General features: G+C 61.0%; 40 protein-coding genes, 1 pseudogene and 1 riboswitch. Of the genes and pseudogenes, 11 read left to right on the top strand and 30 right to left on the bottom strand.

Annotation, left to right across the window (positions count from 1 at the left end):
• The first annotated feature begins 277 nt into the window (after positions 1–277).
• Entirely contained in the window at positions 278–1,510 is a 1,233-nt protein-coding gene (locus tag GH659_RS13890; protein WP_153112037.1) for an EAL and HDOD domain-containing protein, read from the top strand.
• Here the strand turns inward: GH659_RS13890 and GH659_RS13885 are convergent.
• The 5 genes from GH659_RS13885 to GH659_RS13865 all read right to left on the bottom strand — a co-directional run bounded on the left by GH659_RS13885 (position 1,507) and on the right by GH659_RS13865 (position 5,489).
• Positions 1,507–1,884 (bottom strand): GIY-YIG nuclease family protein, encoded by a 378-nt coding sequence (locus tag GH659_RS13885; protein WP_211364255.1) that lies wholly within the window; start codon positions 1,882–1,884, stop codon positions 1,507–1,509. The two genes, GH659_RS13890 and GH659_RS13885, sit on opposite strands and share 4 nt — an antisense overlap.
• A complete protein-coding gene (locus GH659_RS13880) occupies positions 1,868–2,512 on the bottom strand; it encodes an MBL fold metallo-hydrolase (protein WP_153112036.1) in 645 nt (214 codons plus the stop codon). Before GH659_RS13880 ends, GH659_RS13885 begins: the two co-directional genes overlap by 17 nt.
• Before the next feature lie 103 nt (positions 2,513–2,615).
• Complete coding sequence (locus GH659_RS13875) at positions 2,616–3,227, bottom strand: YigZ family protein (protein WP_211364254.1); 612 nt, start codon at positions 3,225–3,227, stop codon at positions 2,616–2,618.
• Positions 3,228–3,315: 88 nt separating this feature from the next.
• Positions 3,316–4,728, bottom strand: coding sequence for an ATP-binding protein (locus GH659_RS13870; RefSeq protein WP_153112035.1), 1,413 nt, complete (start codon positions 4,726–4,728; stop codon positions 3,316–3,318).
• Positions 4,719–5,489, bottom strand: coding sequence for a response regulator (locus GH659_RS13865; protein WP_153112034.1), 771 nt, complete (start codon positions 5,487–5,489; stop codon positions 4,719–4,721). The genes GH659_RS13870 and GH659_RS13865 overlap by 10 nt, the downstream gene beginning before the upstream one ends.
• A 275-nt stretch (positions 5,490–5,764) precedes the next feature.
• Between GH659_RS13865 and GH659_RS13860 the strand changes: the two genes are divergently transcribed.
• Positions 5,765–6,154, top strand: a complete 390-nt coding sequence (locus GH659_RS13860; RefSeq protein ID WP_153112033.1) for a hypothetical protein — start codon at positions 5,765–5,767, stop codon at positions 6,152–6,154.
• Between the two features lie 206 nt (positions 6,155–6,360).
• The gene (locus GH659_RS13855; RefSeq protein WP_153112032.1) at positions 6,361–7,005 is read left to right on the top strand and encodes a response regulator transcription factor; all 645 of its coding nucleotides are present in this window, start codon (positions 6,361–6,363) and stop codon (positions 7,003–7,005) included.
• 1 nt (position 7,006) lies between these two features.
• Here the strand turns inward: GH659_RS13855 and GH659_RS13850 are convergent, their stop codons facing one another.
• Positions 7,007–11,743 (bottom strand): PAS domain S-box protein, encoded by a 4,737-nt coding sequence (locus tag GH659_RS13850; protein WP_170285900.1) that lies wholly within the window; start codon positions 11,741–11,743, stop codon positions 7,007–7,009.
• Between the two features lie 48 nt (positions 11,744–11,791).
• Between GH659_RS13850 and GH659_RS14825 the strand changes: the two genes are divergently transcribed.
• A complete protein-coding gene (locus tag GH659_RS14825) occupies positions 11,792–12,067 on the top strand; it encodes a hypothetical protein (RefSeq protein ID WP_170285899.1) in 276 nt (91 codons plus the stop codon).
• On the opposite strand, the gene GH659_RS13845 is transcribed toward GH659_RS14825, so the two are convergent.
• The 16 genes from GH659_RS13845 to GH659_RS13770 all read right to left on the bottom strand — a co-directional run bounded on the left by GH659_RS13845 (position 12,057) and on the right by GH659_RS13770 (position 25,761).
• Positions 12,057–13,295, bottom strand: a complete 1,239-nt coding sequence (locus GH659_RS13845) for a response regulator (protein ID WP_246167868.1) — start codon at positions 13,293–13,295, stop codon at positions 12,057–12,059. The two genes, GH659_RS14825 and GH659_RS13845, sit on opposite strands and share 11 nt — an antisense overlap.
• A 35-nt stretch (positions 13,296–13,330) precedes the next feature.
• Positions 13,331–13,954, bottom strand: coding sequence for a chemotaxis protein CheW (locus tag GH659_RS13840; RefSeq protein WP_153112030.1), 624 nt, complete (start codon positions 13,952–13,954; stop codon positions 13,331–13,333).
• 13 nt (positions 13,955–13,967) lie between these two features.
• Positions 13,968–15,596 (bottom strand): methyl-accepting chemotaxis protein, encoded by a 1,629-nt coding sequence (locus GH659_RS13835; protein WP_153112029.1) that lies wholly within the window; start codon positions 15,594–15,596, stop codon positions 13,968–13,970.
• Positions 15,597–15,661: 65 nt separating this feature from the next.
• Positions 15,662–17,908 (bottom strand): chemotaxis protein CheA, encoded by a 2,247-nt coding sequence (locus GH659_RS13830; RefSeq protein ID WP_153112028.1) that lies wholly within the window; start codon positions 17,906–17,908, stop codon positions 15,662–15,664.
• 10 nt (positions 17,909–17,918) lie between these two features.
• Entirely contained in the window at positions 17,919–18,224 is a 306-nt protein-coding gene (locus GH659_RS13825) for an STAS domain-containing protein (protein ID WP_153112027.1), read from the bottom strand.
• Between the two features lie 12 nt (positions 18,225–18,236).
• Positions 18,237–18,791 (bottom strand): hypothetical protein, encoded by a 555-nt coding sequence (locus GH659_RS13820; protein ID WP_153112026.1) that lies wholly within the window; start codon positions 18,789–18,791, stop codon positions 18,237–18,239.
• A 16-nt stretch (positions 18,792–18,807) separates the two neighbouring features.
• A complete protein-coding gene (locus GH659_RS13815; RefSeq protein ID WP_153112025.1) occupies positions 18,808–19,173 on the bottom strand; it encodes a response regulator in 366 nt (121 codons plus the stop codon).
• A gap of 172 nt (positions 19,174–19,345) precedes the next feature.
• The gene (locus tag GH659_RS13810) at positions 19,346–20,194 is read right to left on the bottom strand and encodes an HDOD domain-containing protein (RefSeq protein WP_153112024.1); all 849 of its coding nucleotides are present in this window, start codon (positions 20,192–20,194) and stop codon (positions 19,346–19,348) included.
• Positions 20,195–20,211: 17 nt separating this feature from the next.
• A complete protein-coding gene (locus GH659_RS13805) occupies positions 20,212–20,766 on the bottom strand; it encodes a chemotaxis protein CheD (RefSeq protein ID WP_153112023.1) in 555 nt (184 codons plus the stop codon).
• Positions 20,763–21,572 (bottom strand): CheR family methyltransferase, encoded by an 810-nt coding sequence (locus tag GH659_RS13800; RefSeq protein ID WP_153112022.1) that lies wholly within the window; start codon positions 21,570–21,572, stop codon positions 20,763–20,765. The genes GH659_RS13805 and GH659_RS13800 overlap by 4 nt, the downstream gene beginning before the upstream one ends.
• Positions 21,572–22,183: a chemotaxis protein CheD gene (locus GH659_RS13795; protein ID WP_153112038.1), complete on the bottom strand. Its 612-nt coding sequence runs from the start codon at positions 22,181–22,183 to the stop codon at positions 21,572–21,574. The genes GH659_RS13800 and GH659_RS13795 overlap by 1 nt, the downstream gene beginning before the upstream one ends.
• A 35-nt stretch (positions 22,184–22,218) precedes the next feature.
• Positions 22,219–23,325, bottom strand: coding sequence for a response regulator (locus tag GH659_RS13790; RefSeq protein WP_153112021.1), 1,107 nt, complete (start codon positions 23,323–23,325; stop codon positions 22,219–22,221).
• 49 nt (positions 23,326–23,374) lie between these two features.
• Positions 23,375–23,794, bottom strand: coding sequence for an Hpt domain-containing protein (locus GH659_RS13785; RefSeq protein ID WP_153112020.1), 420 nt, complete (start codon positions 23,792–23,794; stop codon positions 23,375–23,377).
• 222 nt (positions 23,795–24,016) lie between these two features.
• A complete protein-coding gene (locus GH659_RS13780; protein ID WP_153112019.1) occupies positions 24,017–24,580 on the bottom strand; it encodes a lipocalin family protein in 564 nt (187 codons plus the stop codon).
• 26 nt (positions 24,581–24,606) lie between these two features.
• Positions 24,607–25,146 (bottom strand): NAD(P)H-dependent oxidoreductase, encoded by a 540-nt coding sequence (locus tag GH659_RS13775; RefSeq protein WP_211364253.1) that lies wholly within the window; start codon positions 25,144–25,146, stop codon positions 24,607–24,609.
• Between the two features lie 72 nt (positions 25,147–25,218).
• Entirely contained in the window at positions 25,219–25,761 is a 543-nt protein-coding gene (locus tag GH659_RS13770; protein WP_153112017.1) for a GNAT family N-acetyltransferase, read from the bottom strand.
• 131 nt (positions 25,762–25,892) lie between these two features.
• Here GH659_RS13770 and GH659_RS13765 point away from each other — a divergent pair, with 131 nt between their 5' ends.
• From GH659_RS13765 to GH659_RS13755, 3 genes are read left to right on the top strand one after another with little or no spacing between them, the layout of a single operon-like run.
• On the top strand, positions 25,893–27,872 hold the full coding sequence (locus GH659_RS13765; protein ID WP_170285898.1) for a TonB-dependent receptor plug domain-containing protein: 1,980 nt from the start codon (positions 25,893–25,895) through the stop codon (positions 27,870–27,872).
• A gap of 7 nt (positions 27,873–27,879) precedes the next feature.
• Positions 27,880–28,440, top strand: coding sequence for a YfiR family protein (locus tag GH659_RS13760; protein WP_153112015.1), 561 nt, complete (start codon positions 27,880–27,882; stop codon positions 28,438–28,440).
• Between the two features lie 2 nt (positions 28,441–28,442).
• Positions 28,443–30,350, top strand: a complete 1,908-nt coding sequence (locus GH659_RS13755) for a putative bifunctional diguanylate cyclase/phosphodiesterase (RefSeq protein WP_153112014.1) — start codon at positions 28,443–28,445, stop codon at positions 30,348–30,350.
• 96 nt (positions 30,351–30,446) lie between these two features.
• Here the strand turns inward: GH659_RS13755 and typA are convergent, their stop codons facing one another.
• The 4 genes from typA to GH659_RS13735 form a co-directional block, all read right to left on the bottom strand.
• Positions 30,447–32,291: a translational GTPase TypA gene (typA, locus tag GH659_RS13750; RefSeq protein ID WP_153112013.1), complete on the bottom strand. Its 1,845-nt coding sequence runs from the start codon at positions 32,289–32,291 to the stop codon at positions 30,447–30,449.
• A 179-nt stretch (positions 32,292–32,470) separates the two neighbouring features.
• The gene (locus GH659_RS13745; RefSeq protein ID WP_211364256.1) at positions 32,471–34,609 is read right to left on the bottom strand and encodes a YgiQ family radical SAM protein; all 2,139 of its coding nucleotides are present in this window, start codon (positions 34,607–34,609) and stop codon (positions 32,471–32,473) included.
• Between the two features lie 236 nt (positions 34,610–34,845).
• The gene (locus tag GH659_RS13740; protein WP_153112011.1) at positions 34,846–35,079 is read right to left on the bottom strand and encodes a hypothetical protein; all 234 of its coding nucleotides are present in this window, start codon (positions 35,077–35,079) and stop codon (positions 34,846–34,848) included.
• A 183-nt stretch (positions 35,080–35,262) separates the two neighbouring features.
• Positions 35,263–35,817 carry a TMEM165/GDT1 family protein gene (locus GH659_RS13735; protein WP_153112010.1) on the bottom strand — a complete coding sequence of 185 codons (555 nt, stop codon included), beginning with the start codon at positions 35,815–35,817 and terminating at the stop codon, positions 35,263–35,265.
• A gap of 5 nt (positions 35,818–35,822) precedes the next feature.
• A riboswitch (yybP-ykoY riboswitch) is annotated at positions 35,823–35,996 on the bottom strand.
• Positions 35,997–36,109: 113 nt separating this feature from the next.
• Here GH659_RS13735 and GH659_RS13730 point away from each other — a divergent pair.
• Positions 36,110–36,466 carry a 4a-hydroxytetrahydrobiopterin dehydratase gene (locus GH659_RS13730; protein WP_153112009.1) on the top strand — a complete coding sequence of 119 codons (357 nt, stop codon included), beginning with the start codon at positions 36,110–36,112 and terminating at the stop codon, positions 36,464–36,466.
• Positions 36,467–36,583: 117 nt separating this feature from the next.
• Here GH659_RS13730 and fumC read toward each other — a convergent pair whose 3' ends face one another.
• The 3 genes from fumC to GH659_RS13715 form a co-directional block, all read right to left on the bottom strand.
• Entirely contained in the window at positions 36,584–38,020 is a 1,437-nt protein-coding gene (fumC, locus tag GH659_RS13725) for a class II fumarate hydratase (RefSeq protein WP_153112008.1), read from the bottom strand.
• Between the two features lie 179 nt (positions 38,021–38,199).
• Positions 38,200–39,069, bottom strand: coding sequence for a pirin family protein (locus GH659_RS13720; protein WP_153112007.1), 870 nt, complete (start codon positions 39,067–39,069; stop codon positions 38,200–38,202).
• A 37-nt stretch (positions 39,070–39,106) separates the two neighbouring features.
• Positions 39,107–39,703, bottom strand: coding sequence for an FMN-dependent NADH-azoreductase (locus tag GH659_RS13715; protein ID WP_153112006.1), 597 nt, complete (start codon positions 39,701–39,703; stop codon positions 39,107–39,109).
• Between the two features lie 96 nt (positions 39,704–39,799).
• Between GH659_RS13715 and GH659_RS13710 the strand changes: the two genes are divergently transcribed.
• The 3 genes from GH659_RS13710 to rlmF all read left to right on the top strand — a co-directional run bounded on the left by GH659_RS13710 (position 39,800) and on the right by rlmF (position 42,536).
• Positions 39,800–40,777: a LysR family transcriptional regulator gene (locus GH659_RS13710; protein WP_153112005.1), complete on the top strand. Its 978-nt coding sequence runs from the start codon at positions 39,800–39,802 to the stop codon at positions 40,775–40,777.
• Positions 40,778–41,045: 268 nt separating this feature from the next.
• Positions 41,046–41,312, top strand: a complete 267-nt coding sequence (locus GH659_RS13705) for a DUF2442 domain-containing protein (protein ID WP_153112004.1) — start codon at positions 41,046–41,048, stop codon at positions 41,310–41,312.
• Between the two features lie 180 nt (positions 41,313–41,492).
• A complete protein-coding gene (gene rlmF, locus GH659_RS13700; protein WP_153112003.1) occupies positions 41,493–42,536 on the top strand; it encodes a 23S rRNA (adenine(1618)-N(6))-methyltransferase RlmF in 1,044 nt (347 codons plus the stop codon).
• A gap of 33 nt (positions 42,537–42,569) precedes the next feature.
• Here the strand turns inward: rlmF and GH659_RS13695 are convergent.
• Positions 42,570–42,953 (bottom strand): annotated as a pseudogene (locus tag GH659_RS13695) (5' nucleotidase, NT5C type); the annotation flags it as partial.
• Positions 42,954–43,104: the final 151 nt, after the last annotated feature.

Genomic DNA, 43,104 nt, shown 5'->3' with positions numbered 1-43,104 from the left:
GAAAGGCTGGCATTCATACGCGCAGAATCCTCGCCGCCTCCTCTGATGCCTACCGGGAGTCCATCCTTGGACTCGGGTAGGTTTGATGCGATTGCCCTGCCCGCCGACCCAAACAGCCTGACAACGAACGTCCTTCGACTTCACCAGACTTCACAGGGCGCCGCCACGGGGAAGACGATTGATTTACAATGCGTAAAAAATGATCGACTCATGCGCGAAAATACCCCGCGTGCGTTGAGAACCCAACCCCAAGAACATTAAGAAAACACCGGTAACGATGCCTGATTCCTTTTTCTTCTTCCGCCCGCTGCTGGCCGCCGACAAGAGCTGGGCAGCCCTCGACTGGCGCCAGTCTCCTGACACGGCGACAGAAAGTGCGCATTACATCGAATGCCTCAATCAGGCGGGAGTCGCTCAGTTGGCCGGCTCCCTGCCGCTGGTCACGGCCGTGACACCGGAGCTGCTCGCACACCACGAGTTTGTCAGCCGTTTCGGCACCAAGCAGGCGGTATTCATCCTGCCGGCCTCCAGTCTGGAAAACGCGACGTGTGTCCGTCATTGTGGACAGCTACGCCGGGAAGGCTATCGCATCGGCCTTCACATCGACGCTCCCGATCAGTTGCGCAAGATTCCACTCAACGCTTTCGATTACGTGCAATACGACGCTGCTTTTGCGCGCCAGGAATTCACCGGCTTCGATCAGGTTTATGCCAACGACGCCGGATTGCACCGGCTGGCCGCCAATGTCGGCACGTACGAAATGTTCGACTGGCTGACCGGCAAGGGTTTCGAGTGGTGCGACAGCCATTTCCTGACGGCACGCAATCCACGCCTGGGTCGTGATCCGGACTTGACGCGCCTCAAGCTCATCAAGCTGCTGAATATCGTCAAGCAGGACGGCGACACGCGCGAGATAGAAACGATTTTCCGCGAAGAACCCAAGCTTTCCTACAACCTGCTGCGACTGGTGAACTCGGTCGCGGTGGGCGCCAAAGCGAAAATCAGCAATTTCTCGCAGGCAATCACCATTCTTGGCCGCCGTCACCTGCAAAGATGGCTACAACTGCTGATCTACGCCGACAATCTTGCCGACGGCAGCGCCCCTAACCCGCTCATGCAACTAGCCGCCGCGCGCGGTCGACAAATGGAGTTGCTCTGCGCTTCCATCTTCCCCGGCCAACCGAATGAGGATCCGGAAGGCGCCGCCGAATTTGCCGACCACGCCTTCCTGACGGGGCTTTTCTCATTGCTCGACGTCCTGATCAACCTGCCGATGACCGACATTCTTCGGGAGCTTCCGCTGCACGAGGAAGTAGCCACAGCGCTGCGCAACCCGAATCACGACGGCGTACTCGGCAAGCTTCTCGCTTCAATCACGGCAGCCGAGGCCGGCAACTTCCAGGCAGCTCAAATGCTGCTGACCGAGCTTGGCATCGATCCGCTGACGCACGCAAAATCGCAGGTCACCGCGCTGCACTGGGCCGCCCACATCAACACACAAGTCAGCTAAAACAATCGCTTCAGGTGACTGCCGCAGCCGGCGCGGCAGTCACTCGCGCCAAAGCCGGGCACAAGAACCTCGCCAATCAAACGCTGATTAACCTCGCACTCCGGCTCGGCAAGGCGCCGCACCTCACGTACGCAGACACCGGGCGCGGCCAGCAGATAGTCAATGTGCCAGCGCAACTTCTTTTCTTTGGCGAGATGGCGGCGGATCCGCGCCTCGAAATTGCGCAACGCGCTGCCGGTATAGCAATAAAGGCCGGCCGGAAAATCGTAGGTACCGAGGCGGCCGATGCTCACACGCACTGGCGATGCCACATCGATCAGCAACTGATAGGTGCGCGGAACGAGCCCGCTATCGTTCTCAGGACCAGTCGGCACAGAACGGATTGGTGAGGCGCTCTTCGCCGAACGTCGACATCGGCCCGTGTCCGGAAATGAAGCGCACGTCGTCGCCAAGCGGCCACAGGCGATTGCGGATGGACGCGATCAGCGTGTCGTAATCGCCTTTCGGGAAATCGGTCCGCCCGATCGAACCTTTGAACAGCACGTCGCCGACCAGTGCCAGCCGTGACGGCTCGTGGAAAAAAACCACGTGTCCGGGCGTATGACCGGGGCAGTGCAGCACCTGCATCTCGATATTGCCGAAGCGGACCGTATCGCCGTTCTTCAGCCAGCGATCCGGCGTGAACGACTCCACATCCGGGAAACGGTACATCTTGCTCTGCGCCGGCATGCCGTCGATCCAGAACTGATCGTCCTGATGCGGCCCTTCGACCGGAATGGACAGTTCTTTCGAGAGCGAGGCCACCTGCCCGGCGTGATCGATATGGCCGTGCGTAACCAGGATTCTTTCGACCGTCACACCGGTTTGCTTGATCGCATCGAGAATGACCGGCAAATCGCCGCCCGGGTCGACCACGGCCCCGCGCATGGTTTCGTCGCACCAGAGGATGGTGCAGTTCTGCTGGAACATGGTGACGGGGACGGTCTGGAATTTAAGTGCCATGGGTCAAATGCCTGTTGCAAATCGATTGGAGAAAAGTACGAGGGAAAGGGCAAAAAGTAGAACACAAAGCGTCTGGACGGTCAAAACGGCTTCCACCGCCGTCTCAATCCTCGACACACTCGATTTCCAGCGCTCCCGCGCACTGATTAACGACCTCGGTCTGAAATGCCGTCACCTCGGACTCCGCCACCTGCACGGACAGGGAAACATCCTCGCCATAATCGAAACACGCGCCGTCCACATCGTAATGACCCAGCACATGACGCACGGCCGGTTCCTGCGCGTAGGCGAAGCGCAACCGAAAGGCCGTGCGTGCAACTTTCAACGACACCGGCAAGTCCTCCAGAACACCGCTGACGGCCTCCGAATAGGCCCGCTGCAAGCCGCCCGTACCGAGCTTGATGCCGCCGAAGTAGCGCACCACGGCGACTACGATCTCGCCCACCCCGCTGTGCTGCAACACGCGGAGCATCGGCCGGCCCGCGGTACCGCTCGGCTCACCGTCATCGCTCATCGACATCACCGTCGTCGTCGGCGCGCCGGCAATGTAGGCCCAGCAGACGTGACGCGCCTGCGGGTGCTGGCTCCGTATATCGCGGATAAACGTTTCAGCCGCCTCGCGACTCGCAGCATGCGCTGCATAGGCGATAAAGCGGCTGCGTTTCTCCTCGAGCTCGAAGGAATGGTGCGAAGCGGGGATGCGAAAGGGAATCACGATAAGCAATTATCCCGGAGAAGCGTCAGCCGGGGAAAAACACAAAAGGCGGAATTCTAGCCCCCTTCCCCTCTTTCCGGCCGGACCATCAGCACGCCGACGCAACGTTCCCGGTTTCCCTCGGCAGCACGAGCGTCGCGGCCAGCCCACCCAGCGGACGGTTGGCGAGCAACAATTCGCCACCGTGCATCAAGGCAATGTCTTTGACAATCGACAAGCCCAGGCCAACGCCGCCGGTTTCGGCACGACGCGACGCGTCGGGGCGATAGTACGGTTCGGTGACCCGCGCCAGATCCTCCGGCGGAATGCCCGGCCCGTCGTCTTCGACGACCAGCCGCAGCATCTGCGGGCCGTCCTCGATCCGGACATGGGCGCTCCGGCCGTACTTGATGGCGTTATCGATCAGATTCTGCAGGGCGCGACGCAAGGCGGTCAGACGGCCACGATAAGGCTGCATCGCGGCGCCTTCCGTACTGACGTTCTTGCCGAGCACCGCCGCATCCTCGACGAGACTGTTCAACAGCGCGTTGATGTCGATCGGGCGCTGCGTTTCGTTTTCCTGCAAGCCGCGCAGATAGTCGAGGGTGGCCTCAAGCATGGCGCTCATGGTCTCAAGATCCGCCGCCATCTGGTCGCGCAACGCCTCGTTGTCGATCAACTCGGCACGCAAGCGCAAACGCGTCAGCGGCGTGCGCAGGTCGTGCGAAACAGCTGCCAGGGCGCGCGAACGTTCATCGACGAGACGCTTGATGCGTTCGCGCATCCGGTTGAACGCCTGCGCCGCCCGCCGCATTTCGCTGGAACCTTCCTCGGGGAGCGGCGGAGCGCCAAGATCATGTCCGAGCGCATCGGCCGCGCCGGCAAGCTGCTGCAGCGGACGGATGACCTGCCGGACGGCCAGCATGGCAACGGCCGTCACAGCGATGAGCGAGACCAGCAGATGCGTCAGAAAATCATGCGGCAGTGCTGGCGCCGGCGCCTCATGCGATGCCGTGAAACGTACCCATTGCCCATCGTCCAGCCGAATGTCAAAGGTCCGCGGCGCGCCCGGCAGAGCTGCTTCCCGTTGCATCCGTCCCATGCCATTGCGCCAGTTTCCGCCCCCGCCCATCATGTCCGGCGACCGAATGTCGCGCGTACTGCCGAGACGCATGGCCAGCATGGCCTGAATCTGGCCGCGCGGAACAAAGTTGAAAACCTCGTCGGAATCGACCGGCGCAACCTGAATCCCGTCCGCACGCAAACGTGCCGTGGCGATCACACGGCGCTGCGACTTGTCCGCCTCAAGCAGGCGCACGGCGTCTGCCATACGGTCAGCCAGATGCAGCCCGCGCGCCTGCGAAACCACGACGGCCCGCTCCCCCCAATGCAGCCAGAAACTGATGGCCTGTGCGGCAACCAGTCCGGCCAGCAAAATCAACGCCGTACGGGCAAACAGGCTGGCCGGGAAAAGCCGGGACACCCGCCGACCAAACGCTGAACAAAGATACTTCAAGCGCATGCATTCCTCCGTTCCACGGGCGACGCCAGCACATAGCCCTCGCCGCGCACGGTCTTGATCAGTTGCGGCTCGCGCCTGTCATCGCGCAAGCGCTGGCGGAGACGGCTGATCTGAACGTCGATGGCCCGGTCGAATGGATCGGCCTCGCGGCCATGAATCAACTCGGAAAGCTGGTCACGACTCAGCACCCGGTCCGGGTGGTCGAGAAAAATGCGCAGCAAGCGGTATTCGCCACCCGACAACGGCGTCGCCACACCATCGGGCGCGGTCAACAGACGCGTGCCGGTATCGAGCATCCAGCCGGAGAAAAACAGGAAGCGCGCCGACTCGGGCATCAGGTTGGGCGGCAAGGCCCGCGTCCGGCGCAGGATCGACTTGATGCGCGCCAGCAGTTCGCGTGGATTGAACGGTTTGACGAGGTAATCGTCCGCCCCCATCTCGATGCCGATAATGCGGTCCGTTTCCTCGCCGCGGGCGGTCAGCATCAGCACCGGCAGGTTCGGGTGCGCCAAAAGTGTCGGGGATGCTCCCGCGCCAGCGGCCTTCGCGCGCAGATCGCGGCACAGCGTCAGCCCGTCACTGTCGGGCAACATCAGGTCAAGCACGATCAGATCGACGGCATGGCGGCTAAGCATCTGCCACATTTCGCGACCGTCGCGCGCCGCGACCACCTCGAAGCCATTGCGCATCAGGTAATCGCCAAGCAGGCGGCGAATCTCTGGATCATCGTCGACGACAAGAATGCAATCACGGCTTTCCATGGAATTCCCCAAACGGACGAGGAAACGTGTTCGTCCTTGTCAATTATTGAAGCGGATTTTCATCGGCCCCGCCGGCTATCCGGAGACGAATTTGTAACGCACTGTAACGTACTCCCAACGTGCAATACCGCGATGCAATTCCCCCCTTTTCAGCAACACGCGCTTTACAGATTTGTCCTTTAATAGAGTCACTGGCGGACGAAAATTGCAACCAGGATTCACGTTGCAATGTTTCAGAGCTCTCCGCTTGCAAACGATCACCGAGGAGTATTGCCATGAAAAGCACGATGAACCTTAAACGCCTGACGCTGATCACCCTGTTTGGCGCCACACTGGCCGCACCGGCGATGGCACAGGGGCCGGGCATGGGCGGCGGCATGGGCGGCGGCATGGGTGGCGGCTGGGGGCCGGGGCCACGCGGCGGAGGCGCCGGATGCATGTACTTCAACCAGAACACTACGCCGGGCTGGGCATTGATGACACCTGAAGAACGCACGGCGCATCGCGACAAAATGTTCGCGGCCAAAACGTACGAGGAATGCAAGGCCATTCAGGCCGAGCACCGCAACCTGATGGAAGCCCGGGCCAAGGAAAAGGGAACCACGTTGCCGACACCGCGCCAGAACGGCTGCGACCGGATGCAGGCACGGGGTTTCTTCAAATAGTCCTTGTCGGGCCGGCTTTTCGCTTCGCCATCGCCCCCACCTGGGATAAAAGGGAAGATGCCGGGACTACCTGCCCGGCACCTTCCCTTTGCTTTGATGTGCATTTCCTTGCAGCATCAATAGTGAATTTGTATCATCGCTGCGATGTTGCCTCGCAGTCCGGCAACTCTTTCGATAACCATTTCGAGTGCCCGGTTTGCAGAAAAATGAAAAATGACCATTCCGAGCGGGGGACGCCCAAGGTTTTTCTAATCGACGACGATCCGGTCGTGACCTTTTTGCTGGTTGATCTCGCCGAATCGATCAACCTGCCGTGCGTCGTCTATGAGAGCGCCTTGAAGTTCGTCGAACAGGATCTCGACGGATTACAGGGCTGCATCGTCAGCGATCTGCGCATGCCCGGCATGAGCGGTCTCGAACTGCAGGACGAACTGAACCGGCGCAACGTCAATCTGCCGATCATCTTCATTTCCGCTTACGCCGAAGTGCAATCGGTGGTGCGCGCCATGCGGGGCGGAGCGCTCGACTTTTTCCAGAAACCGTTCTCCTCGCAGGAGTTGATCGAGCGCATTCAGGACGGCTTGCGCATCAACAAGGAGCGCGCCGAACTTCTGCTCAGAAACCGTGCGATCGGCGAGCGCATCGCGCAGCTGACGCCGCGCGAGAAAGAAGTGCTGCAGGGAATATTCGACGGCAAGATCACCAAGGTGATCGCCGACGAACTCGGCATCGGCGTGCGCACCACCGAAACGTACCGGCAGCTCATCATGCAAAAGCTTCAGGCCGGTTCGGTCGCCGAACTCGTGCGCCTGGTCGTCGACGTGATGCCGTTACGCGCGCCGGTCGGCTAACTCACGGTTCGCAGACGGGAACATCCTCGCGCGCGTCGCGTAGTAAGTCGAGGGCGTGTTTGAAATCGAATACGCCGATCGCCGCCAGCAACGGCCCACTGCGTTCGCCGAAGGCCGCGCGCAAGAGCGCCGCCTCTTCCTTGGCCAATTCACCAGCCTGCATATCACCCTCCTCGAGCATGACCACCAGCCGCTCAAGAACGACGCGCCGGCGCGCCGGCTCGTAAAGCAAGCCAGCCTGGCTCTCCGTCGCGGCACCCGGCGCCTCGTTTGCCGGAGCAAGCGCCCGCGACAGGCCATCGATCAGGGCACGGAGCGGAAGATCAAGCCGGGCATGGCGTTCCACGATCTCGTCCCTACCCTCGCCCGCCCTTATCGCATCAAGCAACGACGTGGCCAGCTCCGCGACCGTGGTAGCACCAATCAGTCCGGCGGAGCCTTTCAGCGAATGCGCCAGTTGTTCGGCGGCCTTCATGTCGTCGTCGGCCAGCGCGTCGGCCAGCTTGTCGCCATCACGCTCATGCCCGTTCAGAAACAGCGTGACGACCCGCACATACTTTTCCTCGCTGCCACGCACGCGCGTCAGGCCGTTGTCGATATCCAGACCAGCCACCTCCGCCAGTCTTTGTCCAACCGGCCCCCGGGTCGGCTCAACGGCGGTGCTTGGCAACACGCCCTCCCGATCACCGCGCTCCGCCGGACACGACACGCCCGACGCTCCGCTGGCGGAAACAGCGTCTGCGTTTGGCAGCAGCCCGATGGCGTTGCCAACCGGCACGGCATCCGACAATGGCGCTGGCGACTGCAGCCATTTGAGCAGCACCGCATAGAGGCCATTCGGATCGACCGGTTTGGAAATGAAATCGCTCATCCCCGCCTCCAGGCAATTTTTCCGATCCTCATCGAAGGCATTCGCCGTCATCGCCAGAATCGGCGTCTGCGCATAGCCGGCCAGCCGACGAATCGCCCGCGTAGCGTCGAGACCGTTCATCTCGGGCATCTGCACGTCCATCAATAGCAGTTCATATTTTTCGTTCCGTGCCTGATTGACAGCTTCAATGCCATTACGGGCAACATCAACCGAGAAGCCCACGGCATGCAACAGGAGCTGGGCAACCTCCAGATTGACTTCGACATCGTCGACGAGCAGGACGCGGACACCTTGCGCCACCTGCTGCAACTCACGCTCGTAATCAACGGATCGACTATCCCGGATACTCGGGGGAGCGCCACGGCCGCGCTTGAGACAGGCGGTAAACCAGAAGGTACTGCCCTTGTAGGGCTCGCTTTCAACGCCGACATCGCCGCCCATCATGACGGCCAGACGCAAGGTGATCGCCAGGCCAAGTCCGGTGCCGCCAAACCGGCGGGCGATGGTCGGATCGGCCTGCTCGAAGGGGGTGAAAAGCTCGGAAATCCTGTCTTTATCGATACCGATCCCCGTATCCTGGACTTCAAAACGCATTAGAAGTTCGTCATCGGCTTCTTCAAGCAAACGGACACGCAGGACGATCCTGCCGTGCTGCGTAAACTTGACGGCATTGTTCGCATAGTTGAGCAGGGCCTGGCGCAAACGCGTCGGATCGCCGCGCAGCCATATCGGCGCATCATCCGCATCGATGCTGATCGACAAGCGTTTTTCCCGTGCCTGGCTGGCGATCATCGTGTGGACATTGTCGACGACCGAACCGAGCAGGAAATCGGTTTCCTCAAGCTCAAGTTTGCCGGACTCGATCTTGGACAAATCGAGGATGTTGTTGATCAGCGCGAGGAGATGCGATGCCGCCTGTTCGATCTTGTCGAGCCGGTCGATCTGACGGGGCGTCGGGCTGCTGCTCCGCAACAGGTGGGTAAGGCCGACGATGGCATTCATCGGGGTACGGATTTCGTGACTCATGTTGGCGAGGAAAGCGCTCTTGGCCACGCTGGCCGCCTCCGCCTGCACACGTGCCTCGGCCAGCTGCTGCGTGCGCTGCGCAACCAGATCCTCCAGATTGAAACGATAGCGGTCGAGCTCCGCCCCGAGCCGCTTCTTCTCGGTAATGTCTTCTTTCACCGCGACGTAGTGCGTGATTGAGCCGTCTTCCTGGCGAATCGGCGCCACCACCGCGAATTCGACGAACTCGCGGCCATCCTTGCGCCGGTTGTGGAATTCGCCTTTCCACGATTCGCCTCGTCCAAGCGCGGCCCACATTGCCTGGTAATACTCGGGAGGCGTATTTCCTGAATGGAGAATGCGCGGGTTCTGTCCATGCACCTCGTCGGCCGAATAACCGGTGTGCGCCACGAAGGCTTCGTTGACGAACTCGATACGGCCCGCCACGTCGGTAATGACGATCGCCTCCGGACTCTGCCGGATCGCTTCGGAAAGAATGCGCAGCGCGCGCTCGTTGTGCTTGCGCGCCGTGATGTCGCGCAAGGTATGCGTGTAATAGACGCCATCGGCCACCTGCCAGCGCGACAGCGACAGATCGACGTCGACTTCCTCTAGTTTGGCGACAAGGCCAGCAATCTCGCCCGCCCCCGTCCGCCGCACGGCGACCAGTTCGAACGGACTGAGCGACACCGCCGCGTGCGCCGAACGAATGCCGCTCATGATCCCCCGGTAGCCTTCGACCGAATCGCCCGACAACAACGTTTCGAGCGGCTGACCGATCGCCTCGGACTCAGCCAATCCGAATATTTTCGCAGCGCCCGGATTCCACGAAACGATGACGCCCAGACTATCGACCGTCACGATGGCATCGGGCGAGGATTGCGTCACCGCTTCGTAGCGCTCGATGCTCGTGCGCAAGGCCATCTCGGCATGACGGCGCGCGGTGATATCGGTCAGCGTCGCCCTTATTGAAAGTTCTCCATCGGAGTCCTTTTGTCCCCGGCTTTCCGCATTGACGTAAAGCTCCCGGCCATCGGCCGCCAGCAGGGAAAATTCCTCGGCATGGCGCTCGCCATCACGCACGGAAAGACGCAGGAAATCGTCCCAGTGCAACAGATCGGCAGGAGCCACGAACGTCACGAAATGACGTCCTTCCAGCCCCCCGCGCTCCACACCGAGCAAGTCCGCGCCGGTTTTGTTGATCCGCCTGATAACGCCATCCGGCGACAAGGTCAGGTACGCGGCCGGCGCAAACTCATAGAGGCTGACATAGCGGCTCCGCGATTCCTCAAGCGCCTTCTGCGTCTGCAGCAGGCTCTCGTTCTGCAGACGCAGTTCGGACTGGCTCGTCTTGAGCTGGGCATTGACGATGTTCAACGCCATTTCATGCATCTTGCGTGGCGAAATATCCTGCACCGTCAGGAAAAGATATTCGAGCCGCCCTGACGGGGAACGCTCCGCCGTCACCTCGGCGCTGACGAAAAGGACGTTGCTGTCCTTGCAGACGACACGCGTCTCGAAGGCCGCGCTGTGCGTCTCGCCCAGGCGTACGCGCAGAATGTGGCCGAAAACCGTTTCCAGATCGTCAGGGTGGACAATCTCGCGGGACGTCTTCTGGAGCAATTCCTCGCGCGAATAGCCGAGCATCGCGCAACCGTGGTCATTGACCCGAAGAAACTGGCGCTTGTCGGCGGAAAGAATGGCCATGCCGACGAAGCGCAGACTGAAAAACTTCTCCAGCAGCCGGTCCGATTTGCTCTGCTCAGCGAGCCGCACGAGCCGTTGCGATTCTTCGCGCTGGAGCCACAGCGCAAACAGCGCCCCCATGACGGCCAGGTTCGCCACGATGGCAATGCCGGTAATCCAGGACACGTTCCGCCACAGTGGCGCCATCACCTCGGCACGATCGATCTTGGTGACAAGATGCCAGTTCGACCCGGCCACCGGACGATAGGCGGCAAAAACATCGTGCCCTTGATAATCCCGACCCCGGGTTATGCCGGGCGATCCGTCGAGGATCGCGCGCACCGCCGGCAACTCGGTCCGGGTCAGCGGCATTCGTCCGCTCTTCATAACACCGGGATTTTTAAGACTCCCCAGAAAAACGACATCGTCGAAGTCCCGCCGCACCAGCATCAACCCGCCGCTTTCGCTGACCGTCGGCCATTTGCCGAGCGCCGAAATCACTTCGTTCCCAACATCGACACGCGAAACGATGAAGCCGATAACCGGCCTGTCGCCGTTGCGCGACCGAACGGGAGCCGCAAAGTGCATGATCTTGCCGCTTGGCTCTCTGTTTGCCTTACCAGCCGCGGCCGCGCGCTCGCTTGAATCGGTCGCACCGCTTGCGACAGGATCGTCCACGTCAAGCAACTCGCCATGCTGGACACGTCGCATTCGTTCAGCCCGTGCGACGAGCAGCCTTATCTCCGCCGACAAACGCTCCGTCTTGCCCGCGCCGAGCAGCATCTTGCCGTGCATGTCGAAGACCGCCACCGCCTCGTAGCCGTGCGTTTCCTGAATGGTCTGGACACGGCTGGCCAGCCCATCACGCAACGAATTTTCCCGCGAACGATCCGTAATCGCATGCGTGAGTCCATCCACTTGCTCGACCGTCAGCGGCATGTTGGCGAAAACCTCGATGTCTTCGCCCCGCTCCTGCAGCCATTGCTCGATGCGCTCGGTGTGCAGCCGGGCAATCGCTTCCAGTTTGTCGAAGGTCTCCTTTTCGATCACCGGAGTTTGCAACCTGTAGTGCAACAATCCCAACAGGGGCACGATCAGCGTCAACAGGATGAAGAGCAAAACCAGATAGCGTGTCTTGAGCCGGGGTCGCGCCAACCGTCCAGTATCGCCGCCCATTCCTGACGCTCCGCCGGCCCCGGAGCGCACTCTGTTCAGCAGGAGCAGATGCAACAGGCCAGCCGAGCCAAACAGGAACACGACATCCATGATGAGATCGACACACTCACCCGCATGCGGATGGGTAGTGCCAAATACGATATGCGACCCGATGATCCAGAGACCGCCCAGCAGGACGTACACGAGGAACACCACAAACGGATTCGCGCGGAGCGTCGCTTCGCAAAACCGGGTCACAATCTGGCGCAGGAACATGGCGTCGACAAGAAGATGGGACTGAAAGAGATCAAGATCGGCACATCAACCCTGCCGCTCACCGATTAACACCGTGATGCTGCGCAATCGCCGTGAATTCATCATACCCGGCAAGAAATACGTCGGTCACATCCGGGTCGAACTGACGCCCTCGCTCGCTGGCGATCAAGCCACGCACCTCGGAAAACGGCATGGCCTCCTTGTAAACCCGCTTTGAGATCATTGCATCGAACACATCGGCCAGCGCCATCAGCCGCGCCGAGACAGGAATGGCATCGCCCGCCAGCCCGTCCGGGTAGCCGCGGCCGTCCCAGCGCTCGTGGTGCCACCGGGCAATTTCCTTGGCCTGGGCAAGAAAATCGACTGACGTATCGATGTCGCGCTCGGCGAGAGTAATCGCTTCGTAGCCCAACAGCGTATGCGTTTTCATGATCTCCCATTCGTCGGGCGCCAGCGGCCCGGGCTTGAGCAGAATGCGGTCCGGAATCCCGACCTTGCCGATATCGTGCAGCGGCGCCGAGAGGGTGAGCCTTTCAATGTAACGGCTGGACAGGATGGCGGAGAAACGTGGATGCGTCGCCAAGCGCGTCGCGAGCAGACGGACGTAGGACTGGGTGCGCTCCAGATGATCGCCCGTTTCGTTGTCGCGCGTTTCGGCAAGATGCGCCAAGGCCCGGATGCTGACCGCCTGGATCAACTCATTTTCCCGCATGCGGCGCGCCACTTCGGCTTCCAGCGCCTGATTCTGGTTCTGCAGCCACAGACGGGCGTGCCGGACCAGCAGCTGGCTGCGCACCCGCGCCAGCACGACGGCGGGCTTGATCGGCTTGACGATGTAGTCGGCGATACCGGCATCGAAGGCGCGTTGCTCGTCCTCGTCGGCGTCCCGCGCCGTCAGAAAAATGACCGGAATATCACACGTCGCTGGATTGGCGCGCAGCTCGCGCAGCATTTCATAGCCATCCATGCCCGGCATCATCACGTCAAGCAGGATCAACGCCGGCTTCGGCTCCCTTGATGCCAGTCCAAGCCCGACGAAACCGCTGTTGGCGACCTTCACCCGGTAACCCGCTTCCTGCAGCAGCGACCCGAGGAAACTCAGGTTCTCCGGCGCATCGTCGACAACCAGCACCACCTCGTTATCGGTACTGCGCCGGCGCAGCGGCGACACCGGTGTCGCCTTCAGCAAATGCGGAGCGGAGGCCGGCCGGGAACGGACGACCTCTCCGTCCGCAGCTTCGGCAAGAAGCGGCGCGGATTTTTCCGTGCACATCCCGTATTCCCCGCTTTTCGCCATGATTGCCTCCAACCCATTCGGGCTACCCCACCGCCTCACGCCGTGCTGCAGGCCATCGCGATTTCGGCCGCTCCGGCCGCTCCCGTACCGACAGCGGCTTCGCCCGATGTCAGCAACGTGATTTCCTCGACCGAGAGCACTTTGTCGATGTTGAGGATGATCACGAACTTGCCATCGACCTTGCCCATGCCGGCGATGAAATCGGCGCGAATCCTGGCCCCGAACGACGGTGGCGGCTCGATTTCGCGGCCCGGAATTTCCAGCACCTCGGATACGGCATCGACCAGAACCCCGATGTCGTGCCGAACCTCGCCATCGAAGACTTCAACGATGATGATGCACGTCCGGCGGGTCACTTCGGTCGACTTGCTGCCAAAGCGGGCCGACAGATCGATCACCGGCACCACACTGCCCCGCAGGTTGATCACCCCGCGCACGAAAGCCGGCATCATCGGCACTTCGGTCAGGTGGCCGTATTCAATGATTTCCTTCACATTGAGGATACCGAGGGCGAACATTTCGCCGGCCAGCGAAAAAGTCAGGTATTGCGAGGGGTGCTCCCGCTCATTTCCCGCCACGATGGCCGTGCTCCTGGCCAATGCCGCCGTGGCGGCCGCCTTGACTGGATGCGGCGCCTGATTTTGCACGATCTGTCCCATGATCCGTCTTTCCTCAGTAGCGCTCGAAGTCGCTTTCGTTGATCTGCAGCGCGCCGGTCGGCGCCGCCGTAGCGAGTCGCGTTGCGGCACTGCGCGACGAGCCACTCACCGCACGGCTGACGGCCATGTTGCGCGAACCTTCATCGAGCTTGAAGAACGTCATTGTCTGCTGCAGTTGCTCGGCTTGCGAGCCGAGTTCTTCGGCTGTCGCGGCGAGCTCTTCGGACGCCGAAGCATTCTGCTGGGTCGCCTGGTTGAGTTGCCCCATGGCACCGTTGATCTGCGTCACGCCCGTGCTTTGCTCCTGGCTCGCCGAAGCGATTTCCTGGACGAGGTCGGACGTTTTGCGGATCGAGGGCACCATCTCGGTGAGCAGTTCCCCGGCCCGTTCGGCCTGCTTGACCGAAGAGTCGGCCAGATTGCCGATTTCCTGCGCCGCCACCTGCGAACGCTCGGCCAGCTTTCTCACTTCTGCCGCGACCACCGCGAAACCCTTGCCATGATCGCCGGCCCGCGCCGCTTCGATCGCCGCATTGAGCGCCAGCAGATTGGTCTGATAAGCGATGTCGTCGATGATGCCAATTTTGCCAGCGATGCTCTTCATGTCCTCAACCGTGCGGCTCACGGCGTTACCGCCCTCCGCCGCTTCCTGCGCCGCCTTCGAGGCCATGCCGTCGGTGACACGGGCGTTTTCGGTGTTCTGGGCAATCGACGCGGTCATCTGTTCCATCGACGAGGTCGTTTCCTCCACGGAGGCCGCCTGTTCCGAGGATGACTGCGACAGCGACTGGGCCGTCGCCGAAACCTGGCCGGCCGCATTGGTCAGGTTGTCAGCCGCCGTGCGCACTTCGCCAATGATCTGCGTCAGGCGGCCAATCATCGCCTGCATGGCCTTCATCAACTGGCCGACCTCGTCCTTGCCATCGTCTTCAAGACGAACCGTCAGATCACCATTCGCAATCCGCTCCGACGCCATGACCGCCTCACCGATCGGGCGCGTAATCGAGCGTGTAATCACCACCGACAACGTGATCAACAGTAGCATCGCCAATCCAATCACGGAGCCAATCGTGAGCGCCAATTTGTTGAATTCGGTCTGCACGTCGTCCAGATAAACCCCTGCAGTGAGCACCCACCCCCACGGGGCGAACAGCTTGCTCAGCGACATCTTCTTTACCGGCTCGTTGTGGCCAGGCTTAGGCCAGAGGTATTCAGTCGTCTCATTCCGATCGCGCTTGGCACTTTCGTTGTTCTCGTGGCTGATACGAAACCCCTTGACATCCTTGAGGTCAGAGATGTCTTTTCCATTCATCTCGGGCTTGGCCGGGTGCTCAACCATCTTGAGGTCCAAACTCTGGACGGCAATGTAATTATCTCCCTCAAAACGCATATTGCGTATAGCTAACCGAGCAGCCTCCTGAGCCTCCTCAACGCTCATTTCGCCTTGGCTAGCCAAGGCGGCATACCGTGCCGTCTGGGAGTACCCCATTTCGATCACGGCAAGCAACTTGGCGCGCCGGTCCTGCAACATTTGTTCCCTTTGCATAACGGCCGTGTAGAAAGCCACCGCCGCCAAGATCACGAGCGCAAAGATGGACAGCAAACCGAGACGGCTGCGGATAGAAATAGAGCGTAGTTTCATCGAAGGCTCCTTCACGTGGTTTATGCTGATTCAGCAAGAGTTATATGGTTGGAATGATGTACGTTTTATGTCCCCGCCAAAATCGCTGGCGGAATGCTTGCTGCGGAAGAAACGGGCGCGACGTGCCGGTACATCAGCCAGCACTCCTCTTCGGCGCGCGTGACAATATGCACCAGCGCGGCGACATCGAGGACGAGTGCCACCTCGCCGCTACCGAGAATGGTCGAGCCGCTGATGCCGCGCAGGTTGGCGAACACCCGCCCGAGCGGCTTGATGACGGTCTGGAACTCGCCCATCAGTTGATCGACGACGATGCCGGCGCGCTGCCCGCCGAACTGGACGACGACGATGCTTTCGCGCGCCGGCGCCTGCCCCTCGATCTCGAACAGATCGCGCAGGCGGATGAACGGCAGCGCTTCACCGCGCAGGTTGAGGAAGTTGCGCTCGCCGGCCAGGTTCTTGTGCTCGATGCACTCGACGACCGAGTCGAGCGGAATGACGTAGGACGCGCGGCCGATGCCGACCAGAAAGCCATCGATGATGGCCAGCGTCAGTGGCAGGCGAATGGTGAACGTCGAGCCCTGGCCTTCGACCGAAGCCACATCGACCGTGCCGCGCAGCGCCTGGATGTTGCGGCGGACAACGTCCATGCCAACGCCCCGACCGGAGAGCTTGGAGACTTGATCGGCGGTCGAGAAGCCGGGTTCGAAGATGAGATTGATGATCTCGTGATCGGAAAGCGGATCGGTCGGCTGGATCAGTTCGCGCTCGATGGCCTTGGCACGGATTTTCTCGCGGTTCAGCCCACCGCCGTCGTCCGAGACCTGAATGACGATGCTGCCGGAGTCGTGAAACGCGTTGAGGGAAACGCGCCCGCACGCCGGTTTGCCGCGCGCCAGACGCACGTCGGCCGGTTCAATGCCGTGGTCGAGCGAATTGCGCACGAGGTGCATCAACGGATCGCCAATTCTCTCGACGACGCTCTTGTCGAGCTCCGTCTCGGCGCCGCTGATCGACAGTTCGATCTCCTTGCCGAGTTCCTTCGAGACATCGCGCACGACGCGGTTGAAACGCGTAAACGTGTCGCCAATCTGCACCATGCGCAGTTGCAGCGCCGAATCGCGGATGCTCTCGACCAGTCTTGAGAGTACGGAAGTCGCTTCGAGCAATTCGCTGTGCCGGCTTTTCAACGCAATCAGGTTGGCGGAAGCACCGGCGATCACGAGTTCGCCGACGAGGTCGATCAGTTGATCGAGCTTGTCGGCCTGCACCCGCACCATCTGCGCATCGCGGGCTTTCTTGTCGGTCACCTGGGTCTGGCGGGCAACGGCGGCGTCGACCACTTCTTTATGAACAAGCTTGCTCCCGACGAGAATCTCGCCGAGCGGCGTCGATGGCGCGGCTTCCTGTTCCGCCGTCGCATCCGTCGCCTGTTGTTGCGCGATCAGTCCCCGCTCAAGTTCGCTCTGTGTCAGCGCGCCACAACGCACGAGCATTTCGCCCAACCGCATCGTGTCTTCAGGTAGTTCCTGAATGAGCAGGATGTAGTCATCAAGCTTGCTGTGCGGCGGCAAAATGCGCAGCTCGCAATCATCCCGCACGAAGTCGAACACACGCTCGATCTCGATTTTTGATGCCGTTGTTTTCAGACGGATTTCGAAACCAAGGTAGCAGGATTCCGGGTCCATTTCGGCCGCGGCGGGAATCCCGTCCGGCACTGTCTCAATGCCAACGACCTCGCCCAGCGAGGCGAGAAAACGGAGGAACGATAACGGCTCCATTCCGCCACGCAAGACGTTCTGGCCAAAACGCACGGAAATGTGCCAACTATCGGTATTGACCTCACCGCCGCCGCTGCTCTCAACTTCGACGGCATCGGAAGCAGCGACGGGGGGCAAAGTCGCCGCCCGAACGCTATCGATAAAGATTTGCAGGCGGTTGCCTAACTCCTCCCCGCGTACCTGCACTTCATCATCGGGCGACGACTTCTGGGCAACGAGGACATCCATCAGGCTGCGCATGTGGTCACAGCATTCCAGCAGCAGCGTGGCCAGTGGTCCGCTGACCGCGATTTCACCGTTACGCAGGGCATCGAGCAGGTTTTCGACACGATGCGTGAATTGCTCGATAAAACCACATTCGATGACGCCCGAACCGCCCTTGATCGTATGGGCCGCACGAAAAATCGCGTTGATGTTGTCCGCGTCATCCGGGTCTTGCTCAAGGCGCAGCAGACCATCCTCCATCTCGTCCAGCTGTTCGCGGCTTTCCTGGACATAGACGCTGATCAACTCGTCTTTCAGCTCATCCATTTCCATCTCCTCATACCGACTCGGTGGCCGGAATCACCAGCGGGTCGCCCAACTCGGCGGCCAGATTGCAAAATTCGATCACCGAGCGCACCGCCTGACTGTGGGCGACAATCGCCACCCTTTTCCCGGCCCGCTGCGCTTCCTTCTTGAGCAGAAGAAGCAACTGCACCCCGGCGGTGTCGATGTCGGCAACCTGAAGAAGATCGAGCTCAAGCGCGTCGGAAGAGGCAAGCGCTTCCAGAAGACGTGACTTGAGCTCAAGCGCGTTGTAGATGGTCAGATCCTCGGTCAAGGTCAATAGCTGGCCGGACGACATTGCATTCCCCTTTTAGAAGAGTTCCGTTCGCAGTGGCGCCGTCCCCGTGGAGGGCGTTTCACGCTGAAGCGCCACATCATGGGCCACACGTTGACGATCCATCACGTAACCGCTGTACAACTCATCAAGACGTTCGGCCACTGAGGGTTGCGCGACCGACGGCCCGGGGTCGCGCAGACTCCGCGCCAGCTGTAAAGCATGCTCATCAAGTTGGCCGAGCGCCTGCACGATCAACTCGATCTGCTGCCGAACGACATCCTGAAACTGGATTTGCGCGTGCGCCTCAAACAGCCCACCAGCCATCCTGCTAATGCACTGGCGGACGCCCTCGGCCGGTGCCGTCGTGTCCGACGTGATCGATTCAAGCTTCGCCACCTCGCGATCGAGGACGTGCAAACGTTCGGCGATCCTGAACGCCGCGATTTCCGTGGCCTCGGCCACCGCCTGCAACTGGCCGCGCATGACATCGTTGAACAGGCGGACCTGCTCCAGCTCGACGGCAATGCGCTCATTGACGATTTCCCCGTCGGCGGACTGCTCGCCTCGCACGATCTCCGAATGAATCATTATCGGCATCGCCCCCTTAACGGAGGACAAGCTTGATCGTGTTAAGCAATTCATCGGCCGTCGCCGGCTTGACGATCCAGCCCGATGCGCCCGCCGCTTTCGCTTCCATGCGCTTCGACTGCTGCGATTCGGTGGTCAGAAAAAGAATCGGCATGAATTTGTACGAAGGAAGCTGGCGCACTTCCTTGATCAGTTCGATGCCATTCATGCCGGGCATGTTGAGATCGGTGATCAACAGGTCGATCTTCACGCCGTCATTGAATTTCTTGAGCGCCTGCTCGGCATTGGGCGCTTTTTCCACCGAATAACCCGCTTTGCCCAGAATGCTCGCAATACTCAAAAGAATGGTGGCCGAATCGTCCACCAACATGACCGTGCTCATAACGCCCTTTCTCCCTTACATCACTCGATCGACCTGCCCGCATTTGGGCGATGATCCGATGCTCTCAAAATTGGTTTTTCTTGTGCATCCGTGGAATCCGCAGAAATTTGCGGAAACTACGTAGTCGTGAAAAACAGGAAAACTGAGCGATGAGTAATGAGGGAAAAGAACCTCAAGCCGCTTCACCAAGTGCTGCCGTCAGAGAACGCACCTCCTCCGCCGACTCAGCAAGGATTTGACTCAGCATCTCGTCATCGATAGCCATGTCGAGTTCAACGGCCATGCCCTTGCGGCTCATACCGTCCAGCGCATCGAATGGCGACTCGACGGGCGAGAGTTCGTCGGCCAGCAGGAGGGTGTCGCCGAGCGAAACGGGCGGCAAGGCCAGATAACCGGACCAAAGCGTCTCCATCGCCTCGAGAACACTGTCGGGCACATCAAGCGCGCGCAGAACGGCACGGCCGACAATGGCCTCCCCCTCGCCGTGCCATGCCTCCAGTTCGCGGCTCAGCACGCCCGAAAACTCGCCAGCCCGTGAGAGCAGATAAAAACTGCCGACCTCGTGCACGATCCCGGCAAAAAAGGCGGCTTCCGGATTTTGGTGCGTCACCCGGCGGGCGATTACGCGCGCCAGAGCGGCGACGTGGGCCGTGTGTTCCCAGAGCCGCGCGGCCATGACACGCGCCTCCGGCGTCTGACTCCCAGCTTTCATCTGCCGCACAACGACCGACGCCACCACGGCGCGCAAGTTGGCAAACCCAAGGCGTGCGATCGCGCCCCGCAGTTCCGTAACGGCCCGCCCCGACGGGTTATAGGCCAGCGAATTCGACAGGGCGAGCACCCGGGCGGACAGCAAAGGATCGGCGGCGATAAGCTTCCCCAACTGCTCGGTGGCACAGTCGGGGTCGTCGAGCAAGCGTTGCACGCGCAAGGCAATTTCGGCATGCGTCGAGAAAACGATGTCCCCACAATCAAGGCCCGCGGCCAGGATATTCAAGACTGAGTTTTGGTTCGCTTCCATCCCGTCACTCCCCATATCTACCTATTCACTCGCTGGAAACGGCTCTCGGCGGCGCCCTCCACCTCCGCACCGGAACCATCAGGGAACGCCAGCCAGACGTCGCCGCTCCAGAGGTCAAAATGCAGCTTGCGCCGCCCACTCCCGCCAACATGGCGCGACACGATGGAAATATGCCGTGAGGCGAGCAAGCGAACGCCGTACTCAATGTTGCGCGCTCCAATATCCATACTGGCCCCCGGCGTTTCGACGAACATGTTTGCCCCGCCGAAAATCTTGGCCTGGTATTCCAACGGCCGCGTGGCGGCCTCATCAACATGACGGAGAAACAGGGCGAATGCTTCGCTCGCGTAGCGCCCATCAAGCGCTGCGCTACCTGCCTTCGCGCGCTCGGTGAGCATGTAATGGCACATGCCGCCAATGCGTTGGTGCGGATGCCAGAACGTGATCGAGACACACGAGCCGAGGAGCGTGGAAATCCGCGTATCGCCGCCGCCGAAGAAAAAATCTCCTGGCTGGAGCATCACATTTTTGACGCTCTCCTTGCGCGGAAATGACGGCAGCGGGCAACTCATGGCTTGCGGTAGATGGTCGGCTTTACCGCGACAACCTGCCCGGTAATGCCGTTCAGCGTTTCGGAATGACCGATGATGAGATGCCCGCCCGGCTTGAGGCGTGGCAAGAGGTTGTGCACGACCTTTGCCTTCGTTTCGGGATCGAAATAGATCATCACGTTGCGCAGAAAAACGACTTCAAATTCGCCGATGGCAGCCTCGACCGGCTGCATCAGGTTGATCTGACAAAAGCGCGTTTTTTGACGAAGCTCCGGCGCGATCAGGAAAGTCCCCGCCTGCGAGCGCACGCCCTTCAGGCAATATTTGCGCATATAGCCGGGCGGAATGCCCTCGGTGCGGGCCAGCGAATAATGGCCGGCTGTCGCCTTAGCCAGAACGCGGGTGCAGATGTCCGACCCCATCACCTCCCACGGCGTATCCGGCAGGCATTCGGCCAGCGTCATTGCAATCGAATAGACTTCCTCGCCGCTCGAACTCGCGGCGCTCCACACGCGGAACGGTGCCGGGTTCTTGCGCCGGGCGACGATCTCGTCACGAAGGAAGCTGAAATGCTGCGACTCGCGGAAAAAATACGTTTCGTTCGTCGTCAGCAGATCGACCATCGTCTGCAATTCCTCCGGATGATCGCCACTCGCCAGCATGCGGTAGTACGCGGTGAAGGACGACAAGCCGTATTGCCGCAACCGTTTCGCCAGTCGCCCGACCAGCAACACCCGTTTCGCGTCGCTCAGCGAAATGCCGGCAATCTTGTAGATCAGGCGCTGAAAAAGCGTGAATTCCTGATCGGTGATGGGAATCTCGACCATCAGAACAACTCGATTTTCTTGCCCGTCGGCGACGGTTGCCGCAATGTCTCGGCATAGGCGCGCTCCTCGCGGGCAATGACGTCCGCCGTCGCCATGTTGGTCACCATCCGCTTGCAAAACGCTTCACCGCTCGACGGCAGGAACAACACCTTGCGTGACCACGGGCCGAGAAAATCCGAGGCGACGAGCGGAATCCCCTCGCGCTCGAGCCACTCCTTGGCAAAACCGGCATTGCGCATGCCGATGCTCAGCGAGCCGCCGTCCGTGTCGATGATCGTACCGCCACCAAACGCCTTGGCTTGCAGACGGACTTTTTTTGCTCCCTTGTTGATCAGGGCGTTCAGCAACGCTTCCATGGCGAAGTTGCCGGACAGGAGCGAATCGACATCGCCGTTCCGGGCCCGCCCCATATCGGGGAGCATGAAGTGATTGAGGCCGCCAATCCGCAGCATCGGGTCGAACAGACAGACCGCAACGCACGAGCCGAGCAGCGTCGATAGCGGCTTCTGCGTCTCGACTGCCCACGCCCCGGGATGCACGCTCCGTGCGTGACGCTCGATCTCCTTGACGGGAAGGCGGGCGTAATCAACGGTGGCGACGGGGGCACCCATGGTTCCAGAAGCATTCACAACCACCGCTCCGACGCTCAGCAACTCCGCAACTGCCCGAGGCGTTGATTGAGCCGCAGCAGGGTGTTCTGGGTTTCGGAATCACGGTTGAGCAGTTCGGCCATGCGGCCCATGAAATCGCCCACCAGATTCTGCAGGAATTTCTCCTGGTTATCCGTCAGCCCCAGCTTGTAGAAGGAGTTGAGCAACGTCTCCTGCAGATCGCTGATCAGCTTTGAACTGGCCTGCGTATTGCGCTGCTGGGCACTGCGCAGCTCCATGATCGTATCGCCGATATTGTCCAGGGCCGAGAGTACAGCCCGCTCAGCCTGGATGGCCTTGAGCCGGGAATCGACGCCTTGCGCCGCCACCGAAAGATGATCGCGCAAGCGACCGCAGTAATCCGGGTCATCCAGCGGCAGATTGTTGACCATGAGCGTGACACGCTCGAAGTTATGCACGCCACGGCAGCTGAACTCGAAAATCCGCCCCTGCCCGCGCACATGCTCGATCACTGAAACCTCCAGCGGCAAATTTATGCCAGCCGCGCTGACCGTTTCCACGTCGTCGCCAATGCGCGTCTGCACCACACCTTCGAGGCGGTAGCGTTGCATCAGTCCGAGCAGTTCCTCGGCAATCTCCGCCGGCGTTTCCATCGCGATCAGCTTGCTCATGAACTGAAGCAGGATGCCGGTTTCGTCCATGCTGGCCATGACCAGCGATGAAAGGAGTTCGGCCTGCTCCGCCTGCTCGGCAAGGGAACGCTGATTGCGCACAATGCTCTCGGCAACCTGCACCTTGCGCATGAGTTCTTCCGGCTCGAACGGCTTGACGATGAAGTCCTCGCCCCCGGCGTCATAACCCTTGATGCGCTCTTCAATCGTATCGTGGCCGGAAACGAAAATGACGGATGTGTTGCGCATGCCCGCTTCTTTCTTGATCCGCTGGCAAAGCTCGTAGCCGTTCATTCCGGGCAGGTTGACGTCGAGGAGAAACAGATCCGGCTTCTCGGACGCCAATCGCTGCAGGCAATCCTCGGCGCTCAGGAAACTTTCCTGCGGATAATCCGGCTCCAGAATGGCACCGATGATTTCGACTACGGTGGGATCATCATCGACGATGAACACCTTGAATTCCTGACTCATGACGTCCTCTTGCTGCAGTTATCTGAAAAAAACCAGCCAGACCGGCCGCTCACCCCTGGCACATCCAGGCCGTCAACGTCGAAAGAATTTCATTTGCAACGTCATCGACCGTGTGACCGACTTCCTCCAGCCAGAGCGCGTACGACTCACCGTCGCTCAATGCCGTTTCAAGCAACTGGGCAACAAAACTGACTTCGTACAGGCCGAGCATGGATGCCCGCCCCCGGAGGGTGTGGATCAGATGCTCCGCGTCTTCACGCTCGCCATCCGCCAGCGCCCGCCGGATACCCGCCACCGTTTCCCGCCCGTAATACGAAAAGTCGACCAGCCAATGCCGGTATCGGCCAACATCCCCCGCAAAGCGCGCCAGCGCCTCTGAAACCCGAACGCCCCGAATGGTGAATGGTGCTTCCTTCTGCTTCCGGATATTCGATGCACTGGGAACGCACAACTCATTGTCTTCGTTCATCCAGTCTCTTCCCGGCGCTCTGGCCACAGGTTCCGCAGCCAAAGCGTCTTTCGGCGTTTTTCGCCTGAAGTTATTACGTGTCAAGGCCTCGTGGGCCGATCTACCGCGTCAATCGCAACGTCGCTCATATTCCCAAAAGCATCATTTTTTTTGCATCCGTAATTGCTGCAAAAAACTGCGGAAACTACGGAGCGAGAGTGCTTTCAAAGAAAGCCTTTGCGTTCAACCATCTTCACGGTCGTGCGTCACCCAGATCAGGCGATCTGTGGCGAACCCGAAGGAACGGGCTTGCTCAAGCAGGCGGGATCGGACTTCCGTCGGCAGCTTTTTGTCCCGCGACAAAATCCAGAGGTAATCGCGGTCAGGCCCGACGACCATCGACCAGCGGTAATGCGCCTGATCCAGCGCCACGATGTGGTAGCCACCGTAGAACGGGCCGAAAAACGAAACCTTCAGCGTCCCTTCGCTTTCACCCCGGTTGAACCGGGCCTTGCCAACGGCTTGCCGCCACGCGCCGCGTTGCGCATCGAATCCCCGATTGACCACCTCGACGGTGCCGCCCGGCAAGCGGTGATACGTGGCGTTCACATCGGTCAGGCCGCGCTCGAACGAATGATCAAGCCGCGCGATTTCGTACCACTTGCCCTCGTAGCGCGCAATGTCGAAGGAGGTGACGACTGGAATTCCTTCGGGCGGCAACGTCGAGCATGCCGCAAGGACAAGCGTCAGAAAACAGCCGGCCAGCCGTTGCCAAACAGAACTATCGGTTCGTTCACGGAACGCCATTGATCGCCACCTCCTCTCACTTCACTCTAGTCGGATAAAGGCAGGAATGGCAGGGCCAGATCGACGGCCAGTGCGATGCGCTTTTCAAGACCCGGACTGGTAATGCGGTAATCGGTGAAATCGGATTCGGTCGCATAGACGCCGATCGGCAGCGTCAGCGCTTGCTTCATGGCAAACAGCGGCCGCATCAGCTGATCAATCATCAAGCCGTGCAACGGACTGCCGCCCGTCGCGGCAAGCAGCGTCGGCTTGCCGGCCAGCGCATCCATCCCCACGAAGTCGATGAAATGCTTGAACATACCGGTGTAAGTCGCGCTATACACCGGACTGGCGGCAATCAAGATATCGGCGCTGACCACCGCCGACAAATGCGTGACGATCTCGGGCGGCAGTTCGTCGTACTTGAGGCAGGCACCGAGCGTGCGCCCGATTTGTGCGATTTCCACCACATGCGGAACAATTGTCCGGTGTTCGCCAATTTTCGCCAGCAGCGCTTCGCACAGGACGAGCGTGCGCGAAGGCCGTTGCAGACTGCCGCAGAGTACGGCGACGTTGAGAGCTGTCATGATGCATTCATCCTCTTCCGGTTGAAACTCGGTGGCCGCGCAAGAACTGCGCCATCTACATCACGTAGCCGGTCAGGCCAGCAGCGTCAGCGTTTTGCACATGAACGCTTCCGAAGAACAGCGGCCGGCATACTGGGGCGTTTTCCGGATCGCTTCCGGCGCCTCGTCGCGACGCGTGACGACATAACCATGGCCGCGGAAAAAAGGCACGGCCGTTGAAGAAAAAAGATAAAGCGTGTTCGCCCCGTGGTTGAAGGCGTGCGTTTCGGCAAACGCCACGAGCGCACTGCCAAGCCTTTGGCCACGCCAGCCGTCGTCGACCGCCAGCGACCGCAGCAAACCGACGTCGCCGTAAAGCTCCAGCCCAACCGCGGCAATCAGGCGTCCCCCCGCGCGGATGCCGAAAAAAAACGGAGGCGATTCGGACGGGATGTCGTCGGTCGATAGCCGGCAGGTATGCAACAGGGCCGTCACATCTTCGAGTGAATGAATCGGTTCAATGTTCATGGTGCGGGCAGACGGAAAATTGAGAGGCAATGGCCCGATATTACCGCCAACGGCCAGCCGCCCACTGTTTTCCGCCCCCCGGTGATCCGAAAATGCGAGAGTAAGCATTTCCACTCTGGACACTGCCGCCCGTCCTGATGCACCATCCCGAAATGCTGAGAACAAGAGGGATTGCGCCGTTACCCGTCCGACAACGCGCACCGAAGATCGCTGAGCATCCTCGCATTCAGAAAAGAAAGATGACACGAATAACGAGTTTTTTCTCGCTGATCCTTTGTTCGGCCGCCACACTCATGTCGCCATTGGCGAAGGGAAGCGAGGCAGCCGACCTGGGCGACCTGAACACGCTGTCGCTCGAAGAGTTGCTCAACGTCGAAGTCGTCAGCGCCTCCCGCTACGCCCAGTCGATCACCGAAGCACCGGCCACCGTCGCTGTCATCGACGACAACGAACTGCGCCAGCACGGCTACCGCAACTTGGCCGAAGCGCTGGTCACGGTTCCTGGCGTGTACGCGAGCAACGACCGCAACTACACCTATCTCGGCGTGCGCGGCTTCAACCGGCCGGGGGACTACGGCACCCGCCTCCTGCTGCTGACCGACGGCGCGCGTCGCAACGACCCGTTGTTCGACCAGGCGCTGCTCGGCAACGAATCCCCGGTCGAGCTCGACTGGGTCAAGCGCATCGAATTCGTCGCCGGTCCCGCCTCGTCCGTGTATGGCCCCAACGCCCTGTTCGGTACCATCAATACGATCATGCTCGACGGCGGCGACATCAATGGCGCACGCGTGACGCTGGACGCCGGAGAATTCAACACCAAGCGCCTCGGCGTTGTCGCCGGGCAAAAGCTCGACGGCGAACGGGACTGGTTCGTCGGCCTGGCCGGCTACACATCAGACGGTGAAGACCTCTACTTCCCGGAATTCGACAACGGAATCACCAACGGCAAGGCCAACGGTCTCGACGGCGAGAAATACCACAAGTTCTACGGCAAATACCGCTGGGGCAACTGGCGGCTAACCGGCAACTACAGCTCGCGCTCGAAGGATCTGGCCACGGCCGCATGGGGCACTCAATTCGGCGCCAGTGGCACATGGACGCGCGACGAGAACAGCCTGTTCGAACTCCGCTACGACGGCGATGAAACGAATGGCTGGCAACCGGCCTTTCGCCTCTACAGCGGCCGATTCAACTATGACGGCCGCTACCAATACGACAGCGGCACCAGCGGCAAGGATCGGGCAACCGCGACATGGTACGGCGGCGAATATCGGCTCTCCTACAACGGCCTCGCCGACCACCGGCTGATCGTCGGTATCGACGCGCAATGGAACACCAAGATCGAACAGATTTACTACGAAACGGCCCCGAAAAACGTCATTCTCGACAGCAACGAGCCGTCGCGCACGGCCAGCGTCTTTGCTCAGGACGAGTGGAACTTCCTGCCCGACTGGCGGCTCAACGTGAGTCTGCGCCACGACACGCACAGCGACTATTCCGGAGAGACCTCGCCACGCGCTGCGCTCATCTGGCAACCCACGTCCCGGCTCAGCCTGAAAGCGATGATCGGCAACGCCTACCGTTTCCCGAACGCCTTTGAGCGTTTTTACCACGACGGGAACGTCACCCAGTCGGCCAACCCGGACCTTGAGCCGGAACGCATCGAGAGCCACGAACTCGCGGCAATCTACCGCTTCGGATCGGCCGGCCATATCAGCCTGAGCCTTTACGACAACACGATCCGCGATCTGATCGATCAAGTCATCGACAGCAACGGTGTGGCGACGTACACCAACCTGGACGAGGTTGACGCCCACGGCGTCGAACTCAGTGCTGAAAACCACTGGTCGAACGGCCTCCGGCTACGCGGCAGTGTCGCCTGGCAACAGAGCCGGCTCGCGGATGGCTCAACGCTGGCCGACTCGCCGAAGCTGATGGGCAAACTGATCGCCGAAGCGCCGCTTGCTTACGGCTGGACCGCCTCCGGCGAAATCCTCGGCCTCTCCTCGCGCAAAGGCAGCAATGGCGATGTACCGGGTTACGGCATCGTCAACCTCAAAGCCATGTCGGCCCTAAACCCGAAGCTTGGCCAGGTCAGCGTTGCCGTTTATAACGTCGGCGACCGCCGCTACTACGCTCCGTCCAACGCCTACCTCGACCTGCACGCCGTTGAGCAACCCGGGCGCCAGGTGATGCTGCGCTGGACCCTGGCGTACTGACACGGCCATGAACATCTTTCTCCCGCTACTGAAGCGCAGGTTGCGACAGGGCGCTTCCGCGCTCCTCGCCGTCGGGCTCGGCGCCTTGGCGCTTCCCGTCGCCGCGCAGATGAAAGCCTCCGAAGCCGACCTCAAGGCCGCAATCATCATCAACATGGCGATGTTCGTTGACTGGCCGCCACATCCGACCCTTGCCAACGATCGACTGTCGATCTGCGTGCTGGGCTCCAGTCCGGTCGCCACCGCCCTGAGCAATGCCCAAGGGAAAGCAGTGCGCAACCGCACCCTGCAGACCAGCAAGGTACGGCCCGACGGCCTGGCCGGATGCCACGTCGTTTATCTTTCGCCCGACGACCGTGCCCGACTGCCCGAGATCGTGGCCGCACAGCAAACGGCCCCCGTTCTGATTGCCGGTGACTCGCCGGACTATTTCCGGCGCGGCGTAATGCTCAATCTTGAACTGAGCGGCGGTCACATTGTCTTCGACATCGATCTGCGCACGGCTCAAAAAACCGGCCTGCAGATCAGTTCCAAGGCCCTTCGCCTCGCCCGGCAGATCATCGAATAACCATGGAAATCCTCGCCCACACCCGATACACCAAGCGCCTGATGCTGCTCACCACCACGGTCGCCGTGCTGGTCACCTTCATCCTGCTGATGACGTACCAGTACGTTTCGGGCTTGCAGCAACTTGAGGAAGAACTGGAGGCTCAAGCCGCCATCCTCGGCACCAACAGCGCGGCCGCGCTTGCCTTCAACGATCAAAAAGCGGCCTACGAAAACCTGACGGCGATCCGCAAGACCGCGAGAATCCTCGGCGCCGCCCTTTATGAGACAGACGGCAATCTGTTCATCCTGATTGACGATCCGGAGTCAATTTTCCCCGACAGCATCAATCCCCTCGAACTCGATACGCCACCCCGTCCACGCGTCGATACCGGCCTTTTCACCCGACTGCTGCGCGTCGAAGTCATGCAGGCCGGCGTACGCGTCGGATCGCTGGTTCTGCTCGCCACCTACAGGCCGCTGTACACGAATCTGCTGATCTACGCCGTCGGACTCGTGCTCATCGGGCTGGTCGCACTCATTCTCTCGCGGCGCTTCACCGCCCGACTGCGCAAGAAGATGGCCATCACCGAGGGCGAACTCGAAAAAATGGCGCTCTACGACCGCGTCACCGGGCTGCCGAACCGGCGCTTCTTCGAATATGAGCTGAAGAAAGCGGTCAATCGCATCCAGCGCGAGGAAGAAAACGCCGCCTTGCTGATGATCGATGTCGACGACTTCAAGAAGGTCAACGACCTCTGCGGCCACGCCACTGGCGACGACGTCTTGCAGATGATCGCCAACCGCCTCAAGCAGACGATACGTGCCGACGACGTGCTCGCCCGGATTGGTGGCGACGAGTTCGCGGCCATCCTGTTCCGGCCCGGCGATCCGGAGAACGTCAACGCCATTGCCGGCAAGATGATCGAAGTCATCTCCCGCCCCTTCCCGACCGAACCGATCCCGAGCCACGTCGGGCTGAGTATCGGCATGACGATGATGCCGAACGACAGCGACGATCCGACCACACTCCTGCGCTGGTCGGACATGGCGATGTACGAAGCCAAATCCCAAGGAAAGAATCGCGCCCAGTTCTTTTCCGCAGAAATCAACCGCAAGATCCGCAGCGACTTGCAGATCGAAGCGGGCTTGCGCGAGGCCATCAGGACCGATGCGCCAGAGACCGGACTCTACCTGGCCTATCAACCGCAAGTCTGTGCCCGCACGCGCCAGATCGTCGGTTTCGAAGCGCTGATGCGCTGGATTCCGCCGGGCGGCGAGTTTGTCTCCCCCGCCGAATTCATCCCGGTCGCCGAGAAAAGCGGCCTCATCGTCGACATCGGCGCCTGGGTCATCCGCCGCGCCTGCCAAGACATTGCCGCCCTGCGGCAGCAAGGCATCAATATCCCGAAGATGGCGATCAATGTCTCGCCGCGCGAGATGACGCGCGGCAATGCGCTGGTCGAAAACGCCTGCAAGACGCTGCTCCACTTCGGCGAGTGCGCCCAGCGCATCGAGTTCGAAATCACCGAGAACGCCCTGATGGCGGAAAATGGCGCGGACGTGCTCACCGCTTTCCGCAACGCCGGCTTCACGCTGGCCATCGACGATTTCGGCACCGGCTATTCCTCGCTCGGCTACCTGCGCCGTTTTCAGGTCGGCGCGCTCAAAATCGACCAGCAGTTCGTGCACCGTCTGCCCGACAACAGCGAAGATGCAGCCATCGTGTCCGCCGTGATCCAGATGGCCAAGGCGCTCGGCATCACCGTCGTCGCCGAAGGCGTGGAAACCGAGGCGCAAGCCGAATTTCTGACCGCGCACGGCTGTGACATTCTGCAAGGCTACCTGATCAGCCGCCCGCTGCCGCTGGCCGAACTGGTGACGTTCATCCACAACCACGCGCCGGGAACAATGGAAAGCCCATGCGATTGACCGCCTGCTGCCAGCGACTGCATTCGTAAATCGCTCTGTAAACGACAACGCGGCTCCGGAGAGCCGCGTTGTCGTTTACCTTTGACCGTTGTCGTATCAGCCCTCGCTGCGCAAGGCGCGACGGCGCTCGTGCTCGGAGAGGAAACGCTTGCGGATACGCAGGCTCTTCGGCGTGATTTCAACCAGCTCGTCGTCGTCGATGAATTCGACGGCCGATTCGAGCGTCAGCTGGACCGGCGGCACCAGACGCACGGCTTCGTCGGTTCCGGAAGCACGCACGTTGGTCAGCTGCTTGCCCTTGATCGGATTGACGACGAGGTCGTTTTCACGCGAGTGGATACCGATGACCATGCCTTCGTACAGGCGGTCGCCCGGCACCGAGAACATCCGGCCACGATCCTGCAGCTTCCACAGCGCGTAGGCCACGGCCTCGCCCTGCTCGGCCGAGATCAGCACGCCGTTGCGACGGCCGGGCATGTCGCCTTTGACCGGCGCGTAGTCGTCGAAAACGTGGCTGATCAGGCCGGTGCCGCGCGTCAGGTTCATGAATTCGCCCTGAAAACCGATCAGGCCGCGCGCCGGGATGCGGTATTCGAGACGGACACGACCGCGACCGTCGGAAACCATGTCGACGAGGTCGCCCTTGCGGTAGCCGAGCGCTTCCATAACGCCGCCCTGATGCGCTTCCTCGACGTCGAGCGTCAGCATTTCGTACGGCTCGCACTGCTCGCCGTTGATCTCCTTGAAGATCACGCGCGGCCGACCGACGGCCAGCTCGTAGCCTTCGCGGCGCATCGTTTCGAGCAGGATGGTCAGGTGCAATTCGCCACGGCCGGAGACGAGGAAGGAATCGGTATCGCTGGTGTCTTCAACGCGCAGCGCCATGTTGGTCAGCAGTTCCTTCTGCAGACGCTCGCGGATCTGGCGGCTGGTCACGAACTTGCCTTCCGTGCCGGCGTACGGCGAGCTGTTGACCATGAAGGTCATGTTCAGCGTCGGCTCGTCGATCTTGAGCATCGGCAGTGCTTCCGGCGAATTCGGATCGGTGATCGTGCAGCCGATCGAGAGTTCTTCGATACCGGTCACCAGCACGATATCGCCGGCGACGACTTCGTCCATCGGCACCCGCTCCAGACCACGGAAACCGAGCACTTGGTTGATCTTGGCGTTTTTTGGCGAACCGTGTTCGAAATTGCCGTTTTCATCCGGCTGACCGTACATCACGGTGACTTGCTGCGCCGGCTTCAGGCGACCACGCTGCACGCGGCCAATGCCGATACGGCCAACGTAGGAGGAATAGTCGAGCGCCGCGATCTGCAACTGCAGCGGGCCGTCGATGTCGTTGGCTTCCGGCGGCGGCACGTATTTGAGGATGGCGTCGAACATCGGACGCATGTCGGACGACGGCGCATCGAGATCGGTCGTTGCGTAGCCGTTGATCGCCGAAGCGTAGATCACCGGGAAATCGAGCTGTTCGTCGGTCGCGCCGAGCTTGTCGAAAAGGTCGAAGGTGTTATCGACCACCCAGTCCGGACGGGCGCCGTCGCGGTCGATCTTGTTGATGACGACGATCGGCTTGAGGCCGAGCGCCAGCGCCTTCTTGGTCACGAAGCGCGTTTGCGGCATCGGGCCTTCAACGGCATCGACCAGCAGCAGCACGCCATCGACCATGCCGAGCACCCGCTCGACTTCACCGCCGAAGTCGGCGTGGCCCGGGGTATCGACGATGTTGATGTGCACGCCTTCGTAATCGACGGCCAGGTTCTTGGCGAGAATCGTGATGCCCCGCTCTTTTTCCAGGTCATTGGAGTCCATGACCCGCTCGGCAACGTGCTGGTGGGCAGAGAACGTGCCCGCCTGATGCAGCAGCTTATCAACGAGCGTTGTTTTGCCGTGGTCGACGTGGGCAATGATGGCGATATTACGTACGGAACGGGACATGAAGGGGTAACTCTTTGATAAAAGGCTGCGATTTTAGCACGCGCAAGGGGGCTCGGCAGCGGTAAGAACGAAAAACCTGTTTAACCACAAAGACACAGAGGCACAGAGAAAAGCTTGAAAATCAATGATAAAGACTGAGATTCAGGGCATGCCGGATTACTGAAAAACAGGCGAATATCTCACCGCCTTTTCCCTCTGTGCCTCTGTGCCTCTGTGGTGAATGGTTTTACCGGTTTGACGGTGCGCTTGGCCGGAGAAGCCTGCCGCAGCCCGGTCCCGGCCGGCTGGAAGCTCGGCACCAGATGCTTCTTGCCGTTGCCAATCAGGTCAGCCCGCCCCATTTCCTTGAGCGCCTCGCGCAGCAGCGGCCAGTTCTCGGGATCGTGGTAGCGCAGGAAAGCTTTTTGCAGCTTGCGCTGGCGCCCGGAACGAATCGTCTCGACGAGCGGCGAATTGCGCGCCACCTTTTTCAGCGGGTTGCGCTGCGAGTGGTACATCGCCGAGGCAATGGCCATCGGCGTCGGCAGGAAGGTCTGCACCTGATCGAGCCGGAAATCGTTGCGCTTGAGCCAGAGGGCCAGGTTGAGCATGTCCAGATCGGTCGTCCCCGGATGCGCGGCGATGAAGTACGGAATCAGGTATTGCTCCTTGCCCGCCTCCTTCGAGAACTTGTCGAACAGCTGCTTGAACTTGTCGTAAGTACCGATACCGGGCTTCATCATGTGCGCCAACGGCCCAGCCTCGGTATGCTCCGGCGCGATCTTCAGGTAGCCGCCGACGTGATGCGACACCAGTTCCTTGATGTACTCGGGCGAACGCACGGCCAGGTCGTAACGCACGCCCGAGCCGATCAGGATGCGCTTGACGCCGCGAATCGCCCGCGCCTTGCGGTAAAGCTGGATCAGCGGCCCGTGGTCCGTGCCCATGTTTTCGCACACATCCGGAAAGACGCAGGACAATCGACGGCACGATGCCTGAATTTTGTCACTCTTGCAGGCCAGCCGGTACATGTTGGCGGACGGCCCGCCGAGGTCGGAAATCACGCCGGTGAATCCCGGCGTCTTGTCGCGGATGTCCTCAATTTCCTGCAGGATCGACGCCTCCGAGCGGCTCTGGATGACGCGCCCCTCGTGCTCGGTGATCGAACAGAAGGTACAACCGCCGAAACAGCCGCGCATGATGTTGATCGAGAAGCGGATCATTTCATAGGCGGGGATCTTCGCTTCGCCCGCCGCCGTGTTGTAGGACGGGTGCGGCTTGCGCTGGTACGGCAGTCCGTAAACGCCGTCCATTTCCAGCGTCGTCAGCGGAAGCGGCGGCGGATTGAGCCACACATCCCGTTCACCGTGCGCCTGGATCAGCACCCGCGCGTTGCCCGGATTCGATTCCAGATGAAAGGTGCGCGAGGCATGCGCGTACAGCACCGGATCGCCCTTGACCTGCTCGTAGGACGGCAGGCGGATGGCGGTGCGGGAGCGGTCGAGCTTATGCAGCTTCCCGTCATTCCGGCGAACGCCGGAATCCAGCAATGGCATCGAACTGGACACCGGCTTCAGCCGGTGTGACGGAGCCTCAGGGGAAGCTGTTGTTTGCGGATGGAAATGAAGTGTCTGCGAAGTGGACTCAGCGTCCTCGCCATACGGATTCGCATGCTTGATCAGCGGCCCCGGCGCATCGACGTCGGACGAATCGACCTCGACCCAGTCCTCGCCCGGCATCCAGCCACGCGGCACCATGAAGCCCGTACCGCGCAGATCGCGGATATGCTCGATCGGCTCGCCCGCCGCCAGCCGGTGCGCCAGCGCAACGATGGCGCGCTCGGCGTTGCCGTAAATCAGCAGGTCGGCCTTGGAATCGGGCAGCACCGAACGGCGCACCTTGTCCGACCAGTAATCGTAATGCGCGATGCGGCGCAGGCTGGCTTCGATCGAACCGATCACGACGTTGGCGTCCGGGTACGCCTCGCGGCAACGCTGCGCGTAAACCACGACGGCGCGATCCGGCCGCCGGTTTGGCTCGGCATTCGGCGTATAAGCGTCTTCCGAACGGATCTTGCGGTCCGACGTGTAACGATTGACCATCGAATCCATATTGCCGGCGGTCACGCCGAAAAAGAGATTCGGCTTGCCCAGCGCCCGGAACGGCTCCGCCGAGTGCCAGTCCGGCTGCCCGATAATGCCGACGCGAAATCCCTGCGCCTCGAGCAACCGCCCGATCAGCGCCGCGCCGAAGCTCGGATGGTCGATATACGCATCACCGGAAACGATGATGATGTCGCACGAATCCCAGCCGAGCGCGTCCATTTCGGCGCGCGACATCGGCAGGAATGGCGCCACGCCGAAGCGCTTGGCCCAGTACTTGCGGTAGGAAAAGAGGGGCTTGGGTGCGTCGACGCTCATGAACAGCTTTGGAAAAATGGATTGGGGGCGGATTTTACAGGGAATTCATCCGCTTACCGGGTTCAAATGTTCCCCTGATCTGGTAGCGTCAGACCAATCAGAACCCAATTTGTTGCATGATCCGGCCAGCGGGTTCGCCGGCCGGATTCTGCCGATCACAACTCGATCGGCCGCGGCATCTCGCTTTCGTGACGGTAGGAACCGGCCACGCATGGAACGGATGTCAATTCGAGCTTGCCTTCGGCCGCGATCATGCCGACCAGCGCATCGGCGCCATCGTGTCCTGTCGTCAGCGCCCAGCCGGCCAAACGGGTTTCGCACCGTTTGCCGTCGCTATCCACATAGACAAAGAACCAGTCGGAACAGGGAGCAAAACTTTTGATCAACATGAAATCACCTTTGACCTTTCTTCCTGTGAAGGACCCGCCCGGATTTATCTCGGGCCTGTTACGTGCATGAAGAAACGATGAATCACCTGAAATTGCGCTCATGGCCGGGCCGATGCAGCTTTTCGCCCGGTCATTTCCATTTAAGCACACGCCTTGCACGACCCCAAATCCGACGTGGGCGAATCAAGCAAACAGTGTCACCACGCCGAGCGTGGCGAAGATCATGGCGGCAATGCTGTGAACGAGGCGCACCGGGATCTTGTGGGCAACCCGGTCGCCGAGCAGGACGACCGGGACGTTGGCAATTTTCATCCCCAGCGTGGTGCCCGCCACGACGGTATAGAACGCGCCATACTGAGCGGCCAGCGCCACCGTCGCGATCTGTGTCTTGTCGCCCATCTCGGCAAGAAAAAAGGCGATGAGCGTCGTCCCGAAAACACCGAAACGGGCCAGCCTGGCCTCTTCCTCGTCGAACTTGTCCGGCACAAGCGTCCATGCCGCCATGGCCAGGAAGGAGATGCCGAGCACCCAGCGCAGCGTCTCGGGCGCCAGCGCAGACGTCACCCAGGAACCAATGGCGCCGGCAAAGGCATGATTGGCGATGGTCGCGATCAGAATGCCGAGAATGATGGGAACAGGCTTGCGGAATTTGGCGGCGAGGATGAACGCCAGCAATTGCGTCTTGTCGCCGATCTCGGCCAGCGCCACGATGCCGGTCGAAACGAGGAAGGCTTCCATTTTTTGAACTCTCTGGCCGGAAAAGACGAATGACCGCACGCCTCTCCGGCACCACAGGAGGCAATGCAGCCAAAGGTCTTGCCAAGTGCTCAAACCGCCTGCGCCATGTCCAACCGGACAAGTATGTTGACGCAAGCCCCTTCTGGCGAAGGGCGGCTACTCCCCAATGACGGGCGCGGATGATACGCGCGATGCGGCCAATCGTCCATCGCTGAAGACAGACACGAACCGTTTTGCGGCACCACACTCCAATGCATGGGATCAGCGCATCAATCGAAAAAAGGAGCAAATCATGCAAGCGACCGAATCAACCGTATGCGACCTCTCGACGCGACATTGCAAGCCATGCGAAGGCGGCGTGCCGCCATTGACGCCCGACGAAATCGCCCGCCTGTTGCCCACCCTCAATGGCTGGAACTGCGAAGGCAACGAACTGGTGAAAACGTACCGATTCAAGAACTACTACGAGACGATGGCCTTCGTGAATGCGACAGCGTGGATATCGCACCATGAGGATCACCACCCCGACCTCGAAGTCGGCTATCGCCAGTGTCGGGTCAGGTATTCGACCCACGCGATTGGCGGGCTGTCGGAAAACGACTTCATCTGCGCGGCAAAAATCGATCGTCTGCTGACCGCGCCGGCGTAGTAATTCATTTTCGCCACAAAGACACCAAGATCACCAAGAAGCACCAAGTTTCAACCCGTTTTTCTTGGTGAAACTTGGTGCCCTTGGTGGCTTGGTGGTTCGCCCTTTTTCTGCGGGCTAAGCGGACAGCTGATTCCCCACCATCGCCTCCGGCCGCACCCAGCGGTCAAAATCGGCTTCCGACACGTCGCCCGACGCCAGCGCCGCTGCGCGCAGGGTCAGTCCTTCGTGGTGCGCTTTCTTGGCGATGCCGGCCGCCCGGTCGTAGCCGATGTGCGGCGCCAGCGCCGTCACCAGCATCAGCGAACGGTCGACGAGTTCGGCGATGCGCTCCCGGTTGGCCTCGATGCCGCGCACGCAATGCGCTTCGAAGCTGGCCATGCCGTCGGCGAGCAGGCGGATGCTTTGCAGCACGTTGTGGGCGATGAGCGGCTTGAAGACGTTGAGCTCGAAATTGCCGAGCGACGCGCCAACGCCGAGGGCCACGTCGTTGCCCATCACCTGCGCGCAGAGCATGGTCATCGCCTCGCACTGGGTCGGATTGACCTTGCCGGGCATGATCGAGCTGCCCGGCTCGTTCTCTGGAATCGCAATCTCGCCAAGCCCTGAACGCGGCCCGGACGAGAGCCAGCGGATATCGTTGGCGATCTTCATCAGCGCCACGGCCAGCGTCCGCAGCGCGCCGTGTGCCGCGGCGACGCCGTCGTGCGCGGCCAGCGCGGCGAACTTGTTCGCGGCGCTCGTAAAGGGCAATCCGCTCGCCCGCGCCAGTTCGGCCGCCACGCGCGCGCCGAATTCGGGATGCGTATTCAGCCCGGTGCCGACGGCGGTGCCGCCGATGGCCAGCGGATAAAGCGACGGTAAAACGGCAGCGATCAGCGACTCGGCCTGTTCGAGCTGCGCCGCATAGCCGGAAAACTCCTGTCCCAGGGTGAGCGGCGTTGCGTCCTGCAAATGCGTGCGACCGATCTTGACGATGCCGGAAAAAGCGTCGGACTTGGCGGCGAGCGTCTCGCGCAATGTGCGGAGCGCCGGCAACACGGCACGCACCACGCCGGTTGCGGCGGCCACATGCATGGCGGTGGGGAACACATCGTTCGACGACTGGCCGCGATTGACGTCGTCGTTCGGGTGGACCCGCCGCTGCGGCCCGCGCTCACCGCCCATGAGTTCCGAGGCACGGTTCGCCAGCACCTCGTTCATGTTCATGTTGGTCTGGGTGCCGGAGCCGGTCTGCCAAACGGAGAGCGGGAATTCGCCCGGATGTTTGCCGGAGAGCACCTCGTCCGCCGCCGCGACAATGGCATCGGCCTTGTCCGTCGCCAGCAACACGAGATCGCGATTGGCCACCGCGCAGGCGCGCTTGACCTGCGCCAGCGCCAGGATCAGCGCATCGGGCATGCGTTCCGTCGAAATCCGGAAGAAGTCGAGCGAACGCTGCGTTTGCGCGCCCCACAGATGGTCGGCAGGAACGTCGATCAGACCGAACGAATCGCGCTCAGTCCGAGTCTGGCTACCTGTCGCGCCTTTTTCACGCTTTACTGAATTCGTCATGTCGCCCTCCTCCGAAACCTCTTTCAACGCAGAGATCGCAGAGAAAAGCATTGATTCATGTGGAGAGGCAAGAGCTTTTCTCAAGCATTCTCTCCGCTCTTTCTCGTTTCTCTCTGCGATCTCTGCGGCTCTGCGTGCTCTGCGTCAAAAGCGGTTAAAAGCGGTTCAAAACACATTTTTCAGGCCAGCCGCCGGTCGCGAAAATCGTTCAGTGCCTGATAGATTTCCTGTTCGCTATTCATCACAAACGGCCCGTACTGGACGATCGGCTCGTCGAGCGGCCGACCGGCCACCAGCAGCACGCGCGCCGGAGCCTCCGCCGTGATCGTCACGCCATCGGCGTCCGCATCATCGGTCAGTATAGCCATCCGTTGCGGCGGCACCCGGCTGCCGGCAATGTCGATTTCGCCGCGATACACGTAGACGAAGGCGTTATTCCCGGCCGGAAGGTGTTGGCTGAACGACGTTCCCGCCGGCAGATGCAGGTCGAGATACAGCGGCGCCGTCGCCGTGCGCGCCACCGCGCCGGCCACCCCGTGACTCTCGCCGGCAATCACCGTCACCTCGACGCCGCTCCCGGTCACGAAGCGCGGCAGTTCGACGGCGGAAAAATCGCGGTACCACGGCTCGCTCATCTTGTCGCGGGAAGGCAGGTTCAGCCAGAGCTGAAAACCTTCCATGACGCCCGCCTCCTGCTCGGGAATCTCGGAGTGGATGACGCCGCGCCCGGCCGTCATCCACTGCACGCCGCCGTTTTCGAGCAGACCTTCATGGCCGGCGCTGTCGCGGTGGCGCATGCGGCCGGCAATCATGTAGGTCACCGTTTCGAAGCCGCGGTGCGGATGGTCGGGGAAGCCGGCGATATAGTCGCCGGGGTTGTCGCTGCCGAAGGCGTCGAGCATCAGGAAGGGATCGAGCCGGCGCTGCAACGGCTGCGTCAGCACGCGCGTCAGCTTCACCCCGGCGCCGTCGGTCGTCGCCTTGCCGGCGACGATTTGTTCGACGGTTCGTGAGAGAGAGACTGTTTCAGGTCGTTGAACGTGTTTCATGTTGCATCCTCCTTTTTGCCGACGCCAGAGCTCGCCCTCAGGCAATCGCCGCCGCAATGTCGGCTTCAGCCTCGGCAAATCCCTGCTGCGCCGCTTCCGGCCCCATATTTAGACCCTCGGCGTAGAAAAAGCTCACATCGGTGATGCCAAGAAAAGCGAGCACGGTCTTCAGATACGGCACCTGCGTATCGAACGCTGTATCGCGGTAGCGGCCGCCCCGCGCCAGCCCGACGTAAACCTTCTTGCCCTTGAGCAAGCCTTCCGGGCCATTTTCCGTATAGCGGAACGTCACGCCGGCGCGCGCAATCGCGTCGATCCAGCTCTTGAACTGCACCGGCACGCCGAGGTTGTACATCGGCACACCGAGCACGATCACGTCCGCTGCCTGCACTTCGGCGATCAGCGCATCGTCGAGCGCCACGCGCGCCGCCTGCTCGGGCGTGCGCTGCTCGGCCGGGGTGAACAGGGCGCCGAGCGCCGCTTCGTCGAGGATCGGATGGGGATCGCGTACCAGATCGCGCAACACCACGCTGGCCGCCGGATTGGCGTCCCGCAGGCGGGCGACGATGGCGTCGGCAACGCGCGTCGAGTTGGCATTCTGGCGGGCGCTGGCATTGATTTGCAGGATGTTCATTTGTGTCTCCTTTTGAAAAGTTAACCGCATGGAAATCACTTTAGTTGTCTGCAAAACAAATGAGAATCCGTCAAATCGGATAACATTGTTCCACCTATGGAACAATACGACGCCAATGACCTGCTGATCTTCGCCCGTGTCGCCGAAACGGGCAGCTTCAGCCGCGCCGCCGAAAAGATTGGCCTGCCCAAATCGACGGTCTCCCGCCGCATCACGCTGCTTGAAGAACGGCTCGGCGAACGCCTGATGCTGCGCACGACGCGCCGCCTGACGCTGACCGAATTCGGCCGCCAGTTGCTCGACCACGCGCAACAGGTCGCCGCCGAAGTCGAGGCGGTGCATGCGCTGGCCGAATTCCGCCAGCAACGCCCGAGCGGTCGCCTGCGCGTCTCGATGCCGAGCGACTTCGCCAACCTGCTGCTCCCCGACATGCTGGCCGCCTTCATCGCCCTGCACCCGGGCGTCTCGCTCGAACTCGACCTCTCGCCCCGGCGCGTCGACCTGCTCGGCGAAAACTTCGACCTCGCCATCCGCATCGGCGACCTGCCCGACGACGCCATGCTCGCCGCCCGCAAGATCGCCAACTTCCGCGTCGGCCTCTACGCCGCCCCGTCCTACCTCGCCGAACACGGCGACCCGGCGGCGCCCGACGACCTGATGCAGCGCGACACCCTGCGCCTGCTCGGACGCAACGGCGAACCGGTCAGCTGGACGCTGCTGCGCGGCGAAACACGCTGGGAAGGCGCCCCGCCCTGCCGCGCCACCGCCAACGCCCCGGAACTCCTGATCAAACTCGCCACCGCCGGCGCCGGCATCACCGCCGCCCCCGACTACTTCGCACGCCCCGGCGTCCAGCGCGGCGAACTGCGCCCCGTTCTCCCCGACTGGCGCCCGCCCTCACACCCCGCCTGGGCCGTCTTCCCCGGCCGCCGCCTCATGCCCGCCAAGACACGGGCGTTTATTGACATGCTGGAAGCGGCGATGGGGAGCACGGAGGAGTCATCAGTCGACTCATCAGATTGCCAAGCAACGCCCGCCCGGAAAATTGAATCGCCCTATCCTATGGACATATAAAATTGCCGTCGTTATGCTTTCATGCTTCTGATGAATCCGCTGTTCCCACACAACCTAAATTGTTAAATTGTCGTCCATCTCCGGTTATTTTTTGGCATGAAGTTCTCGCCGCAAACTCCCCAGAAATAAGGGACAGACCACGGTTTGCTTACATGTTTTTTAGAGCACCGAAGGAAATACATGTATCGCGACGAACTCATGGCAGACTGGGAACTCGCGCTCAGCGGCGAAAATCCCTACAAAATCGAACCTCTTTGAGGGTGGCGCCATGTACTGGGATGTAAAAACTGTCAAGCCGCTGCCAAATTTCCGAATTTTTGTCGAGATTGAGGATGGACGCAGGGGCATTTTCGACTTGACCCCGTATCTCGACCACGGCGTTTTTCGCAAGCTTCGGGACGTGCATTATTTCAATAAGTTGGGCATTTTATTTGGCGCGGTAACCAGGCCCAACGAGCAGGACATCGCACCGGAAACGCTACTCGCTGAAATGCTCCCAGGGGAATCAACGCCAGAATCAACACCACGGCTTTGACGCGCGCCACGACTTCGCGCGGGCTGTACGATTTGCAGATGTAGTCGTCGGCGCCGGCATCGGAAAGCGACAGCGCCTACAGATCATCGACAAGCTGGTTCAGCGTGGCGACTTCAGACTGCAGCTACCGCCAAGTTCACCGTTTATACTGGCCGGCCGCGCGGACCGATTGAAACTCCAATGCAAAAGAAACACCCAGCGCCCGACGCTGCCAAAAATCTCAAAAACCGGCCAAAAACCAAGCTCAAAGCCAAGCCGGGTCAGCCAGCCCAGCCCACCGAAAAAAAGGGACCGCATCCACGTAACCGGCATCTGGGCCGTTACGATTTTCCCCAACTGATCGCCTGCCGCCCGGAACTGGCGACGTTTGTCGCCCCCAATGCCTACGGCGACGATTCCATCGACTTCGCCAACCCGGAGGCGGTCCGGGCGCTGAACGGCGCCTTGCTCAAACTGCAGTACGGCATCGACGGCTGGAACATTCCCGCCCGCTATCTTTGCCCGCCGATTCCGGGCCGCGCCGACTATCTGCACTATCTGGCCGACTTGCTGGCGCGCAGCAACGGCGGCGTGGTGCCGCACGGCACCGCAATCCGCGTGCTCGACATCGGCGTCGGCGCCAACTGCATCTACCCGCTGATCGGTCACAGCGAATACGGCTGGTCGTTTGTCGGCACCGACATCGACCGCGCCGCACTGGCCAGCGCGCAGGCGACGCTCGACGCCAACGCCAGCCACCGCTTCGCCATTGAACTGCGGCGTCAGACCTCGCGCGAGGACATCTTCAAGGGGGTCGTGCATCACGACGAGCTATTCGACCTGACGCTCTGCAACCCGCCCTTTCACTCCTCGCTCGACGAGGCCAGAGCGGGGTCCGAGCGCAAATGGAAAAACCTCGGCAAGGAGGCGCCGAGCAGCAAGCCACCGACGCTGAATTTTGGCGGGCAAAACAGCGAACTGTGCTGCCCCGGCGGCGAGGCCGGCTTCGTCAGCCGAATGATCGCCGAAAGCGTGCACGTGCAAAACAATTGCCTGTGGTTCTCGGCGCTCGTCTCGAAAGCCACCAGCCTGCCGGCGATTTACCGCGCCCTGAAGCAGGCCGGGGTACGCAAGAACCTGACCATCGAAATGTCGCAAGGCCAGAAAAAAAGCCGCATCGTCGCCTGGACCTTCCTTGCCGAACGCCAGCAGCAGGCTTGGCGCAACCAGAACCGGGGCGACTAAGAGGCGGTTTTAAGGAAACCCGGACGTAAGCGGTCAGGCTGAGGCCTGTTGTTCGCAGCCGTCAGAGGCTGCCAGCAATCGCCTCCACGTTTTCCAATCAATTCGCAGCTGAGCCGGACCGATGTGACGGTTGTACGGCTGGTCAAAGAGGATGTGTTGCCAGCTGGGCTGGCGTGAGCCGGTGATGACGGGTTTGTCGTCGACGAGCACATCGCCGAAGACGAGGGTTTTGTCTTTGGTGACGATCATCCGGTGGACGAATTCCAGCCCCAGGTGGCGTTCGACCCATTCGTATTTTTCGATCAGGCAGTTGCGGTAGTCGTTGAGCGGCGAGGTGCAGATTCGTACGTCGTGGCCGAGTTCAAGCAGGGCGGGAACGGCCTCCAGCGCACCGGCCATCGGCGGCAGTTCCCTGAAAAAACCGGGCTGTCAACGGCGATTCAAAACTGATACAGATTTTTGTTGGGCAGCGATTCAAAACTGACACACCCCGGACACTTCATTTGCGCTGATCGCGTTGCCGAGAGGGAGGGGCGAAGGCCCGACCGGAAGGCGGCGCGATCAGCGC

The organism is Propionivibrio limicola (assembly GCF_009469695.1).
Taxonomy (GTDB): domain Bacteria; phylum Pseudomonadota; class Gammaproteobacteria; order Burkholderiales; family Rhodocyclaceae; genus Propionivibrio; species Propionivibrio limicola.
The sequence above is the reverse complement of the archived record's forward strand: the minus strand, read 5'-3'. Positions and strand labels throughout refer to the sequence as shown.

Excerpts from the sequence above, each read along its gene's own strand:
- typA (WP_153112013.1), bottom strand. The coding sequence starts at position 32,291 with ATGTCCCGTTCCGTACGTAATATCGCCATCATTGCCCACGTCGACCAC.
- GH659_RS13865 (WP_153112034.1), bottom strand. The coding sequence starts at position 5,489 with ATGGAAAGCCGTGATTGCATTCTTGTCGTCGACGATGATCCAGAGATT.
- GH659_RS13705 (WP_153112004.1), top strand. The coding sequence starts at position 41,046 with ATGTACTGGGATGTAAAAACTGTCAAGCCGCTGCCAAATTTCCGAATT.
- GH659_RS13825 (WP_153112027.1), bottom strand. The coding sequence starts at position 18,224 with ATGTCGTCCGGCCAGCTATTGACCTTGACCGAGGATCTGACCATCTAC.
- GH659_RS13720 (WP_153112007.1), bottom strand. The coding sequence starts at position 39,069 with ATGAAACACGTTCAACGACCTGAAACAGTCTCTCTCTCACGAACCGTC.
- GH659_RS13880 (WP_153112036.1), bottom strand. The coding sequence starts at position 2,512 with ATGGCACTTAAATTCCAGACCGTCCCCGTCACCATGTTCCAGCAGAAC.
- GH659_RS13870 (WP_153112035.1), bottom strand. The coding sequence starts at position 4,728 with ATGCGCTTGAAGTATCTTTGTTCAGCGTTTGGTCGGCGGGTGTCCCGG.
- GH659_RS13765 (WP_170285898.1), top strand. The coding sequence starts at position 25,893 with ATGACACGAATAACGAGTTTTTTCTCGCTGATCCTTTGTTCGGCCGCC.
- GH659_RS13840 (WP_153112030.1), bottom strand. The coding sequence starts at position 13,954 with ATGGGACAGATCGTGCAAAATCAGGCGCCGCATCCAGTCAAGGCGGCC.
- GH659_RS13860 (WP_153112033.1), top strand. The coding sequence starts at position 5,765 with ATGAAAAGCACGATGAACCTTAAACGCCTGACGCTGATCACCCTGTTT.
- GH659_RS13850 (WP_170285900.1), bottom strand. The coding sequence starts at position 11,743 with ATGGGCGGCGATACTGGACGGTTGGCGCGACCCCGGCTCAAGACACGC.
- GH659_RS13710 (WP_153112005.1), top strand. The coding sequence starts at position 39,800 with ATGGAACAATACGACGCCAATGACCTGCTGATCTTCGCCCGTGTCGCC.
- GH659_RS14825 (WP_170285899.1), top strand. The coding sequence starts at position 11,792 with ATGCAACAGGCCAGCCGAGCCAAACAGGAACACGACATCCATGATGAG.
- GH659_RS13735 (WP_153112010.1), bottom strand. The coding sequence starts at position 35,817 with ATGGAAGCCTTCCTCGTTTCGACCGGCATCGTGGCGCTGGCCGAGATC.
- GH659_RS13745 (WP_211364256.1), bottom strand. The coding sequence starts at position 34,609 with ATGTCGCGCGCCGAAATGGACGCGCTCGGCTGGGATTCGTGCGACATC.
- GH659_RS13785 (WP_153112020.1), bottom strand. The coding sequence starts at position 23,794 with ATGAACGAAGACAATGAGTTGTGCGTTCCCAGTGCATCGAATATCCGG.
- GH659_RS13890 (WP_153112037.1), top strand. The coding sequence starts at position 278 with ATGCCTGATTCCTTTTTCTTCTTCCGCCCGCTGCTGGCCGCCGACAAG.
- GH659_RS13770 (WP_153112017.1), bottom strand. The coding sequence starts at position 25,761 with ATGCTTACTCTCGCATTTTCGGATCACCGGGGGGCGGAAAACAGTGGG.
- GH659_RS13775 (WP_211364253.1), bottom strand. The coding sequence starts at position 25,146 with ATGACAGCTCTCAACGTCGCCGTACTCTGCGGCAGTCTGCAACGGCCT.
- GH659_RS13795 (WP_153112038.1), bottom strand. The coding sequence starts at position 22,183 with ATGGGTGCCCCCGTCGCCACCGTTGATTACGCCCGCCTTCCCGTCAAG.
- GH659_RS13810 (WP_153112024.1), bottom strand. The coding sequence starts at position 20,194 with ATGGAAGCGAACCAAAACTCAGTCTTGAATATCCTGGCCGCGGGCCTT.
- GH659_RS13845 (WP_246167868.1), bottom strand. The coding sequence starts at position 13,295 with ATGGCGAAAAGCGGGGAATACGGGATGTGCACGGAAAAATCCGCGCCG.
- GH659_RS13730 (WP_153112009.1), top strand. The coding sequence starts at position 36,110 with ATGCAAGCGACCGAATCAACCGTATGCGACCTCTCGACGCGACATTGC.
- GH659_RS13760 (WP_153112015.1), top strand. The coding sequence starts at position 27,880 with ATGAACATCTTTCTCCCGCTACTGAAGCGCAGGTTGCGACAGGGCGCT.
- GH659_RS13815 (WP_153112025.1), bottom strand. The coding sequence starts at position 19,173 with ATGAGCACGGTCATGTTGGTGGACGATTCGGCCACCATTCTTTTGAGT.
- GH659_RS13805 (WP_153112023.1), bottom strand. The coding sequence starts at position 20,766 with ATGAGTTGCCCGCTGCCGTCATTTCCGCGCAAGGAGAGCGTCAAAAAT.
- GH659_RS13855 (WP_153112032.1), top strand. The coding sequence starts at position 6,361 with ATGAAAAATGACCATTCCGAGCGGGGGACGCCCAAGGTTTTTCTAATC.
- GH659_RS13835 (WP_153112029.1), bottom strand. The coding sequence starts at position 15,596 with ATGAAACTACGCTCTATTTCTATCCGCAGCCGTCTCGGTTTGCTGTCC.
- rlmF (WP_153112003.1), top strand. The coding sequence starts at position 41,493 with ATGCAAAAGAAACACCCAGCGCCCGACGCTGCCAAAAATCTCAAAAAC.
- GH659_RS13800 (WP_153112022.1), bottom strand. The coding sequence starts at position 21,572 with ATGGTCGAGATTCCCATCACCGATCAGGAATTCACGCTTTTTCAGCGC.
- GH659_RS13780 (WP_153112019.1), bottom strand. The coding sequence starts at position 24,580 with ATGGCGTTCCGTGAACGAACCGATAGTTCTGTTTGGCAACGGCTGGCC.
- GH659_RS13820 (WP_153112026.1), bottom strand. The coding sequence starts at position 18,791 with ATGATTCATTCGGAGATCGTGCGAGGCGAGCAGTCCGCCGACGGGGAA.
- fumC (WP_153112008.1), bottom strand. The coding sequence starts at position 38,020 with ATGACGAATTCAGTAAAGCGTGAAAAAGGCGCGACAGGTAGCCAGACT.
- GH659_RS13755 (WP_153112014.1), top strand. The coding sequence starts at position 28,443 with ATGGAAATCCTCGCCCACACCCGATACACCAAGCGCCTGATGCTGCTC.
- GH659_RS13790 (WP_153112021.1), bottom strand. The coding sequence starts at position 23,325 with ATGAGTCAGGAATTCAAGGTGTTCATCGTCGATGATGATCCCACCGTA.
- GH659_RS13715 (WP_153112006.1), bottom strand. The coding sequence starts at position 39,703 with ATGAACATCCTGCAAATCAATGCCAGCGCCCGCCAGAATGCCAACTCG.
- GH659_RS13830 (WP_153112028.1), bottom strand. The coding sequence starts at position 17,908 with ATGGATGAGCTGAAAGACGAGTTGATCAGCGTCTATGTCCAGGAAAGC.
- GH659_RS13740 (WP_153112011.1), bottom strand. The coding sequence starts at position 35,079 with ATGTTGATCAAAAGTTTTGCTCCCTGTTCCGACTGGTTCTTTGTCTAT.